Annotated in this window: 54 protein-coding genes and 1 pseudogene; 24 read left to right on the forward strand and 31 right to left on the reverse strand. The window is 62.5% G+C overall.

The genetic code is table 11. From position 1 onward, the window contains the following. From BC360_RS16810 to BC360_RS16815, 3 genes are all read left to right on the forward strand, one after another. The coding region (locus BC360_RS16810; protein WP_139110085.1) for a transposase at nt 1–181 on the forward strand (181 nt) is incomplete at its 5' end. A gap of 562 nt (nt 182–743) precedes the next feature. Continuing rightward, nucleotides 744–866, forward strand: coding sequence for a hypothetical protein (locus tag BC360_RS32975; protein WP_274533928.1), 123 nt, complete (start codon nt 744–746; stop codon nt 864–866). A 212-nt stretch (nt 867–1,078) separates the two neighbouring features. Beyond that, nucleotides 1,079–1,978: an aldo/keto reductase gene (locus tag BC360_RS16815; protein ID WP_244512756.1), complete on the forward strand. Its 900-nt coding sequence runs from the start codon at nt 1,079–1,081 to the stop codon at nt 1,976–1,978. Nucleotides 1,979–2,156: 178 nt separating this feature from the next. Here the strand turns inward: BC360_RS16815 and BC360_RS16820 are convergent, their stop codons facing one another. Beyond that, entirely contained in the window at nt 2,157–4,718 is a 2,562-nt protein-coding gene (locus tag BC360_RS16820) for a GcvT family protein (RefSeq protein ID WP_065796043.1), read from the reverse strand. A 518-nt stretch (nt 4,719–5,236) separates the two neighbouring features. Here BC360_RS16820 and BC360_RS16825 point away from each other — a divergent pair. Further along, a pseudogene (locus BC360_RS16825) lies at nt 5,237–5,515 on the forward strand (ABC transporter permease); the annotation flags it as partial. An 18-nt stretch (nt 5,516–5,533) separates the two neighbouring features. On the opposite strand, the gene BC360_RS16830 reads toward BC360_RS16825, so the two are convergent. Further along, nucleotides 5,534–6,514: a sugar-binding transcriptional regulator gene (locus tag BC360_RS16830; protein WP_244512757.1), complete on the reverse strand. Its 981-nt coding sequence runs from the start codon at nt 6,512–6,514 to the stop codon at nt 5,534–5,536. 467 nt (nt 6,515–6,981) lie between these two features. Between BC360_RS16830 and BC360_RS16835 the strand changes: the two genes are divergently transcribed. From BC360_RS16835 to BC360_RS16845, 3 genes are all read left to right on the forward strand, one after another. After that, the gene (locus tag BC360_RS16835) at nt 6,982–9,030 is read left to right on the forward strand and encodes a bifunctional aldolase/short-chain dehydrogenase (protein ID WP_065796046.1); all 2,049 of its coding nucleotides are present in this window, start codon (nt 6,982–6,984) and stop codon (nt 9,028–9,030) included. A gap of 290 nt (nt 9,031–9,320) precedes the next feature. Further along, on the forward strand, nt 9,321–9,467 hold the full coding sequence (locus BC360_RS16840) for a DUF1127 domain-containing protein (RefSeq protein ID WP_065783535.1): 147 nt from the start codon (nt 9,321–9,323) through the stop codon (nt 9,465–9,467). 351 nt (nt 9,468–9,818) lie between these two features. Next, nucleotides 9,819–10,724: a methylenetetrahydrofolate reductase gene (locus BC360_RS16845; RefSeq protein ID WP_065796048.1), complete on the forward strand. Its 906-nt coding sequence runs from the start codon at nt 9,819–9,821 to the stop codon at nt 10,722–10,724. A 15-nt stretch (nt 10,725–10,739) separates the two neighbouring features. Here BC360_RS16845 and BC360_RS16850 read toward each other — a convergent pair whose 3' ends face one another. Beyond that, nucleotides 10,740–11,213, reverse strand: a complete 474-nt coding sequence (locus BC360_RS16850) for a Rid family hydrolase (protein ID WP_065796132.1) — start codon at nt 11,211–11,213, stop codon at nt 10,740–10,742. A 47-nt stretch (nt 11,214–11,260) separates the two neighbouring features. Further along, complete coding sequence (locus BC360_RS16855; protein WP_065796050.1) at nt 11,261–11,851, reverse strand: TetR/AcrR family transcriptional regulator; 591 nt, start codon at nt 11,849–11,851, stop codon at nt 11,261–11,263. A 219-nt stretch (nt 11,852–12,070) separates the two neighbouring features. Between BC360_RS16855 and BC360_RS16860 the strand changes: the two genes are divergently transcribed. After that, nucleotides 12,071–12,787: a lysoplasmalogenase gene (locus tag BC360_RS16860; protein WP_065796051.1), complete on the forward strand. Its 717-nt coding sequence runs from the start codon at nt 12,071–12,073 to the stop codon at nt 12,785–12,787. After that, on the forward strand, nt 12,771–14,201 hold the full coding sequence (locus BC360_RS16865) for a coniferyl aldehyde dehydrogenase (RefSeq protein WP_139110087.1): 1,431 nt from the start codon (nt 12,771–12,773) through the stop codon (nt 14,199–14,201). The genes BC360_RS16860 and BC360_RS16865 overlap by 17 nt, the downstream gene beginning before the upstream one ends. Before the next feature lie 96 nt (nt 14,202–14,297). On the opposite strand, the gene BC360_RS16870 is transcribed toward BC360_RS16865, so the two are convergent. Then, nucleotides 14,298–14,573: a TonB-dependent receptor gene (locus BC360_RS16870; protein WP_139110088.1), complete on the reverse strand. Its 276-nt coding sequence runs from the start codon at nt 14,571–14,573 to the stop codon at nt 14,298–14,300. 145 nt (nt 14,574–14,718) lie between these two features. Here BC360_RS16870 and BC360_RS30870 point away from each other — a divergent pair, with 145 nt between their 5' ends. Continuing rightward, complete coding sequence (locus BC360_RS30870; protein ID WP_083222603.1) at nt 14,719–14,955, forward strand: hypothetical protein; 237 nt, start codon at nt 14,719–14,721, stop codon at nt 14,953–14,955. Next, nucleotides 14,952–15,215, forward strand: a complete 264-nt coding sequence (locus tag BC360_RS30875; RefSeq protein WP_244512758.1) for a DUF2165 domain-containing protein — start codon at nt 14,952–14,954, stop codon at nt 15,213–15,215. The genes BC360_RS30870 and BC360_RS30875 overlap by 4 nt, the downstream gene beginning before the upstream one ends. A 214-nt stretch (nt 15,216–15,429) precedes the next feature. Here BC360_RS30875 and BC360_RS16880 read toward each other — a convergent pair whose 3' ends face one another. Further along, a complete protein-coding gene (locus BC360_RS16880; RefSeq protein ID WP_065796055.1) occupies nt 15,430–15,903 on the reverse strand; it encodes a GNAT family N-acetyltransferase in 474 nt (157 codons plus the stop codon). Between the two features lie 548 nt (nt 15,904–16,451). Here BC360_RS16880 and BC360_RS16885 point away from each other — a divergent pair. Together BC360_RS16885 and BC360_RS16890 are read left to right on the forward strand one after the other, a co-directional pair. After that, on the forward strand, nt 16,452–16,871 hold the full coding sequence (locus BC360_RS16885) for a VOC family protein (protein WP_065783527.1): 420 nt from the start codon (nt 16,452–16,454) through the stop codon (nt 16,869–16,871). Between the two features lie 183 nt (nt 16,872–17,054). After that, on the forward strand, nt 17,055–17,264 hold the full coding sequence (locus BC360_RS16890; protein ID WP_065796057.1) for a hypothetical protein: 210 nt from the start codon (nt 17,055–17,057) through the stop codon (nt 17,262–17,264). Between the two features lie 250 nt (nt 17,265–17,514). Here the strand turns inward: BC360_RS16890 and BC360_RS16895 are convergent, their stop codons facing one another. Further along, a complete protein-coding gene (locus BC360_RS16895; protein WP_065783525.1) occupies nt 17,515–18,768 on the reverse strand; it encodes a D-amino acid dehydrogenase in 1,254 nt (417 codons plus the stop codon). Nucleotides 18,769–18,978: 210 nt separating this feature from the next. On the opposite strand from BC360_RS16895, the gene BC360_RS16900 reads away from it, so the two are divergent. Next, nucleotides 18,979–19,440, forward strand: a complete 462-nt coding sequence (locus BC360_RS16900; protein ID WP_065783524.1) for an Lrp/AsnC family transcriptional regulator — start codon at nt 18,979–18,981, stop codon at nt 19,438–19,440. A gap of 262 nt (nt 19,441–19,702) precedes the next feature. Here BC360_RS16900 and BC360_RS16905 read toward each other — a convergent pair whose 3' ends face one another. The 4 genes from BC360_RS16905 to BC360_RS16920 all read right to left on the reverse strand — a co-directional run bounded on the left by BC360_RS16905 (nt 19,703) and on the right by BC360_RS16920 (nt 23,529). Next, nucleotides 19,703–19,960, reverse strand: a complete 258-nt coding sequence (locus tag BC360_RS16905) for a hypothetical protein (protein WP_065796058.1) — start codon at nt 19,958–19,960, stop codon at nt 19,703–19,705. Nucleotides 19,961–20,708: 748 nt separating this feature from the next. Beyond that, complete coding sequence (locus tag BC360_RS16910) at nt 20,709–21,740, reverse strand: GH25 family lysozyme (protein WP_065796059.1); 1,032 nt, start codon at nt 21,738–21,740, stop codon at nt 20,709–20,711. A 322-nt stretch (nt 21,741–22,062) separates the two neighbouring features. After that, complete coding sequence (locus BC360_RS16915) at nt 22,063–22,539, reverse strand: Rrf2 family transcriptional regulator (RefSeq protein ID WP_065796061.1); 477 nt, start codon at nt 22,537–22,539, stop codon at nt 22,063–22,065. A 102-nt stretch (nt 22,540–22,641) separates the two neighbouring features. Then, nucleotides 22,642–23,529, reverse strand: a complete 888-nt coding sequence (locus BC360_RS16920) for an NAD(P)/FAD-dependent oxidoreductase (protein WP_065796063.1) — start codon at nt 23,527–23,529, stop codon at nt 22,642–22,644. 351 nt (nt 23,530–23,880) lie between these two features. Here BC360_RS16920 and BC360_RS16925 point away from each other — a divergent pair, with 351 nt between their 5' ends. The 3 genes from BC360_RS16925 (at nt 23,881) to BC360_RS16935 (ending at nt 27,008) form a co-directional block, all read left to right on the forward strand. Beyond that, nucleotides 23,881–24,468 carry a YqaA family protein gene (locus BC360_RS16925; protein WP_065796064.1) on the forward strand — a complete coding sequence of 196 codons (588 nt, stop codon included), beginning with the start codon at nt 23,881–23,883 and terminating at the stop codon, nt 24,466–24,468. A 207-nt stretch (nt 24,469–24,675) separates the two neighbouring features. Then, complete coding sequence (locus BC360_RS16930) at nt 24,676–26,025, forward strand: glycosyltransferase (protein WP_244512759.1); 1,350 nt, start codon at nt 24,676–24,678, stop codon at nt 26,023–26,025. Nucleotides 26,026–26,036: 11 nt separating this feature from the next. Continuing rightward, nucleotides 26,037–27,008: an NAD-dependent epimerase/dehydratase family protein gene (locus BC360_RS16935; RefSeq protein WP_065796067.1), complete on the forward strand. Its 972-nt coding sequence runs from the start codon at nt 26,037–26,039 to the stop codon at nt 27,006–27,008. Between the two features lie 21 nt (nt 27,009–27,029). Here BC360_RS16935 and hpaI read toward each other — a convergent pair whose 3' ends face one another. The 7 genes from hpaI to BC360_RS16970 all read right to left on the reverse strand — a co-directional run bounded on the left by hpaI (nt 27,030) and on the right by BC360_RS16970 (nt 34,088). Continuing rightward, a complete protein-coding gene (gene hpaI, locus BC360_RS16940) occupies nt 27,030–27,845 on the reverse strand; it encodes a 4-hydroxy-2-oxoheptanedioate aldolase (protein ID WP_065796069.1) in 816 nt (271 codons plus the stop codon). 9 nt (nt 27,846–27,854) lie between these two features. After that, on the reverse strand, nt 27,855–28,658 hold the full coding sequence (gene hpaH / locus BC360_RS16945) for a 2-oxo-hept-4-ene-1,7-dioate hydratase (protein WP_065796071.1): 804 nt from the start codon (nt 28,656–28,658) through the stop codon (nt 27,855–27,857). A gap of 3 nt (nt 28,659–28,661) precedes the next feature. Further along, a complete protein-coding gene (locus BC360_RS16950; RefSeq protein ID WP_065796073.1) occupies nt 28,662–29,531 on the reverse strand; it encodes a fumarylacetoacetate hydrolase family protein in 870 nt (289 codons plus the stop codon). A 51-nt stretch (nt 29,532–29,582) separates the two neighbouring features. Beyond that, the gene (locus tag BC360_RS16955; RefSeq protein WP_065796074.1) at nt 29,583–31,016 is read right to left on the reverse strand and encodes a pyridoxal phosphate-dependent decarboxylase family protein; all 1,434 of its coding nucleotides are present in this window, start codon (nt 31,014–31,016) and stop codon (nt 29,583–29,585) included. A 69-nt stretch (nt 31,017–31,085) separates the two neighbouring features. Beyond that, a complete protein-coding gene (hpaD, locus tag BC360_RS16960; protein ID WP_065796076.1) occupies nt 31,086–32,066 on the reverse strand; it encodes a 3,4-dihydroxyphenylacetate 2,3-dioxygenase in 981 nt (326 codons plus the stop codon). A gap of 42 nt (nt 32,067–32,108) precedes the next feature. Continuing rightward, a complete protein-coding gene (gene hpaE / locus BC360_RS16965; RefSeq protein ID WP_065796078.1) occupies nt 32,109–33,626 on the reverse strand; it encodes a 5-carboxymethyl-2-hydroxymuconate semialdehyde dehydrogenase in 1,518 nt (505 codons plus the stop codon). A gap of 69 nt (nt 33,627–33,695) precedes the next feature. Then, complete coding sequence (locus tag BC360_RS16970; protein WP_065796080.1) at nt 33,696–34,088, reverse strand: 5-carboxymethyl-2-hydroxymuconate Delta-isomerase; 393 nt, start codon at nt 34,086–34,088, stop codon at nt 33,696–33,698. Between the two features lie 132 nt (nt 34,089–34,220). Between BC360_RS16970 and hpaR the strand changes: the two genes are divergently transcribed. Beyond that, complete coding sequence (hpaR, locus tag BC360_RS16975; RefSeq protein ID WP_065783509.1) at nt 34,221–34,691, forward strand: homoprotocatechuate degradation operon regulator HpaR; 471 nt, start codon at nt 34,221–34,223, stop codon at nt 34,689–34,691. 17 nt (nt 34,692–34,708) lie between these two features. Here hpaR and BC360_RS16980 read toward each other — a convergent pair whose 3' ends face one another. The 6 genes from BC360_RS16980 to BC360_RS17005 are packed head-to-tail and all read right to left on the reverse strand — an operon-like array spanning nt 34,709 to nt 41,071. Beyond that, nucleotides 34,709–35,722, reverse strand: a complete 1,014-nt coding sequence (locus tag BC360_RS16980; RefSeq protein WP_065796082.1) for a phosphotransferase enzyme family protein — start codon at nt 35,720–35,722, stop codon at nt 34,709–34,711. A gap of 7 nt (nt 35,723–35,729) precedes the next feature. Further along, nucleotides 35,730–37,013, reverse strand: a complete 1,284-nt coding sequence (locus tag BC360_RS16985; RefSeq protein WP_065796084.1) for an aspartate aminotransferase family protein — start codon at nt 37,011–37,013, stop codon at nt 35,730–35,732. Between the two features lies 1 nt (nt 37,014). Then, nucleotides 37,015–38,373, reverse strand: a complete 1,359-nt coding sequence (locus BC360_RS16990; protein ID WP_065796086.1) for an aspartate aminotransferase family protein — start codon at nt 38,371–38,373, stop codon at nt 37,015–37,017. Nucleotides 38,374–38,391: 18 nt separating this feature from the next. After that, entirely contained in the window at nt 38,392–39,039 is a 648-nt protein-coding gene (locus BC360_RS16995) for an HAD family hydrolase (protein ID WP_065783505.1), read from the reverse strand. Next, the gene (locus BC360_RS17000; RefSeq protein WP_065796088.1) at nt 39,036–40,289 is read right to left on the reverse strand and encodes a Tm-1-like ATP-binding domain-containing protein; all 1,254 of its coding nucleotides are present in this window, start codon (nt 40,287–40,289) and stop codon (nt 39,036–39,038) included. Before BC360_RS17000 ends, BC360_RS16995 begins: the two co-directional genes overlap by 4 nt. Then, entirely contained in the window at nt 40,289–41,071 is a 783-nt protein-coding gene (locus BC360_RS17005) for an IclR family transcriptional regulator (RefSeq protein ID WP_065796090.1), read from the reverse strand. Before BC360_RS17005 ends, BC360_RS17000 begins: the two co-directional genes overlap by 1 nt. A 307-nt stretch (nt 41,072–41,378) precedes the next feature. Here BC360_RS17005 and BC360_RS17010 point away from each other — a divergent pair, with 307 nt between their 5' ends. Beyond that, nucleotides 41,379–42,830 carry an APC family permease gene (locus BC360_RS17010; RefSeq protein WP_065796092.1) on the forward strand — a complete coding sequence of 484 codons (1,452 nt, stop codon included), beginning with the start codon at nt 41,379–41,381 and terminating at the stop codon, nt 42,828–42,830. A 59-nt stretch (nt 42,831–42,889) separates the two neighbouring features. Further along, nucleotides 42,890–44,368 (forward strand): aldehyde dehydrogenase, encoded by a 1,479-nt coding sequence (locus BC360_RS17015; protein WP_065796094.1) that lies wholly within the window; start codon nt 42,890–42,892, stop codon nt 44,366–44,368. Between the two features lie 73 nt (nt 44,369–44,441). On the opposite strand, the gene BC360_RS17020 is transcribed toward BC360_RS17015, so the two are convergent. Further along, nucleotides 44,442–44,954 carry a flavin reductase gene (locus BC360_RS17020; RefSeq protein WP_065796134.1) on the reverse strand — a complete coding sequence of 171 codons (513 nt, stop codon included), beginning with the start codon at nt 44,952–44,954 and terminating at the stop codon, nt 44,442–44,444. 10 nt (nt 44,955–44,964) lie between these two features. Further along, the gene (locus BC360_RS17025) at nt 44,965–46,527 is read right to left on the reverse strand and encodes a 4-hydroxyphenylacetate 3-hydroxylase N-terminal domain-containing protein (RefSeq protein WP_065796096.1); all 1,563 of its coding nucleotides are present in this window, start codon (nt 46,525–46,527) and stop codon (nt 44,965–44,967) included. Between the two features lie 95 nt (nt 46,528–46,622). Here BC360_RS17025 and BC360_RS17030 point away from each other — a divergent pair, with 95 nt between their 5' ends. Continuing rightward, entirely contained in the window at nt 46,623–47,504 is an 882-nt protein-coding gene (locus tag BC360_RS17030) for a helix-turn-helix domain-containing protein (RefSeq protein ID WP_065796098.1), read from the forward strand. Between the two features lie 461 nt (nt 47,505–47,965). Then, nucleotides 47,966–48,394, forward strand: coding sequence for a hypothetical protein (locus tag BC360_RS17040; RefSeq protein WP_083222605.1), 429 nt, complete (start codon nt 47,966–47,968; stop codon nt 48,392–48,394). Here BC360_RS17040 and BC360_RS17045 read toward each other — a convergent pair. Beyond that, complete coding sequence (locus tag BC360_RS17045; RefSeq protein WP_083222606.1) at nt 48,351–48,770, reverse strand: alpha/beta hydrolase-fold protein; 420 nt, start codon at nt 48,768–48,770, stop codon at nt 48,351–48,353. The two genes, BC360_RS17040 and BC360_RS17045, sit on opposite strands and share 44 nt — an antisense overlap. A gap of 147 nt (nt 48,771–48,917) precedes the next feature. Here BC360_RS17045 and BC360_RS17050 point away from each other — a divergent pair, with 147 nt between their 5' ends. Then, nucleotides 48,918–50,408, forward strand: a complete 1,491-nt coding sequence (locus tag BC360_RS17050) for a sensor domain-containing diguanylate cyclase (protein WP_065796102.1) — start codon at nt 48,918–48,920, stop codon at nt 50,406–50,408. 49 nt (nt 50,409–50,457) lie between these two features. Here BC360_RS17050 and BC360_RS17055 read toward each other — a convergent pair whose 3' ends face one another. Together BC360_RS17055 and BC360_RS32180 are read right to left on the reverse strand one after the other, a co-directional pair. Further along, on the reverse strand, nt 50,458–50,799 hold the full coding sequence (locus BC360_RS17055) for a GFA family protein (RefSeq protein WP_065783497.1): 342 nt from the start codon (nt 50,797–50,799) through the stop codon (nt 50,458–50,460). Nucleotides 50,800–51,100: 301 nt separating this feature from the next. Then, nucleotides 51,101–51,247 carry a hypothetical protein gene (locus tag BC360_RS32180; RefSeq protein WP_161491384.1) on the reverse strand — a complete coding sequence of 49 codons (147 nt, stop codon included), beginning with the start codon at nt 51,245–51,247 and terminating at the stop codon, nt 51,101–51,103. On the opposite strand from BC360_RS32180, the gene ggt reads away from it, so the two are divergent. Then, nucleotides 51,246–52,991, forward strand: a complete 1,746-nt coding sequence (ggt, locus tag BC360_RS17060; RefSeq protein WP_065783495.1) for a gamma-glutamyltransferase — start codon at nt 51,246–51,248, stop codon at nt 52,989–52,991. The genes BC360_RS32180 and ggt overlap by 2 nt on opposite strands. Nucleotides 52,992–53,025: 34 nt before the next feature. Here ggt and BC360_RS17065 read toward each other — a convergent pair whose 3' ends face one another. Continuing rightward, on the reverse strand, nt 53,026–53,496 hold the full coding sequence (locus BC360_RS17065; protein WP_083222607.1) for a LysR substrate-binding domain-containing protein: 471 nt from the start codon (nt 53,494–53,496) through the stop codon (nt 53,026–53,028). Between the two features lie 116 nt (nt 53,497–53,612). Next, nucleotides 53,613–55,061 (reverse strand): MFS transporter, encoded by a 1,449-nt coding sequence (locus BC360_RS17070; protein WP_065796138.1) that lies wholly within the window; start codon nt 55,059–55,061, stop codon nt 53,613–53,615. Nucleotides 55,062–55,320 lie beyond the last annotated feature (259 nt).

The raw sequence follows: 55,320 nt of genomic DNA on the forward strand, positions 1-55,320 counted from the left end.
CTCTAAAAGCCGGAAGAAACCATACGTCTACGACAAAGCCCTCTATCGTCGCAGACACAAGGTCGAGAACCTATTCGCCAAACTCAAGGATTGGAGGCGCATCGCAACACGCTATGACCGATGTGCCCACACCTTCTTCTCAGCAATCTGCATCGCAGCCTCGGTTATCTTCTGGCTGTGATTAACGAGTCCTGACCCTAGCCGATGCAGGCCTTCCTCCGTCTTCGCAAAGATGAAGTTCCTTCCTCGGGAAGGTCTTCACCGCCTGGAGAAAGACTGGGTTGGAGGTGTCTGGTCGGCGTGTGATTGGCAATGTGATGTCAGGTGTGCTTCCCGTCTTCGAAGATCTTGCCAGGGCAAAGTGGGATCAGGCTCTCCGACCGTAATCGGCAGCTCGTCAGGACCCTCGATCTGGACTCGCGAAACGTTACCGATGCAGAACAAGCACTGCACGCCCTTGCTGACTTCACGTCGGGCATGACCGATCGATATGCTGTTGGGATTGCGAGGATGCTTACCGGCATCTAGTTGATGACGAGTCGGCATCGCCCGCAGATGCGAATCGAAGGCGATTAAACCGAAACGCCTTAACGACCGCTCTTCTACCTTCCACGCCTAAAAGTGGACCGGTGCTTTCGGCCAAAACGTGGCATTTCAAAAATGACTGGGCAGGGGCGGCTTCTGGCATGACGCGGAAGTTGTCGCCGTAAAGCCGGTTTGAGGCGGAGAATTTACAAGTCTCCATGCAGTCAGGCCCCCGCAACCAGATCAAACAAAGCCCGCAGGACAGCAATGTCCGCGGGCTTTTTGACGTTCTGGAGCCCAATGTCCGCCGGCTTTCCACGTTCCAGATCGAGAGACCGTAAAAAAAGCACATCAGAAAAGCACAAATCTGCCGCTGCGCCGCGGTCATTCCGTCGTCGGGCATTTTCCGAGCCGCTCCATGCTGCTACAGCTTGCCCATCCAACAGGAGAGCCCGGCGATGCTCGGGCCTGCCGCTGCCAGACCACCCTTTCGCAACGACATTGACAGTGTGAGCGCACCCCGATGCAGAGATTCAACCTGGGAACAACTGACTTGGCCGTATCGTCCGCCGTCTTGGGCCTGATGCGAATCGCCGATCTCAGCGACGAGGCGATTCGGCGGCTCTTTAGCAAGGCGCGGGATGTCGGCATCAACGTCTTCGATCACGCCGACATCTATGGTGGCGAAGCGCATGAGTGCGAGCGTCGTTTTGGCGCGGCCTTGCGTCTGACCCCGGGTGAGCGGGAGTCGATTGTGATCCAGAGCAAGTGCGGCATTCGGCCGGGCTATTTTGATTTCTCCAAGGACCATATTCTCCAGGCCGTTGACCGCTCGCTTAAAGCCTTGAAAACCGACTACCTGGATCTCCTTCTGCTGCACCGCCCGGATACACTGGTGGAGCCGGAGGAAGTGGCCGAGGCTTTCGATCGCCTTCACGCTGCGGGTAAGGTTCGGCACTTCGGCGTATCAAACCACACACCGCGGCAAATCGATCTGCTGAAGACCGCCGTGAACCAACCACTTGTCGCCAATCAAATCCAGCTCAGCATTGCCCATGCCCCGTCCGTTGCCTTCGGTCTCGCCGCGAACATGGCTGGTTTGGAGCAGTCGAGCGACCGCGACGGAGAGGTCATCGCCTATTCCCGGATCAACCGGATGACCCTTCAAGCCTGGTCGCCGTTCCAGCAGGGCTTCTTCGGGGGCGTATTCATTGGTGACGAGAAGAATTTTTCGGAACTCAATCGTGTGCTGATCGCGCTATCAAGCAAATACGGGGTATCGCCATCGGCCATCGCCTATGCCTGGATTGCTCGGCATCCCGCAAGGATTCAAGTGGTCTTGGGCACGACCAGCGCGGAGCGTCTCGGCGACATTGCACCCGGCGCCGACATCACCTTGTCGCGCGAGGACTGGTACCTTCTCTTCAGGGCGGCGGGGCATGTGCTCCCGTAGGAGCCGCTTCGGTTGGCTTCCGGACACTGCTGCCGCGCCGGCGCCGGCTGGGCCTCGTCGGCAGTCAGCTGTGCCGTCCGCACGGGCCCGCCGATGACCTTGAAATAGAGAAGGCCCGCCCGAATGAGAGCGGGCCTTTGTCTTGCGGCGCAAGCGCACCTGCCTCTTGAGAGCGATATCAGCTCCGCGGCTTGAGATTCTCTGGGTCGTAGAGCGGCTTGTAACCGACGCCGGCGACTTCGACGGGATAGGTTTCGGCGAAGTATTCGACGTTCAGCTTGCGGCCGACCTGGCAGTGGGACCAGGGCAGATAGGCAAGCGCGATGTTCTTGCCGATGGTCGGGCCGTAGGCGATCGAGGTGGTGTAGGAGCGGCGGCCGAGCTCGTCGACCAGCACCGCGCCGGTTTCCGGGTCCATGACCGGCAGGCTGCCGACCGGGTAACGCTTCACGCCGTTTCTATCGATGTTCTCCGTGAGGATGAGCGTGCAGAGCATGGCCGGCTGGTGCTCGCGGGCCTTGTATTCAAGATGCTTCGCCTTGCCGCGGAAGTCCACGTCCTTGACCTTCGGGCGAGCCAGGTCGGCCTCGATGAGGTTGTACTGGGTGAGAAGATCGGCATTCTGTAGGCGCAGGCTCTTTTCCATACGGCGCGAGTTCGCATAGGTCTCGACGCCGAAGGCCATGACGCCGGTGGCGCGCAGTGCGTCCCAGACGGCGAGACCGTCCTCATACTTCATGTGCAATTCCCAGCCCTGCTCGCCGACATAGGAGATGCGGAAGGCGGTGACGTTCTTGCCGGCGATTTCGATCGGCTTGATCGCGGCGAAAGCGAAGTTCTCGATATCGAGGCCCGCCGGATCGGCAACCACCTTCTTCAGCGTTTCGCGGGCGTTGGGCCCCCAGATGCCGATCGTGATGAACTTCTCCGAAACGTCGGTGATGGTGACGTCAAGGCCGCGATCTTCGGCGACACGGCGCATGTACTGGAAGTCGCGCGGTCCGGCATCGGCGCCATTCACGAGGCGGCAGCGGTCGGCCATGCGGAAGACGGTGAAGTCGGCCCGCACCATGCCCTCGTCATCGAGGAAGTGGGTGTAGATGCCCTTGCCGATATTGCCGTCGCCGCCGATCTTGGCGGCACAAAGCCACTCGAGAAGCTCGACATGGTCAGGACCCGCGATGTCGACCATGTGGAAGTGCGAGAGGTTGACGATACCGCAATCCTCGCTCATCGCCAGATGTTCGGCGTTGGAAACGCGCCAGAAATGGCGGCTGTCCCACTCGTTCTCGCGCACCGGGACGCGGTCGCCGTATCGTTCCAGGAGGTGTTCGTTGGCAGCGTAGCCGTGCGCGCGCTCCCAGCCGCCGAGTTCCATGAAGTAGCCGCCGAGCTCCTTCTCGCGCTCATAGAAGGGCGAGCGCTTGACGTTGCGGCCGCTGGCATAGGGCTCGCGCGTATGCACAGCCGGATAGTAGATCTTCTGCGCTGCCTCGAAGCAGCGACCCTCGATGAATTTTTCCTCGAGCTGGTGCGGGTAGAAGCGGGAATAATCGATCGAGGCGTGGTCGATCTCGGTGCGCCCGTCCGTCATCCAGTCGGCGATCAGCTTGCCGTAGCCGGGGCCGTCCTTCACCCAGATGGCGACGCAGTACCAGAGGCCGCGCACCTTCTGGCTCTCGCCGCAGGAGGGGCCGCCGGCGGCCGCGACCTGCAGCAGGCCGTTGAAGGAATGGCCTTCATTGTAGCCGAGTTCGCCGAGGATCGGCGTCAGTTCCATGGCGCGCTCGAGCGGCTCGATGATCTGCTCCATATCGAGGTCGCGCTGCGAGGGCGACAGGCGCGCTTCGTGCTTTTCAAGAATGTGCCGGGGATGGCAGAGGCGCGGGTTGGTGGTCTCGTAATAGCCCCACTCGATCTGGCCGCCTTCGGTGGTCTTCGGATCCCCGGTGTCGCGCATATAGGCGGAATTGCCCTGGTCGCGCAGGAGTGGAAAGCCGATTTCCTTGCCGGTGCCTTCGAATTCGTTGTACGGGCCGAAGAAGGTGAGCGGATGGTCGACCGGCATGACCGGCAGATCCTCGCCGACCATTTCAGCGATCAGGCGGCCCCATATGCCGGCGCAGACGACGACATGGTCAGCCATGATCGTGCCGCGATGGGTGACAACGCCCTTGATGCGACCGTTCTCGACGATGAGCGACGTTGCCGGCGTGTTGCCGAAGATCTGGAGCTTGCCGGATTTCTCGGCCGCATCGACCAGCTTGCCGGCTACCGTCTGCGAGCGTGGGATGACGAGGCCGGCATCCGGGTCGAACATGCCGCCCATGACCTGATCTTCCTCGATCAGCGGGAACATCTGCTTGATATCCGCCGGCGAGACATAGTGGGCGCGGGTGCCGAAGGCCTTGGCGGAGGAAAGCTTGCGCTTGATCTCTTCCATCCAGACGTCGTCGCCAGTCCGTGCGACTTCCAGGCCGCCGATGCGGGCGTAGTGACCCATCTTCTCGAAGAAATCGATCGAATACTGCGTCGTCCAAACCGAGAGATAGTCGTGGCTGGTGGTGTAGCAGAAGTCCGACGCGTGCGCCGTCGAGCCGATATCGGTCGGGATGCCGGATTTGTCGATGCCGACGATGTCGTCCCAGCCGCGCTCGATCAGGTGATGCGCGATCGAGGCACCAACGATGCCACCCAGCCCGATGATTACGACCTTCGCCTTTTGCGGAAACTCTGCCATTGATTGCGACCCTGATTGAAACTGAAGCCGGATTTTAGGATTTGCGGCGCTGCGACCAGAGCCTGTCTACGACATAATTATCGTGCTGCACGACCAGTGCCTGCACTCTGTAAGCCGGATTACTCCATCACGACCGCGTCGCCGACAAGGGGGCATCTCCGCGAAGGCTTAGTTTTCCTCATCAGCGGCAGCCACGCAGTATCGCATAGAGCGGATCGCGCCTGCCCCAGGTGGTTTTCAAGTCGCTGACGGCCGAAGCCGTCCACGCGCGACGTCGCTCTTTCGTCGCGTCGAACGGCAATCCGGACCGAAAGTTGCGGTCTGAACGCCCGTCTCTCCTGGGGGAAACGCCAAGCTTTTCAGGCAAATAAGAATGTCATCGCCGGCCTCGTCAGGTGGGGCGTCGCGGCAGCCGAACTCGAAGGAGCGCCCGGCGCGCGGTCATGGAGCGTGTGCCTGAAGCACGCTGGGAGCCGTGATTGCGCCTGCCTGCGAACGACCAGGACGGAGGGCGTGCTTTGGAATTTCGGGTTGATCGCCAGTTGGCCTTTTTGGCCGTCGTCAACATCGCCGTGTTGGCGGCAGGGGGCGTGTTGGTTGGCGCCAGCTTCCTGGATATCTACAACCTGCAATCCATGGCGGGCCAAGTGCCCGAACTCGGCCTTCTCGCGCTTGGCGTGATGCTGGCGATGATCTCCGGCAATGGCGGCATCGACCTATCCGGCATCGCGCTTGCGAACCTGTCGGGGGGCGTCGCCTATTTCGTGCTCCGCGATACGGTTTCGCCGGACGATGCACTGCGGTAGCAGACGGGGCTATTGCAGAAGCAACTCCGCCGTCGCGATGTCAGTGACCAGATGGGTGGCGTAGCCGCCGTTCAACGTCGCCCGGATCGCCGTCAGCTTGCTGGCGCCGCCGGCGACGCACAGGCGCCGCGGCACCTGGATCAGCTCGTTCAGCTCGATGCCTACCATGCGGTTGTCGAGATCGCCGCGCACCGGCCGCCCTTCGGCGTCGATGAAGCGGCAGATCAGTACCCCCACAGCGCCCCCGGCCTGGTAGGCGTCGATGTCTTCCTGACCGGTGATGTTCGCCGAGCGGATCAGGGTTTCCGGGCCGATGTCGCCGACGCCGAAGAGGATGATGTTCGACGAGTGGATGAGTTCGAACTGCTTGACCAGCACCTGCTCGGCCAGAAGCGCCTGCTTCAGAGCGGGTGTCGACAGCAGGGCGGGGGCAAGCAGGTTGATGCAGCGGGCGTGGATGCGGCGCGACATCAGCGACGTGCAGAATTCAGGCGCGAAATCCGGATTGGCGATCGAGCTTCCGGAGACTTGCACGACCGTCAATCCCTCCACGGGTTCGGGCAGCGAGATGCTGTCGGCCACGGCCAACACCGTCCGGCCCCAGGCGACGCCGATCGTGTCGCCCGGCTGAACCATATCGGCAAGCAGACGCGCTCCGGCCTCGCCGAGGCGTTGCACCAGCGCGGCGTTGTCGAGGGCAGGAATGACCAGCGCGCCCTCAAGTCCGAATTTGTCCTTCAAGCGCCGGGCTGTCCCGGTGCGGGAACCGACTTCGGTGTTCAGGCGAATGGTGACCAGGCCACGCTCGCGCGCCTCCTGGAGGTAGTTGACAATCGTTGCCCGCGACACGCCGAGCATTTTGGCGATTTCGCTCTGGGTGAGCTGGTCGACGTAGTAGAGCCACGCGGCCCAGACGACGCCGTCGTCGAATTCCGCAGGCAACACTATGCCTTCGCCGACTGCCCGGTTTCCCCGCGGCGTATCCATCATCGTCTGCTCCCCTGGATTGTCATGGCTTCTCCTGAAGCGGAAAAAGTGTCCGCCGTCAAACAAATTTGCCATGCGTGTTGACACATGACACAGCATGGTAGCAATTGTCTCAGCGAAGGTTTTGGGAGACGCCGAGATGGAATGGACGACTATAGGCGCGCGCCAGCGGGTTGGAAACGAACCAATCAGCGAAGTGCTTCGTGGTGTCTTTCGCGCTCCCGCAAACTGGCTGCAGCGCGCTCTTCACGTCGATCGCAACCTCCAAGGCATTCAGCCTCGCCGTGGTGGCGCCGACGCGGGTCTCCGCCTGCAGCCAGCCGGCGGATAGCGTTGCCGTTTTGTCCTCACGGCGCGCAAAAAACGATCCCTCGTTTGGCGCGCGTGCCGGCCATGGGCACCCGGCGACGAGACTTCATTTTCAACCCCCATAGGAAACGCTGCCAAGCGCCGGAAGACAGGAGCCTTTCATGAAATCCAGATGGTCAGAAACCGAATTCGCGCGCGTCGTCGACACTTATGTCAATGCCGGCATCAACCGGGACCTTGCAATCCGCACCTACACGACCCGACTTTTGGGTTCAGACCCCGAACTCGTGCTGCACGGCGGCGGCAACACCTCGGTCAAGACCACCTTCACGGAGATGGATGGTTCCGAGGTTGCCGTTCTGTGCGTCAAGGGCAGCGGCTGGGACATGGGCACGATCGAGCCGGCGGGCCTGCCTGCGGTCAGGCTGGAGCCGCTTCAGGCCATGGTCAAATTCCCAACGCTTAGCGATGACGACATGGTGATGCTGCAGCGCCGGCTGCTGCTCGACCCCGCCGCGCCGAACCCCTCGGTCGAAGCGATCCTGCACGCCAACCTGCCGTTCCGGCATATCGACCACACCCATGCCAATGCCATCGTGTCGCTGACCAACCAGCCGCATGGCGAGGATCTGGTGAGGGAACTGTTCCCGGACTCCATCATCGTTCCCTACGTGATGCCGGGCTTCGATCTCGCCAAGGCCTGCGACGAGGCGTTCCGCGCCAATCCGGGCGCCGACGGCATGATCCTCCTGAAGCATGGCATCTTCACCTGGTCGGAAGATCCGCGTGAATCCTATGAAAAGATGATTGCTGCGATCGACAAGGCCGAACAGCGCATCGCCCGCGGTAACCCGCGTCCCTTCGCGGTCGTCAAGCAGGCGGCATCGCTTGCCACGGCAGCCGAGATCGCGCCGGTTCTGCGTGGCGCCATCGCGATCGACAGCGGCGTCGAGGGTTGCCCCCGCCGCTTCGTGCTGGAGCATCGCTCCGGCCCCGCGGTTCTCGACTTCTGCAATGCCGAGAATGTTTCCGATCTGGTTCACCGCGGCAATGCGACCCCTGAGCATGTCATCCACATCAAGCGCTTTGGCGTGGCGCTGCCCGCTCCTGTTGCGGGCGACATGGCTGCCTGGGCTGAAACGGTGCGCCAAGCCGTCGCCGCCTACAAGGACGAGTATCGCGCCTATTTCGAGCGCAACAACGCGCGTGTCGGCGGTATCAAGCGCATGCTCGATCCGATGCCGCGTGTCTTCTATGTCGCGGGCGTCGGCCTGTTTGCCGCCGGCCCGACGAAAAAGGCCGCCCGAGTCGGCGCCGACGTCGCCGAAGCGACGATCGCTGTGATCCGCAATGCCGAAGGCATCGAGAGCTTCGAGGCTTTGTCGGAGGAGGATCTCTTCGACATCGAATACTGGTCGCTCGAGCAGGTGAAGCTGACGAAGCAGGCCGAGAAGCCGCTCAGCCGACAGGTCGCCGTGATCACCGGCGGCGCCGGTGGCCTCGGGCTGGCAATTGCCGAGGCTTTGCATGCCGAGGGCGCCGAGATCGCGCTGCTCGACCTTGCCGAGGACGCGCTGAAGAAGGAAGCAGCACGGCTCGGCGGTGTCGGCCTCGTCTGCGATGTGACGAAGCCGGAGGCAGTCGACGCGGCGCTTGCCGATGTGGCCAGGCATTTCGGCGGTATCGATATCGTCATCTCGAATGCCGGCGCAGCCTTCCAGGGCGCCCTGCTCGATGTGTCGGAGGAGGTCTTCCAGAAAGCCTTCGCGCTGAACTTCTGGGGACATCATTACATCGCGCGTAGCGCGGTGAAGATCATGAAAGCCCAGCAGACCGGCGGCGCGCTGGTCTTCAATGTCTCGAAACAGGCGGTCAACCCAGGTCCCGACTTCGGCCCTTATGGAACGTCGAAGGCGGCGCTGATGGCGCTGATGCGCCAATATGCCGTTGAGCACGGTGCCGACGGCATCACCTCGAACGCCGTCAATGCCGACCGCATCCGCACCGGGCTGATGACCGACCAGATGATCGAGGAGCGCAGCCAGGCGCGCGGCATTTCGCCGGAAAGCTACATGCGCGGAAACCTGGTTCGACGCGAAGTGACGGCCCGGGACGTTGCGGCCGCTTTCGTCCACCTGGCCAAGGCGCGCACCAGCACGGGTGCGGTGCTCACGGTGGACGGCGGCAATGTCGGCGCGATGATGCGCTGAGTCTAAGGCATTCGCTATTCGATCAAGTAGGAAGTAGCGCAACCCCGGTAAGTCCAACTTTGTCGGGGTTGGGCAAAATCTGCTCTCAAGGGGCGGCTGCGCTCGCCGGCCCATCTTCCCAGCTTCTGCAGTTCCGTGGGGTACAATGATCCATGCGCGGCCTGCAGGGGTGGGGTGAAGTCTTAGCGCTGCTACCAGGGAGGGGCGTCGGCTATATTCCCCTCATCGAAGCGAACGAAGCGCCAAGGACTGGCAGCTAGGCTTCGAAAGCCCGCGGAAAGGGGATCATCATGAACGTAGCACGCTCTTTCAACAACTGGCGCAAGTACCGGCAGACGGTCTCCGAACTGGGCCGCATGTCCGCCCGCGAACTGCGCGACCTCGGCATCGAGCGCGCCGACATCCCGAGCATTGCCCGGGCTGCCTTCGGCCGCTAAACGCGCCTGAGACCACTAACGATTTCATGAAGCGCCCGCTCGGATCCGAGCGGGCGCTTTTGATTCCGACTTACCGTTTGATCTGCCGATGCGCGGCGATCGTATCGATGCCGGTGCCATTCGACGGGCCGGTGCCCTTCGTTCCCTCGCGCTCTCGGCCCGTGGAGTGCCTGCGACACTTGGCGCGTCGACACTGCAGTCGGCAATCCGATTTAGGGAACATGCAGCGATTCAAAGTGCTACAGCGACGCGCGTCAAATAGGACGCGCGTCGCTGTAGATCTCGCCCGGCTGCATGGAAACGATGACGGCGTCGAGACCCAAGCGCTGTCGCACCGGCAAAGGATCTTCATTGACTGCGTCCACAAGACACGATGTCGAGACTGCTCTGTTTCGCAACTATTCGCTGGAGATTACCGGCAAGGATATCGGGCAGATCGAAGCTGCGAGGTCCGAGATTCCCGTTGGTGCTCCAATCAACATCGCCTTCCTCGGGAACGAGACCCATGCGCAGCGCATTGAGGCGGCTGCCCGCATCCGCAAATGGGGGTTCGAACCCGTTCCGATCATTTCGTCCCGACGGCTGAGATCGGTGCAGGACCGGGACGAACTGCTCGGCGGCCTGATCAGCGCAGCGCGTCCCACCCGTTTCATGCTCGTGGGGGGCGATCCGTCGTCACCCGCCGGTCCTTATAAAGATTCGCTCGATCTGATTGCCGGTGGCATCATCGCGGACCACGACATCGTCCATGTCGGGATCGCCGGCTATCCCGAAGGGCACCCGAGGATCGACCGAAGACGCCTGTGGGAGGCCCTCGAGCAGAAGGTCGAACTTCTGAAGACCTGCGGCTGCACGGTGGAGATCACCACGCAGTTCGGCTTTGACGCGGATGCGGTCATCGATTGGATCGTAGAGGTCAGGGCACGCGGTATCGATGTGCCGATCCGCATCGGCGTACCCGGACCTGCCGATGTGAAGCGCCTGCTGCGGTTTGCGGCACAGTTCGGTGTGGCTTCATCGGCGGCGATCGTCGGGAAATACGGGTTCTCGCTGGCCAATCTCGTCAGCAAGGTGGGGCCGGATCGGTTCATGAACCGGCTTCAAGGCGGCATGACGGGCCGGGATCTCGGTGCGGTCCTGCTGCATCTCTACCCCTTCGGCGGCATCGCCGAGACGGTCGCCTGGGCGGCGCGCGCCGCTGGCCGGCAAATAACCGAAAGCGAAGGTGGTGCTCTCGGCCGAGCCCCCTATCCTTGATGGCCCGGCGGCCCGTCAACCGAGCGGCGCCAGGGGCGCGAATGCTGTCGCCTTGATCTCGACCAGGCCACCGTCCGGATTGAGCTCGGCAACGGCAAGCTCGACCGCGGCGGGGTAGGGGGCGGCAAAGAACTCGTCGCGCACCGCGGCGATCGCCGCCAATTGTCCGGCCTTGTCCAATGCCAGGCGGTGACTGCCGAACACATGAAACATCTGGAGTTCGACAACGTCGTCCAGGCGCGCCTGGCATGCACTCAGCAATTGCTCGATCAGCGCGAAGACCCGCCGCAGCTCGCGACGAAATCCTTCGGCGTCCATCGGTTTGGTGGCGGCGTTTGCGGCAACGATGCCGGACAGATAGACAAAATCTCCCGCTCGGCGTGCGGGTGCATAGTGAAACTGCTCCACATCCAGCTGGAGTTCGGCTGGTATGGCGACCTTTCCGGTCCGGGTGGGTACGGCGGTGACGGCCATTTCAATGGGCTGCATCGTAATCTCTCTCAATTCGTTGAGACTGCCGCGTCGGCAGTCGGTGTTCATTGGAGTGCGGCGAGGGACGGTCCGACGAGAGCTTCCAGGCTCTGCCGGGTCGCGCCATCGCGGGCCTGCATGGAGATTGCTTGCATGATGGCGCCGTAATAGCTGGCCAATGTCGGTATGTCGGTCGTTTGCGGCAGATCGCCTTCCGCCACGCCGCGTTGCAACCTTGCGCGCACGCGTCCTACCGTTTCTTTCCTTATGCCCTTGAGCAGATCGTAGAGCGGCCGGGTTTCGGGCTGGCAGTTCATCACGCCGAGGATCAACAGGCAGCCGTTCGATTGCGGTGTCCTCAGTGCGACGTCGATACTGGCAAGGAGCATCGCACGTATCGCCAGTCGTGCCGTTTCGCCCGCATCGAGCTCGTGCATCGGGCCGGACCCCGCGGTCGCGACATAGAGGCTGACCGCCTCGCGAAACGCGGATTGCTTCGACCCGAACGCCGCGTAGAAGCTCGGCGGCGTGATGCCGATGGCCGCCGTCAGATCGTTGAGCTGGGCGGCCTCGTAACCCTTCGCCCAAAACACATCCATGATCTTTTGAAGCGCAAGATCGCGGTCGAAACCACGCGGTCGTCCCCGGATTGCCATGAGTATTCCTTTCTGTAGTTGGATTTATATAAATCCCGAGCACCTTCCGCAAGGTCATCCGCAAAATTATGTAGTAGCGATTACAGAAAGGGTCGCTATACCCCGTTTGTTCAGCTATGGACAATCTTCGGCGCTTGATTACAGTCCTTCGAATGAGAGATTGCGGATCGACGATGGCGGTCGTCGCCGCGCAATCCTCGCGAACAACGGGGGGCAGGCATGGAACAAAGCATCACTTTGGGCGCGCGAAACAACGCATGGCTCTATGCGCTGTTTGTCGTTTGCGCGGTTCTCGCAATCGTCGGCAGCCTGCTGGCCGGCGGCGAAGAATCCGGCTGGCGGTGGCTGCATTACCTCACGAAACCGACAGCGACGGTACTTTTGCTCGTGGCCGTCCTTCGCAACATCAGCCCATCGTCGCGGGCTGATGCGACGGCAATCGTCATCGGGCTTGCCTTCGCGGCGGCCGGCGACTTCTTTCTCATGTTGCCGGGCGATTATTTCCTCGCCGGCCTTGTCTGCTTTCTCCTGACCCACTGCGCCTATATCTGGGCGCTCACCCGGGACAGCCGCTTTGCCGCGGACAAGAGCATATTCGCGCTGTTCGCACTGATCGGCTTTATCGTCATTGCCGGATTGTGGTCGTCCTTGCCCGCCGGCATGCGCATTCCCGTCGTCATCTACGCGCTGGCGCTGGCGGCGATGGCCGCACAGGCCATTTCCCGCGATCGACAGCTTTCAGGCGGAGCGCCGGAGAAATCCGCCGCGCGATTTGCAGCGCTTGGTGGCCTGTTCTTCATGGTCAGCGACACGCTGCTGGCCTACGGGCGGTTCCGCTGGGACATTCCCTACAATGCCATCTGGGTGCTGGGCACGTACTATACGGCACAATGGCTTTTCGCGCGTTCGACCGAAGGCAATGCGCATGCAGGATAGTCATCCGTCTCAGCTGCAGACTAGCTTCGAGCTCCTGCGTGCCGCCTGGCTCGAGCAGCGTCCGTCCTACGAGCAGCGCCGGGACGATCTGAAGCGTCTGCGCCGTCTCTTCCGCGAACGGCTGGATGACATGTCGAAGGCGGTCAGCGCCGATTTCGGCCATCGCTCAGTCCATGAAACGCTTCTCGGCGAGGGCAGCGTGGTCCTTTCGGAGATTGATCACACGCTTGCGAGGCTCAAGGCCTGGATGAAGCCCGAGCGGCGGGCGGCCGGATGGAAGCTCTGGCCGGCAAAGGCAGAAGTCCGGTACGTTCCTCTCGGTGTCGTCGGGATCATTTCGCCGTGGAACTATCCGGTCAATCTGGCGCTGGCACCCTTGGTTGCAGCGATCGGTGCCGGCAATCACGTCATGCTCAAGCCGTCCGAACATACGCCGCGCACGTCGGTGTTCTTGCGCGCGCTCATCGCCGATGTCTTCCCCGACACGCGCGCGACGGTGGTGCTCGGCGGCGCCGACCTCTCGGCCGCCTTTTCCGCCCTGCCTTTCGACCATCTGTTCTTCACCGGCTCCACCGCCGTTGGCCGCAAGGTGATGGCGGCTGCCGCGCAGAATCTGACCCCGGTCACGCTGGAGCTCGGCGGCAAATCCCCGGCCATCGTCGGCGAAACGGCGGATCTGCGGCGGGCGGCGAACCGCATCGCAACGGGCAAGTTCTTCAACGCCGGCCAAACCTGCATCGCGCCGGACTATGTGCTTATCCAGGAGAGCAAGCGTGATGCTTTCGTCACCCTGCTGAAGCAGCAGATGGCCGAGCGCTACGGTGCCGGCAACCGCTATCAGGACTACACCTCGATCATCAACGAGGCCCAGCGCAGCCGCCTCGCCAATCTCGTAGCCGATGCGCAGGCGCGTGGACACGAGCTGGTTTCGCTGTTGGACATGAAACAGGCGCCGCCGTCGCGGGTCCGAATGTTCGAACCCACCGCGGTCCTCGAGCCTGACCGGGGCAGCGCAGTCATGCGCGAGGAAATCTTCGGTCCGATCCTGCCGGTGATCAGCTATCGCACCACGGACGAGGCGATCGGCTATGTGCTCGGGCGCGATCGGCCGCTGGCGCTTTATTGCTTCAGCGCAGACAAGGCAGAGATCGAAGCCATCCTCGCCCGCATCGTTGCGGGCGGCGTTTGCATCAACGATACGCTCTATCAGTTTGCCTGCAACGACATGCCTTTCGGCGGTGTCGGGGCAAGCGGCATGGGCCACTATCACGGCCGGGAGGGGTTCCTGACCTTCTCCAAGTCGATGTCCGTGCTGCGGAAGTATGATCCCGCGCCCAGCGACTTGATCACGCCGCCGTATAAGGGGCTGACGGACAAGCTCGTTCGCTTCATCACCTGGATTCCAGGGCGCTGAAGGTGTCAAGCTGCCCGGGCTTGCGCCGGGCAGCCTTGAAGCATTCTCTGGTGTCGCCAGGCGCTAGAACTTCGCCGTCAGCGTTGCCCGGACGGTTCATCCCGGCGACGGCATCAGGCCCAGTGTCAGCGCGTCCATGTCGTAGACGTCCGTCACGTTGTCGATCGACAGGTCGAAGCTGGCGTTGTCGTTGATCTTGTAGGTGGCGAACAGGTCGACGAGCGCATAGGGCTCCCAGGCGATCGATGCGGTATAGCCACCGCTGCTGGTGCTCTTCGAATCGACCGCGCGTTCGCCCTGACAGGTGACGCGACCGCCAAGCGTGAGCGTCTCGTCGTAGAGCCTCGTCCCGAGCGTCAAGGTTCCACTCATCTTCGGCGGAACATGCAATTTGTTCGCATGGGAAAAACAACGCCGAAAGAAAAAAAACGGCGCCGGCGTCACATGGCGCCGCCGCCAATCGTCATCAAGGTATCGCGCTTGAACGTGCTGTCCTTAACCGGTGGTGATATCGAAAATGACCCAGCTGACCTCGCTTCTTCTGATCAAAGGCGTGCTGCTCTCGGGGCTCGCGCTCTGGCTCGCGGTAATCGTCCTTAACAACGCCGTCGCCTTTCGCAACGGCGTCTTTTCGATCGGTTTGCTGATGGGCATGCAGCTGTTTGATCAGGAGCCCGCGATCCGTACGCCGCTGTTGTCGCGCGCGTCAAGAATGCCCTATGGCATCGCGCGGTCTTCAGCTTCGTTCTGGTGATCGAAGTCGCGGCTATCCTGCTTCTGGCCTGGGCCGCCGTTCTGTTTATCGGCACGCTCTTCGGCGTGGCGGGCGGTGCCGCCGCGATCGTCTGGGCAAACCTCGCTCTCGCCGCCTTCATCGCCCTCGGTCTCATCATGCTTCTCGGTGGCGCCTGGTTTGCCTACTACATTCGCCAGGAAACCATGCAGATCACACATTTTATATTGATTGGTCTCGGAGTGGCCGGCACGCTGTTGGTGAACATGCCGGCTCAGTAGAGCAGTGCCAAACCCTGCGGCTGGCCGGCAGGTCAACCACATTGCCTCTACAGCGCCGCGCGTCTATTTAGACGCGCAAAGGTCGCTGTAACACTTTGAGTTGCTGCATAATTTTGTCCTTAAATCGATTCCGATTTAAGGAATTATGCCGTAAGTCCCGCCCGGGGTCGCGAACGGGCGGCGGCCGGTGCAGCGTTTATACGCTTGCTGGGTTTTAGCGCGGCTTGAGCGTCTTGCTCATATTGGTGCCGGTGACGCGAAACCCCGTCGCCTCATAGACATGCCGGGCACGCCGGTTATCCTCGGCCACGCGCAGTTTGATCTGCTCGAACCCCTTTGCCGAGAGTTCGGCCTCAAGCGCCGCCATGGCGAGCTTGCCAAAGCCTTTTCCCTGGTGGTCGGGCAAAATATGGAAATCGCTGATGAAGGCGGAGCGGCCCTTCGCGTCCGGTCGATACCAGAGATAGCCGACATGCTCTGCACTTGCGGTCTCGATCAGGCACAGCAGGACATTGCCTGGCGTATGGATTCCTTGTGGCAGATCCTCGGCGATTTCGCCGGTTGCCTGGGCAAGGGCGTCTGCATCCGGAAGCCCGTAGTTGGCGGCGATCTCCGCGGCATAATCGGGGATGAAATAGGCGAGATATCCACCATACTCGCTCTCAAGCATCGGTTTGAATGAGATCATGGCTCTTTCGCATGTCTGCAGGATTCGACGAGCGGTCTGGACGCCGCGACGGCTCGTGCCGCGGATTTTGTGAACGGCCACGTGGTCTCGTGGCAGCGAGGTAGACGTCAATCGCCCGCCCGACCCCACCCTAAAACTGATGGCGGTCGCGTTCCCCGGTCTTCTGCCAGACAAAGGCAGCTGAGCGCAACCGATCTGTTCGGATTTTGATGAGGCAGGGGCGATCCCGAAAACAAAAAAGGCCGGCTATGCCGACCTTTTCCCGTTCGCTGCTTTACCCTGCCAGTACATCCGTGGTCAGCGGTTGAGCGCGAACTCTGACCGGAACACATCCGTCTCACCAAGACTGTCTATGCTCAACGATCAATTCGTTGTGCCGCATATGGCGGGCGATTGCGGCTATTTCAAGCCCTGGCAACAACGTCGTCAATAATTGTTTGTCCGGCCCGCCCAGAGATGGGGGCGGCCAAGGTGCTCGCGCCCGGCCACCATTGACGGGCCTCTGGTCGGACCTAAATTCCTGCCGATTGCGAACGGAGGATTTCAGGATGGAACTGCATCGTGGGCGGCTGATCGACCATATTCAGCTCGTGATCAAGGACCTGGGCGCAAGTCGGCGTTTCTATGACGGCGTTTTTCGGGCTCTCGAGGTGCCGATGGGAGGCGAGGGCGAAGATTATTTCTGGGTCGACGAGCTGTTTGTCTCGACTGCCGACAGCGAGGCGGCCCAGGGCAGATTGACCGGGCGCCATCACATCGCCTTCCAGGCCCGCGACCGCGCGATGGTTGACGCCTTTCACAAGGCCGGTCTGGAAAATGGCGGGCAGGACAACGGTCGGCCCGGCGAACGTCCCTATCACCCCGGCTATTACGCCGCGTTCCTGCTTGACCCCGATGGCAACAACATTGAGGCCGTGTTTCACGGGCCGGCCAACCGCAGTGCCAGTTCGGTAAAGATCACGTTCTAGCTGCGGCCGGGGGCCGCGGCGCTGCTCGAGCGCCGCGTGGCGTCGATATCCGGATGCAATGCCTGCGGTGTCCTGCCCGCAGGCTGCTACGGGTGGGGCGGAGCGCAAAGCGTGCCTGCGAACCCGTTCACTTGACATTCTTCTAAAAAGAGAACAAATAGAGAACAGATGTGGAGATGAACCATGACCCGCACTGAAATCATCAATCGCGCACTGGCCGCAGTCGCCGACTCTCGCTTGAAGCGAGAGCGCGACAGTGAGCGCCGTAAGCAGATTTTTGGCCGTATCGACCTCACTGCACCTTTGCCGAAATTGAGCCGAGGCGTGCAACTGAACTTGGATCTGGAGGGCGGCCGGAAACGGTCCGAGCTGACGAGGACAAAGTCCCATTGATCAGAAGAGCCACCGGGATCGGTGGCGGCGCACGGTCCGCGGCCGTCGGCTATGGCGTGTGATCGGCCTTGGCTGATCAGCCTTCGCCGGGAAGGCAGAACCCTGCGAGGCGCGGGCAAGGGTTTGCCGCTTGCGCGTGCGACACCAAGCCTCCGGCGAGCCGGAGAGATCACGGCCCGGCAGGGCATCAACATGTTCTGACGTTCGCTGCCGGCCGGCCTACCCAGCGTCAGAGCGATGCCAATGCTCGTCAGTGGTACCGGCTGATCGCCAGATCCGCCGTCTCGATCTCGGATTTGGTGCCGCTGATCAGATCGCTCAACACGCGGCCCGAGCCGCAGGCCATGGTCCAGCCGAGCGTGCCGTGACCGGAGTTGAGAAACAGGTTGGCGAAGCGGGTGGCGCCGACGACCGGCGTTCCATCCGGCGTCATTGGCCGCAATCCGGACCAGAAGGTTGCTTCCTTCTGGTTGCCCGCGCCGCCGAACAGGTCCTCGACGGAATGCTCGAGCGTCGCGCGACGTGTCTGCGGAAGATCGTTGCTGAAGCCGGCAATCTCCGCCATGCCGCCGACACGAATGCGGTCGCCAAGCCGCGTGATGGCAATCTTGTAGGTCTCGTCCATGATCGTCGATACCGGCGCACGCGTCTCATCGACGATCGGCACGGTGATGGAGTAGCCCTTCACGGGATAGACGGGCAGGCGAAGGCCGAGCGGCTTCAAAAGCGCTGGCGTATAGCTGCCAAGCGCGGCGACGAAGATGTCGGAACGGATCTCGCCTTCTGCCGTTTCGACGGCGACGACGCGGTTGCCCTCCTGTCGAAGCCGGCGGATATCGACGCCGAAGCGGAACTGGACACCGAGGGCTTCGGCGCGCTTCTGCAGCTCGTTGGTGAACTTGAAGCAGTCACCGGTTTCATCATTGGGCAACCGGAGACCGCCGACGATCTTGTCGCGGACCGGTTGGAGGCCCGGCTCTGCGGCCACGCAGCCCGCCGGATCGAGGACCTCGAAGGGGACGCCATCGGCCTTCAGCACCTCAATATCCTTGCCGATGCCGTCGAGCTGCTTGGCGGTCCGAAAGAGTTGCAGGGTGCCCTGTGTGCGGTGGTCATAGGCGATGCCCGTTTCCTCGCGCAGCGCAATCAGGCAATCGCGGCTGTATTCGGCAAGGCGGACCATCCGGCCCTTGTTGACGGCATAACGCGCCGATGTGCAGTTGCGCAGCATCGCCGTCATCCAGCGCCAGGTGGCAGCGTCCACCATCGGGCGGATGATCAAGGGCGCGTGCTTCATGAATAGCCACTTGAGCGCCTTCTGCGGGATGCCGGGTGCCGCCCAGGGGGAGGCATAGCCAGGAGAAATTTCGCCGGCATTGGCGAAGCTTGTCTCCAGCGCAGGACCGGATTGACGATCGAGAACGGTCACCTCGTGGCCCGCCTTGGCGAGATAATATGCCGAGGTCACGCCGATCACGCCGGCGCCCAAAATAGTAATCTTCATCGCATCCTCAGGATCACAGATCGATCGTCAAAAAGGCTGAGGCGCACGCAAGGTGCCTGCTGTTGCCAGCCCACCTCCCGGATCCCCAACACCGGCAGAATTGCGCTAGAACATAGTGAAATAATCGAGCGCGATCATGCGAAGTAGCGCTTGATAATTCGAGCATTCGCTGATTTTAAGAATGATCGGCGGAAAAATGAAAGAATCTGCATGTCCGGTCTTGATGCTATCGATCGCAACATCATTCGTCTGCTGCGCCTCAATGCACGCATGAGCAACACCAAGCTCGCGGCCGAGGTGGGGCTGTCGCCTTCGGCCTGCCTGAGGCGCATCAATCTGCTGGAGCAGGGGGGCGTGATCCGCGGCTATACGGCGCTGGTCGGAAACGCTGACGGCGACAACGCCATCGCGGTGATCATCAACATCACGCTCGAACGCCAGACCGAGGAGCACCTCAATCGCTTCGAAGCGGCGGTGAGGAAACACCCGGAAATCCAGGAGTGCTACCTCATGACCGGCGGTTCCGATTATCTGTTGCGGGTGGAGGTCGAAACTGCCGGCGACTTCGAGCGCATCCACAAGGAAATCCTTGCAAAGCTCCCGGGCGTCCTGCGGATTCATTCGAGCTTTTCGATCCGCAACGTTCTCGTGTCGCGCTCAAGGCGGCGCTAGAGCATGTCGCGCAAAAGTGCGCGGCGGTTTTGCGATAACGACATGCGCAAGAACAAGAGCTTAAAGCGCAGCAAGCGAATCCTAGAGATCGCGACGCGCTTTAGGCCCTGACCCTTGCTCGATCGTGTTGCTATGGCTGAACCGGGTGCTGCTTCCGGCCTTGTGGAAAGCAGCACCCGGTGGCTGACCAAACGAGTTTCGCCGCGCCGCCCGTCAACTGGCCTTGCCGGCGCAGAGGCCGTGTCGGCGTTGCCAGCGCGGATCAGTGAAGCGCGCGCTGCGTTGGTGGCGTTGATTGCAGCCACGGCGGGAACGCCCGGCTCGAAACCAGACGTGCGATCAGGCGCCCGTTTGGACTGAGGACGTCCACGATCGCGCCACGATATTCGTATTCCTCGGCGAGTTCGTCGGCGATGAGCTGCCCGTAAGCGACCGCGCGACCGTCATTGGGGTGCTGTTTGCCGGCCGGATCGCGGCTCGTCACACCGGCCGCATGGATATGGTACATGTAGCGTGGCATAGTCCGCCGCTCCCTTCCGATTTGCATGGGTTTTCAATGCTTCTCGCATCCACAACCGATGGCGGAGGGATGTCAGAGACACGCGATGACGGCATTTTATAACACGGTTTGTGGGGCCGTTCCCGTGACATGGGCGTGACGGGCGAAATCGAAGTCGCTAAAATTCAGATAACAATTTGATAAGATGCCGCTTTTTCGGACCGCTATTGGCCGGTGCATCCGTGTAAGAGGCACCTGCGCGCCGGCATTTCGGCCCTCTCTGCACCCAAGGCGCAAGTGGCTGCTACGCATCGCCTGGCGCGATCGGACATCCGACCGGCGCTGAGCGCATGGCTGGTCTGCGAAGTCAGATCTACGAAATCGGGCGGTTTCTTGTATGGTCAACTCATCGAAGCGATGCATCTCCTCCCGCAGGACTTCGAGTGTGCAGGCGCTTTCTCCTCCTCCCAACGAGCGCTTGCCGGAATGGCGACACTCCTCCTCCCGGTTGCCATTCAATCCATTTAAAAAGCCTGCCGCACCTCCTCCCGCGGCAGGCTTTTTTCTTTGGCGCGGTCTTTGTGCAAGGCAGGGAGCGATCATCGAGAATTTGAGCTGGGCTCGAAAAGCGCGGTGCATCTTGCCCGTGTCGGGGTAAGCGAAGCGCATGGGCGCGCCACCGCAGGAGGCTTCGGACGAGGAGTGACGCGACTGTGAAACAGACAGCAGTCGACCCGGGCGCGTCAGGCGCCCGACCCGTCACAATGGTCTAGCTCGCGCGCTTGGCGAGCCAGTTCTGCCATTCATTCTCGTTGCCGTGGAACACGTTGAGGTCGATCTTGCCTTCGACGCCGTGCGAGAGGCCCGAGCCCGAATACTGCCAGAAGACCCACTTGCGACCTGGATATCTCTTGGAGGGATGAGCTGCCACCGAGCGCAGCCAGAACGGGTAGTCGAGCAGTTCGCCCGTCAGGTTGTCTTGATAGAAATCCGGGGCGGTGTAGATGATCGGGCGCTGGCCGTAATGCGCCTCGAGCTTGTCCATGAAGACCTGCATCTTTTCGAGCACGCGGGCGCGCGACAGGCGCCTCTTGCAGCTCGACTCGCCGTTGTATTCGACATCGATCACCGGCGGCAGTGCTCCAGCTTCTCTCGGAACATTGCGGATGAACCAGTCGGCCTGCTCGCCGGCTGTCCGGCACCAATAGAAGAAGTGATAGGCACCGCGCTTCAGCCCGGCTTCCTTTGCCTTGCGCCAGTTCTTCTTAAACATCGGATCGAGGTGGTCGCCGCCGTCGGTCGCCTTGATATAGGCGAAGTTGGCACCCTGCGTGCGCAGCTTGGCCCAGTCGATATCGCCCTGCCAGCGCGACACGTCGACGCCATGGACGGCAAGTTTGCGTGGCGATGTGCGCCCGAAGTTGATCGGCTTGGCGTCGCGGAAGCGATGTCCATAGATCTGTGTGCGCGTTCCCGGCGTGGTCAGGACCGCGGGTGTTGCCGGCGGGATCACAGCGACGGGCCGCTCCAGCGGCAAGGGCGTCTCGGCCGTCCTTGCCTCCGGCCGGAAGGCTTCGGGTTCCGGCACCGGTCCGGCCCAGGCGAGCATCTTCTGTGGCGGGGCTGCTTGCGCCGCCACGACGCCGACATTGGCCGAAGGCACGGGAGATGAGGGCACGACCGAGCTCGTCGTTTCGCGCGACGGCTGCTGCGGCACGATGGTGTCCAGCGTCGAACTGGACGTGCAGCCTGCCAAAGCCAGGCAGGCAAGGAACATTGCTGGCACAGCTGATAAACGCATGAGCACCCGTACGCAAAACATTGTCGACGGCGAATAACGGTGCCGCCGGGACCCCATTGATGTGAAATTGCTAACGGAAACTTACCGGAAAAGATTAAATACAATCTTTACGATCGATCCCCCTACGGCGAGCCCACCGGAAAACGCTCTGCGGCCTCGGCCTCGTCCTCGATTAATAGCACCCGCATGAAACCGCCTCGCCTTGCACGACGCTCCGACGCACGGCGATCCTGGCGCACTTTCATTGAGTGAACCTGTCATCGCCCGGAAATGAACCATACCCGGTTCAATCAGCGACGAGGCGTGAGCCTCGGCGCATCTCTCAGCTCTGCTCTGTGGGATGACGTGTGCACGATGGCAACCTGTTACCCATGACAGCGCCATAGCGCCTTTCGAAATCCGCGGCGATATCAGAAATGGCGACCTCGCCGAGGCGCGCGAGCAGCAAGGCCTCGGCCTCATCGAGCGTTCGCTCCAGCGCCGAATTGACCGCCTGTTCCACCAGGCATTGCGGTTCGTCGGTTGCGACACCCATGGCGAAGAAGCCGGGACTGCCGATGGTTCGATAGACGTCGAGGAGGGTGATATCGGAAAGTGGGCGCGACAACGTCCAGCCGCCGCCGTGGCCTTTCTCTGAAGACACGTAACCGGCGTCGCGAAGTCCGGCCATCGTCCGGCGCACGACGGCGGAGTTCGTGCCAAGCATCCTGGCGATCGTCTCGGATGTCATCGGGTCCGCATGCTTTTCCATGTGCAGCAACACATGCAGCAGTCGTGAGAGTCGTCCGTCCTGTCGCAATTGCAACCTTCCCTGTTTTGCATCTGATAGCATGGAAAGTGCGGGCCAGGGGAGCCCGCGGTTCGATTGTCGAGCGCGGGATTTCGGGGCAGCGATCGTCCGTCAGTCAAACATCAGCGACCGGTGGGTGGCGGCTCCGGCCATGGCGCCGTCTCCAACCGCCAGCGCGACCGATCCGGTCGGCCTTGCCGCATCACCGCAGGCGAAGACGCCGGGAACCGTCGTTGCCTTCATGGCATCGGTTCGGATGTAGCGTCCGAGCGGGCCGTCGTCGAAGATGCAGCCGAGCTGGTCGGCAAATGGCGCCGAGACCACCGTCCTGGTGGTGGTGAATATGCCGTCCATCGGCAGTATCCGCCCATCCCGCATGACAACGTCGACGCGCTCACCGTCGAGCCTGTCGATCACCCCTCGCTCCACTGTGACATTGCGCCCTTGAAGCTGCTGCAGTTGGTCCGCATCGGGTTCGAATGCGCCGTTGAGAAAGAAGGTGGTTGGACCCCAGTCCGGCAGCATCAGTGCCTGATGCATCGAAAGCGGCGACGTCGCAAGCACGCCGATCCTGCCCTCGTTAAGTTCGTAGCCATGGCAATAGGGGCAGTGGAAGACGCTGCTGCCCCAGCGTTCGGCAAGGCCCGCAAGCTCCGGCAGGACATCGGTGACGCCGGTGGCGAGGACAAGCCGTTTTCCAATGGCGTCGGAGCCATGCCGCAGGGCGACCTTGAAGCCATCCTGCACGCGCTCGGCATTTTTGGCCTCGGTCTGCTGCCATTCGACCGTCCGGTATTCCATCAATTGTGAGCGGGCGTCGGCGGCGATCTGCGCCGGAGTGCTGCCATCCTGGGTCAGAAAGCCGTGCGACGTCCGGGCGAAACGGTTCCTGCGCAAGCCGATGTCGATAACCAGCACCTTGCGGCGCGCGCGGGCGAGTTGAAGGCCGGCGGAAAGCCCGGCGTAGCTGCCGCCAAGGATGATTGCATCGTAGGTCATATCGGGCCTCTTTTTACGAGTTACGCATCTTCATATGTTACATGAATGAGGTCCGCAATATCATGGAACAACAAAAGTTTCGTGATTCGATTCGAAGACGATGATACCGACGCCGCCGATCGACCCCGGCCAGGGGCACAGGTGCCAACCGACAGGCTTGTCAGCGGTCGGGCCAATGGACCCGCACCTAAAGTTGCTCCGTTGCTCTTTCCCGGCAGACAAAAATCCGCCCATTTGGTAGTCGAAAGCATCGCATTGATGCGTGTTCAGCCTCGGTCCCCGGCCTCGGGGATTGGCACGCTTCCCGCCAAGGTCCCATGCGGGACGACCTGATGAACGCCCGGATTTCCCATGCTTCGCAGTTTGTACAATTGGACGATGGACCTCGCTGGCCGGAAGTCGGCCGCCTGGTGGCTTTCCCTTGTCGCCTTCGTCGAAAGCTCCGTCTTCGTCGTTCCTGCCGACGTCCTGTTTCTGCCGATGGTGTTGGCAAAGCCGCATAGAGCCTATCGCTACGCTTTCCTTGCCACCCTTTTTTCGGTGCTTGGCGGCATCGCGGGCTGGTTCCTCGGACATTATGCCTTCGATGCGATCGCCCGTCCGATCCTGCAGTTCTACGGCAAGATCGACGCGTTCGAAGCGATGCGCGCGTCGGTCGATATGGAGGCGATCGTGCTCTTGCTGGTGACGTCAGGGCTGGCGCATGTTCCGCCGATGAAGGTCGTCACGATCCTGTCGGGAGCCGCCAATGTCAGCCTTGGCATGTTCATCGCATCGGCGGTGATCACACGTGGCGCGCGCTTCTTCATCCTCGCCGCGGTTCTTCGTCGGCACGGCGACCCCGTCCGGCATTTCATCGAGAAGCGCCTGGGTTTGATTGCCGCCGTCGGCGCCGCAGCGCTCATCCTGCTTTACGGCGTTTACGTTCTCGCGAAGTAAGAGCCGCAAGCCGGAGCGCGGCCGGAAATCTGCGCACGGCAGGACAATCGCCATGACTGCAACCAGCGTCGGAGTCCCTTCCTCGGCTGCATGCGCAGTTGTATCGGGGAACGGAGACGTGCCGTCGACGCAGGTTGCCGTCTTTTTGATGCTACTCGCAGTCTCGCCCCGCTCGTTGGCGCCCGGCATCTACCGCAAATTGATATCTTGCAAACCGGCGATGAGAGGTGGCCAAATGGGAGAAACCCAGGTCGCGCAGTTAAAGTCTCAGAGAGGCAAGTCTTCATGCGGCTTATCGTTGTCAACGACGTGTCGGAGGCCCTGGGCGGTGCGACCAAGGTTGCGCTCCAATGCGTTGAGGCTGGTGTTGCGGCGGGGCTCGACTGTGCCGTTCTAGTCGGTGACGACGGCGCAGGCATTCGTTCCCGATTCCCGGGCGTGCAGGTGGAAGCGCTGGGCGAGCGCCCTTTGCGCGACGGCGTCCATTTCACAAACCTGTTCGACAGGAATTTCAACGTTCGGGCCTATCGTGCGTTGCGCCGTTTGCTCAAGACCGGGAACGACACGGTCGTTCATGTTCACGGCTGGTCGCAGATCCTGTCGCCCTCGATCTTTCACGCGCTTGCACGCAGTGAAGCCCAGATCATCGTCACCGCGCATGATTTTTTCCTGACCTGTCCGAACGGCGCCTATGTTCACTATGGGAGGGGCGATATCTGCGCTGAAAAACCGCTGTCTGCCGGTTGCCTTGCCAGCGCCTGCGACAAGCGCAACTACCCCCACAAGCTGTGGCGCTTTGCCCGATCGATGACGCAGAGTGCCGCGGGCGCGGCCTTCTGGGCGCGCGTCGGCGTTATTCTGGCACATGAGGGCATGGAGTCATACCTAAGCGAGGGCCCCCTTCGAAACTTCCTGACATTGCGCACCCCGTCGACGCCGCTCACGCAATCCCCGGTCGAGGCCTGGAAAAACGAACGCGCCATGTTTCTTGGCCGCATGTCGGTGGAAAAGGGTGTTCGGACCCTCGCCGAGGCGCTCAACGCCACGGGCAAGGCGGCGACCTTGATCGGGCGAGGGCCGTTGCTCCAAGAGATACAGCGGACTCTTCCGCACTGCCATGTTCCAGGCTGGCTCGATGACGACGAGGTTGCCGCCGTCGCGTCCAGGGCGCGCTATTTCTTCATGCCGTCAAGGATGCCCGAACCCTATGGTCTGGTGGCTGCCGAGGCGCTGATGTCCGGGATACCGGTGATCGCCAGCAGCAACGCCCTAATTGCCACGGAGATCGAGGAGCATCAGGCCGGGCTGGTGTTCGAGAGCGGCAATGCGCGATCTCTCGCCGAGACAATGGCGCTGATGGAGAGCGACGGTCTGGTGCGGCACCTGAGCAGGGGGGCTTTCGCCTATGGCAAGAAGGTCGCGCCCTCGAGAGACGAATGGCGCCAGCGGATAATCGACATCTACTCGGGACGGCTCGAATTCGTGACGCATGACAAGCTGAAAGAGCTAATCGGGCGGCCCGCCCGACAGGAGTTCGAAATGGCCGGTCGGATCTGAAAGGGAGCAGGATGGCGCGCGCATTGGTGACCGGCGGAGCCGGATTTGTAGGACGCCATCTCTGCGGCCGATTGATATCGGAGGGCGTCGATGTCGTCTGCGTCGATTCACTTGCGCGCGGAACCGGGGCAATGCCCCCCGCCGATTGGCCGCACCCGCCAAAGGGCGGCTTCTCCCTCATCGAGGAGGACTGCCGCCGGTATTTCGATCGCACTGACGATCGTTTCGACATGGTGTTTCACCTGGCGGCAGTGGTCGGCGGCCGCGTCATGCTGGAAACCCAGACGCTTCTCGTCGCCGAGGACCTCGCGGTGGATACCGATATGTGGCGCTGGGCTGCGCGCACGCACCCGGGAGTTGTCATATATTTCAGCTCCAGCGCCGCCTATCCCGTGAGCCTGCAGCGCCCGGAAGGATACCGCAAACTCAGCGAAGACATGATCGGTTTCGAACATACGATCGGCGTTCCAGATCTGAGCTATGGCTGGGCGAAGCTCAGCGGCGAATATCTGATGAAGCTTTATGTCGAAAACTATGGTGGACGGGCGGTCGCTTATCGCCCGTTCAGCGGGTACGGCGAGGATCAGGACTTGAGCTATCCGTTTCCGGCGATCTGCAGACGTCTCATCGAAGAGCGCGGAGCGGAAGAGGTTTTCGTCTGGGGCTCCGGCCGGCAATGCCGTGACTTCATCCATATCTCGGACTGCGTCGACTTCGTCTGGAAGACCTTTTCGCGGCTGCAGAACGGTGCATGTCTCAACATCTCCACCGGCATCGCCACTTCCTTCATCGAACTCGCCCGGTTGGTCAGCCGGCGCATCGGTTGGGAGCCGAGAATAAGCGGCCGGTCGGACAAACCCGAGGGTGTGTTCTTTCGCTGCGGCGACACGACGCTGCAGGCGTCCTATGGCCTTGCGCCGCGCATCGATCTCGATACCGGCGTGGCGCGGACGCTCGACCGACTGCGATCGAGCGTGCACTGAGGTACCGGCCGCCGCGGCCTTTCAATACCCCGATGCGGGCGCATTCGCTCCGGCTGGCGACGCAGAGACATATTCGGCAAAGCTCGCCCGCAGGCGGCTGGTCGCTCCCACAAGCAGACTGACATCGTTGCCGACTGCAACGAAGAGCGCGCCGAGTTCGAGGTAGCGTTTGGCGAGTGCGGTGTCCGAGGTCAGGATACCCGCAGCCTTGCCGTGCGACTGGATGCGTGCGAGCGCGGCCTCGACCGCCTCCTGCACTTCCGGCGCGCCCGGCTTGCCGAGGAAGCCCATGTCGGCTGCCAGGTCCGCCGGGCCGATAAAGACGCCATCGACGCCTTCGGTCGAAGCAATGTCGTCAAGTGCCGCCAGCCCCGCACGGCTTTCCACCTGCAGCAGCAGGCAGATCTCGGCGTTGGCGGTCGGCAGATAATCGTCAATGCGGTTGAAGGCGGAGGCGCGCGCCAGTGCTGCACCAACGCCGCGCATGCCGTGGGGCGGATAGCGCACGGCCCTGACCAGAGCGCGAGCCTGTTCACCCGTCTCGACCATCGGCACCAGCAGCGTCTGCGCGCCGATATCGAGAAGCTGCTTGATCAGCCAGGGCTCGCCGATCGGCGGACGGATGATCGCGTGGCTGTTCGAACCGGAGAGCGCCTGCAACTGCGCCATCATCAGCGGCACGTCATTGGGGGCATGTTCGCCGTCGATCAGCAGCCAGTCGAAGCCGGCGCCACCGCAGATTTCGGCAGTGTATGGATTGGCGAGCGCCAGCCAGAGACCGATCTGCGGTCGCCCTTCGGCAAGCGCAAGCTTGAACATATTGCGTGGAGCAGGCATGGGCGCACCCTATTCGAAGAAGCAGCTGACGGTTCCCTGCGGCCCGAAATCGGCGACGATGGTATCGCCGTGGCGGGCCTCGACGGGGCGGATGAACGAGCCGGCAAGCACGATCTGCCCGGCGTCGATGCGGTCGCCATAGCCGGCGAGCCGGTTGGCAAGCCAGGCGATGCCGCGGGCTGGGTCGTTGAGGACGCCGGCGCCAAGCCCGGTCTCTTCGACCTCGGCGTTGCGCGAGACGATGGCGCCCATCCAGCGCATGTCGACGTCCTGCGGCCGCATGGCACGGCCGCCGATGACGATGCCGGCATTGGCGGCGTTGTCGGAAATCGTGTCGACGATGGTGCGGGTCTTCTTCGTTTCCGGATCGGCACGCAGGATGCGCGTGTCGAGGATTTCAAGCGCCGGCGTGACGTAGTCTGTGGCGTTCAGCACGTCGAAGACACTGACATTGGGGCCGGCCAGCGGCGCCTTCATGACGAAGGCGATCTCGGCTTCGATCCGCGGCTGGATGAAGCGATCCCGAGGGATCGTCGCGCCGTCCTCGAACATCATGTCGTCGAACAGCACGCCGGAATCGGGAATATCGATGTTCAGCGCATATTGCATTGCCTTTGACGTAAGCCCGATCTTCCAGCCGATGACCCTGCGGCCACGGGCGATCTTCTGCTTCACCCAGGCCGCTTGCACCGCATAGGCGTCGTCCATGGTCATGCCTGGATGCTTCAGGGAAAACAGGCCGGTCTGGATGCGGCTCGTTTCCGCCTCATCGAGTGCCTTTGCGGCATCGGCGATTTCACTGGCGTTCAGCATGGCTCAGGCCTCGTCGGCAATCGGGTTGCGAAGCAGGCCGATGCCATCGGCCTCGACCTCGACGACGTCGCCGGGTTTCAACCAGATCGGCGGGTCGAAGCGGGCGCCGGCCCCGGTCGGCGTTCCCGTCACGATCACGTCGCCGGGCACCAGCGTCGTGAAGGTCGAGACGTAGTTGATGATCTTGCGGAAGGAGAAGATCATCCGGCTGGTGCGGTCCTGCTGGCGGATTTCGCCGTTGACGCGGGTCTCGAGCTTGATATCGGCGATCTGCGCTTCGTCGGTGAAGGGAACCAGCCATGGCCCGATCGACCCAGTGCGGTCGAAGTTCTTGCCCTGGGTGACGTTGAACTTGGCGTGTCGCACCCAGTCGCGGATCGTGCCTTCGTTAGAGAGCGAAAGTGCTGCGATGTGGTCGAGCGCCGAGGCTTCGGGAATGCGGCGGCCGGCCTTGCCGATGACGATGACGATCTCGCCCTCGTAGTCGAGCTGCGGGCTTTCGGGCGGGCGGATCAGCGGCTGATCGTGACCGGTGAAGGAACGCGGAAAACGGATGAACAGCGACGGGTTGGACGGCGCTGCCTGGCCATCCCGATACTCTTCGTTGCGGTCGGGGAAATTGACGCCAACGCAGATGATCTTTTCCGGCGCGGGGATTGGGATTTCGAAGCGGGTATCGGCCAGCGACAAATCCGGGGTGAGGGCGAAGGACTCGTCTGCCAGTTTCGTGAGGGCGCCGTCGGCGATGACCTCGCGCAGCGTCGGCCATTTCGAGCCGTAGCGCCGAGATAGATCGACGATGCCGTGGTCGGTGACAAGACCATATCCCTTGCCGCGGGCCACGGAAAAGGCGGCGAATTTCGCAAACGTCATTTCAAGCCTCCAGCCTGTTCAGGCGACGCTGACAGACAGACATGTTTGGTCTCATTGAATTTCCTGGTGCCGTGTTTCGAGCGCCATCTTCGCCGCGACCTCCGTTATGACATCGTAGGCGACATCGGCATCGTCCTCGGTCATGTCGAACTGACCGGCCTGGAAGCGGATGGCGACGTGGCCGTCGACCCGTGTCTGGGTCAGGTAGATCCGGCCATCGTCGTTGATGGCATTGACCAGCGCGATGTTGTGGGCGTCGCTATCGGTGCCGCCGCGATGGCGGAACGAGAACAGCGAGAAGCGCGGAGCCGTGACGATTTCGAAGTTGTCGTGCGCACCAAGGCGCTCGGAAAGGTGCTTCGCCCAGGCGACATGGTTGCGGATCATCGTCTTCAATCCGTCTAGCCCGTGGAAGCGCAACAGGAACCATAATTTCAGCGCGCGGAAGCGTCGGCCGAGCGGGATGGTCCATTCGGAATAGTTGATGATGCCGTCGCGGCCGTGGGTCTTCAGATATTCCGGCTGGATCGCCAGCGTGCGGACGAGATCATCAGGATTGCGGATGAAATGGGCGGAGCAGTCGAACTGGGCGCCCAGCCATTTGTGCGGGTTGAAGACGACCGAATCCGCCTCGTCGACGCCGGTCCAGAGCGGCCGGAATTCCTCGCAGATCATCGCCGATCCTGCCCATGCTGCGTCGACATGGACATAGAGGCCGTGCTTGTGGGCGACACGCACGACTTCGGCGATATCATCGCAGGCGCCCGTACTGGTGCCGCCGGTGCAGGCGATGACGCCGGCCGGCAGAAGACCTGCGGCCCTATCCCTCAGAATTGCCGCTTCGAGTGCTTCGCAATCCATGGACTGCAGCGGTCCGGTCGCAAGTATGCGCACGAGGTTTTCCTCGCCGATGCCCGAGACCCAGATCGCCCGGTCGATCGAGGTGTGGACCTGGTCCGAGGAGTAGATGCGCAACGGCGCGTGGACGCTGAGGCCCTGTTTGTTGCCCTTCCAGTTCAAGGCGCGCTCGCGCATGACGAGCACGGCGGACAGCGTGGCAGAGGAGGCCGAATCCTGGATGACGCCGGAAAAGCCGTCGGGAAGGCCGATCGCCTGGCGCAACCAGTCGAGAACCCTGGTTTCAAGCTCGGTGGCAGCGGGGGAGGTCTGCCATAGCATGCATTGGGCGGCCATCGCCGTCACCAGATATTCGGCAATGACGGAAACGGGGGCGGCGTTGGCCGGGAAATAGGCGAAGAAGCGCGGGTGCTGCCAATGGGTCATGCCCGGCAGGATGATGTTTTCGAAGTCCTCGAAGATCGCCTGCATGTCCTCGCCGGTCTGCGGCGGTCTGCTCGGGATCTGGGCGGCGATCGCGCCGGGTGCCGTCTGGGCGCGAACGGGCCTGTCGCGCAACGACGCGCGATAGGTTGATCCCCATTCCGCCGCCTTCTGCGACCATTCTCCAAAAGTCTTCTCGTCCATTCCGTTCCTCCCCTTGCACCAATGCGTGCCGGATGTCTTGCGCCGGCATCCATCTTTTCATGCCTCGATTTACGGGGCGATGATAGGTTGTGCCTTCAGCACTGGTTCCACCGTCTCGGCTCCAGCAAATTGGCTGCCTTCCTCGAACCAGGAGCGTGGCGCAGGCGCGCCCCAGAGCGTCTGGCGCTGCGGGTCCTTGAGATCCCATTTGATCGGCTCGAGGTCGGGATCGACCGTCTGGTAGTCCGAGCAATAGATCTCGATGCGGTGGTTGTCGGGATCGCGGACATAGAGGAAGAAGGCATTGGAAATGCCATGGCGGCCGGGACCGCGCTCGATATTGGCAAGCCATCCCGAGGTCGACATCAGGTCGAGCAGGTCGATGATGTTGAGCGGCGTCGGCACCCAGAAGGCGGTATGGTGCAGGCGCGGACCGCGACCATTGGTAAAGGCGATGTCGTGCACGCCGCCCTTGCGGTGGGTCCAGGCGGCCCAGAGCCGGCCGGTCTCTTCGTCAGCCGTGTACTCGGTAACCCGGAAGCCGATCTCGTTATAGAAGGCGACGGCGTCGTCGACATTGGGCGAGAAGCAGTTGAAATGGTCGATGCGCAGCGGCTTCACACCGCGATAGAGCGCGTATTTCTGATGGATCGGCGGCAGGCGGTCCATCTTCGAATAGAATTCCAATGGAATGCCCTGCGGATCGCGGGTGCGGAACGTGCGCGACTGATAGGGGCGCTCGATCCATTCGACCGGCAGCGCCTTCTGCTTGAAGAAATGCGCGGCCTTGTCGAGGTCCTCGTCGCCGAAGACCTTGAAGCCGAGATCGCGGGCCTCGGCAGTCGCTGCCTTCTTCAGCACGATGCAGTGATGGCCGCGTTCTTCCATGGCGCGCAGGTAGATCGTGTCGGCGGTCTCGTCGGTGACCTGCAGGCCCAGCACGTCGACATAGAAGGCGCGCGATTTGGCAAGATCGGTGACGGCGAGCTCGACATGGCTCAGCCGCACGATGTTGAACGGCGGGTGAAGGTTCGGTTTCGGTAAGGGCATGTTGTCTCCTCCAGTTTGGGCGGCGCGGTTCGTGTCTCGCGCTCAGCCGCCGAGCTTGGCGATCGCATGGGCCGAACTGGCAAACGCGATGTTCTTGGTTTCCATGTAAAAATCGAAGGACCAGTCGCCGCCGTCGCGGCCGATGCCGGAACTTTTGACGCCGCCGAAGGGCGCCGGCAGATGACGGACATTCTCCGAATTGACCCAGATCATCCCGGCTTCGAGGTGATCGGTGAAGCGGAAGGCGCGCGTGAGGTCGGAGGTCCAGAGATAGCCGGTGAGCCCGTATTGAACGTCGTTGGCCAGCGCCAGCGCCTCGGCCTCATCCTTGAACGGAATGGCGGTCAGGACCGGCCCGAAGATTTCCTCCTGCGCGATCCGCATGGAATTGTTTGCGCCGGTAAAGAGCGTCGGCTGGACGTAACAGCCGCCACCGGGACCTTCGAATTTCGCGCCGCCGGCGGCAACCGTCGCACCTTCCCTCTGGCCGATGCCGATATAGTCGAGCACCTTCTTTTCATGCTCCGGGTGGATCAGCGGGCCTACGACGGTTTCAGGATCGAGCGGATGGCCGATCCTGATACGCTTGGCCTTTTCGGCAACCAGCGTAGTGAAGCGATCGTAGATGCTGCCTTCCACCAGCAGGCGCGAAGAGGAGGTGCAGCGTTCGCCGTTCAGCGAATAGATCATGAAGACCGCAGCGTCGGCCGCGCGCTCCAGATCGGCGTCGGCAAAGACGATGACCGGGTTCTTGCCGCCGAGTTCGAAATGCACCCGCTTCAGCGTGTCGGCGCCCTGTTTCATGATCAGCGAGCCCGTCCGGCTTTCGCCGACGAAGCCGATCGCCTTGATGGCGGGATGCTCGGTCAGTGCCTTGCCTGCGTCCTCGCCGAAGCCGTTGACGAGGTTCCAGACTCCCTTGGGAAGGCCCGCTTCCTCGGCGATCTCGACGAGCAGGCGCGCCGTCAGCGGCGAGAATTCGGCCGGCTTATGGACGATGGTACAGCCGGCGGAGAGCGCCGGCGCGATCTTCCACGTCGACAGCATGAACGGCGTGTTCCACGGCGTGATGATGCCGACCGGGCCGATCGGCACGCGCGTGGTCATGTTGATCTGGTTATCGCCGCGAAGCACCTTGCCGTCGCGGGCCTCGGGGGCGCGATCGGCGAAGAAGCGAAAATTCTCCGCTCCGCGCAGAGCGGCCTTGGCCATGAACTTGAGCGACTGTCCGGTGTCCATGCATTCGACGAAGGCGATCTCTTCGGCGCGCGCGACGATGGCGTCGGCGATCTTGTGCAGGAGTTTTTTGCGCGCGTCGCCCGCCGTTGCTGCCCACGCCGGGAAAGCTTCCCTTGCAGCGTGTGCGGCGCGATCGATATCGGTTGCCTTGCCGCGCGCGACCGTGGCAAGCGGCTTGAGGTCGACGGGAGAAATCGTCTCGAAGCTGTCGCCGTCCAACGCCGGTACGGCTTGCCCGTTGATGTGGTTCAAGACCCCATGCGTGCGGAAGCGGGCGAGATAGGCTTCCGCCTTTGCGATGTTCTCATCGAGTCTGGACATGTCATTCTCCAATCGTGGTGCGCTGCCGCTCGTGCGGGCGCAGAAACGTCGTGCCGACTTCTGTCGGTGTCAGTTGCCCTTCTGGCGAAGGCGTGGGTGGATCGCGTTCTTCTTCCAGCTGAGGTCCGGATCGATCTCGCGGATCTCCAGGCTGAGGGCGAAATGGGGCGTGTCGAAAAGGCTGGCGAGCTCTTGTGTGACGGCGTCGAAGATGGCCGCCCCGGTCGCCTGCTTTTCGGCGTCCGAGCGGCCACGGCCAATGCGGAACGACATGTCGATGAAGCTGTTCTGCGGCAAGAGATCGGCAATGGCATAATGGGCGCTGCGGACGGTACGGACGCGCACGGCGCCGATCTCGAAAAGGCCGGTGTCGAGGATGGTCTTGTGGATCGTGCGGCACAGGCGGTCGAAGTCGACGCGCTCGTCGAGATTGGCGGAGTGTTCGATCGTGAAGTGCGGCATTTTTGTCCCCGGTACCCATCGGCTTATTAATTAACACGTTAACAATATGGCGGCCGGTGTCAAGCGGCATTCCTCGTTGTCGAGCCATCGTCGACAATTGCGAAAAGGCGAAAAATCGCCCATAGATCGGGCATGAGCCGTGCGAAAACCCCCACCGAACTTGGGCCGGACGCCCTTCTTCCCCACAATACGCGTCGGTCGCTGCCGATCGCGCTCCTGCGCGCGCGCGAAGCGGTGATGGGGCATTTCCGGCCGATGCTGGCACGTCACGAAATCACCGAGCAGCAATGGCGCGTCATCAGGATCCTTGCCGAATCCGGCAAGGTCGATGCCTCCGAGATGGCCGACAAGGCCTTCATTCTGGCGCCGAGCCTGACGCGCATCATCCGGTCGCTTGAGGAGCGCGGGCTGATCACCAAGCACAAGGACGCCGATGACGGGCGCCGGGTGCTTCTCGAGATCGCGCCCGCCGGCATGCGGGTCATCGCCGACGTCGGCCCGGAGAGCCGGGCGATCTACGACCAACTCGAGGCACGTTACGGCCACGAGCGCGTCGAGGTGCTGCTCGACATGCTGGACGAGCTCGCAACGCTCGGCGACTGAGCGGGAGCCTGCAAACCTCACGCGGGGACCGGTAGCGTTCCCGCAAAGAGCAGGGTTTCGTCCGCGTAGCGACGCAGGCGCGCCTCGGCGCCGGGAAGCTCCGGCCGCGCGGCAAACCAGCCGATGTAAGTGAGGCTCCGAAGCGTCATGAAAAGTGGCAGGGCCGAAAGTGCGGCATCGGGCAACGGACGCCTGCTTCTGTACCCCTCGATCAATGACCTTTCGATCGACGGGTAGGCCGGTTCGTTGCGGTTCTTGAGAAGCGCGGTCGCGATATCGAACAGGCGAAAGCCGAAACCCGCATCGTCGAAGTCGATGAACGCCACGCCGTCGTCACGAACCAGCACGTTCTCGCGCACGAGGTCGGCATGGATTAAGCCGTAGTCGAACGCGCCCGCCGGCACGTTTTCCAGACTGCTCCGAAGGCGATCACGCAGAATGCCGAGGCCACGCCTCTGTTCGGCCGACAGGCCCTCGCAGTCCCAGAAGCGACCCCAGACCGGGCTTTCGCCGAGCAGGCCCTCGGCGTCCCAGGCGGCACGTTTGAAGTCGTGCGGCATCGACCAGCGATCGGCAAGATTGTGCATGTAGGCCATCATGGCGCCAAGCGCATGAAAGATGGCGACCTGCCGCTCGCCGCTATGGGCGAGCGGAACACCGCTTTCACCAAGCGGCGCACCATGCATCCAGCTGACGATATCGGCATGCTGGCCCGCGCAATCGTCGGTCGCGTCGAGACGCACCAGAAGGCGGCCGTCCGGTGCCGCGATCGCGCTCGGCACCGCAAGGCCGCTGTCGCGCAGCGCCGTCATCCACTGCAGTTCCGAGCGCAGCGCGGACTCGTCATGATAACCCGGACGATGCAGTCGAAGCACTGCTGGCTCGCCATCGGCGAGCGTGATCCGGAAGACGGCGTTCTCGCGATATTTCAGCAACATCGGCTTCGCGTTCTCAAGTCCCCAATGGGCGACGGCTTCTCGCGCGCGGGCTTCGAGTGCTTCCAGGAGACGTTGCGGCAGATGCTCGGCCATGGCCTGCTCACAGGCCCGACAAAACGTCGTCGAGGGTCGACAGCATCAGGTCGGCGTTCTCCCGGGAGAACGGCATGGGCGGACGGATCTTCGTCGTGCATTGGTGAATGCCGAGCTTGCCCATCAGCACGCCGCGCTCGCGCATGTCGTTGATAACCTTGGTGGCAAGATCGGCAGCCGGCGCCTTCCGGTCCCGGTCGAGCACAAGCTCTGCCCCGAAAAACAATCCGCTGCCGCGCACGTCGCCGATGATGTCGTGCTTGTCCCTGAGCCTGTCGATGCCTGCCTTGGCATAGGCGCCGACCTCGCGGGCGTTGTCGACCAGCTTTTCCTCGTCGATGACGTCGAGCACGGCCATCGCCGCGGCGCAGGAGACCGGATTGCCGCCGAAGGTGTTGAAGTAGCGGAAGGCCTTGCGAAAGGCGTTCAGTGTCTCGCTGCCGGCAACGACACCGCCGATCGGATGGCCGTTGCCCATCGGCTTACCCAAGGTGACGATATCGGGAACGATGCCGGCCTTCTGGTGGCCCCACATGTGCCCGCCCGTGCGGCCGAAGCCGGGTTGGACCTCGTCGGCGATCACCACGCCACCGGCTTTCCGCACGACCGCAACGGTTGCGTCGAGGAAGCCCTGGGGCAAATCGGGAAAACCTTCATTGGCGAAGAACGGGTCGATGATCAGCGTGGAAAAGCCAAACGGGCTTTCCTGCAGCTCGGCGATCGCCCCTTCCACCTCGGCCGCAAACGCGATCGAAAAGGCCTCGCCGGGAACGCCGCCGAGCGGCCGATAGCTGTCGGGTGCCGGCACGTGCCGCACATGGCCGCCAAACCCGCCGACCGGCGGCATCCGGGTAGAAAGCTGGGAAACGGCGGCGGTATTGCCGTGATAGGTGTGATCGGTTGCGATCACCCCGGTCTTGCCGGTGACCGCCTGAGCCATCCGCAGCGCAATGTCGTTGGCCTCGCTGCCGGTGCAGGTCAGGATAGCCGTGTCGAGGCTATGGTCAAACGTCGCCGTCAGCCGCTCGACATAGTCGAGAATACCTTCATGCAGGTAGCGCGTGTGGGTGTTCAGCGTTGACGCCTGCCGGGCGATCGCCTCGACCACGCGCGGATGGCAGTGGCCGACATGCGGCACATTGTTGTAGCAGTCGAGATAGCGTCTGCCGTCGGCGTCCCAGAGCCAGACGCCTTCCCCCCGCACGATATGCACCGGGTCGCTGTAAAACAGCGACATGTTCTTGCCGAGCAGCCGTTCGCGGCGTGCCAGCAGCGCTGCGGTGTCGCTCATGTTATTTGCCCTCGGCAGCGCTCAGGCCCGAATCCAGGGCCGAAAGAATGCGCGAGACATCCTCGGCGGCGATGACGAGTGGCGGTGACAGGATCACGTTCGGGCCGGATGTGCGGACCATGACGCCTGCCTCATAGGCAACATCCTGGACCTTCTGCACCACGTCCTTCGCAGCGGGCGACTTCTTCTCGCGATCCGATACAAGCTCAAGCGCGCACATCAGGCCCTTGCCGCGCACATCGCCGACGAGCTCGTGACTCGCTTTTAGTGCCTGTAGGCCCGCCATCAGCTCCTCGCCGCGCGCGCCGGCATTGGCCGCGACATCGAGGCGTTTCGTTTCCTTGAGCGTGGCAAGGGCCGCGGCAGCGCCGACCGGATGACCGGAATAGGTGTAGCCATGGCCGATCGAGCCGGCAGCCGTCCTGTTGGTTTCGAAAGCCTCGGCGACCTTGTCCGAGATCATCACCGCGCCGAAGGGGTAATAGCCGTTGGTGATCGCCTTGGCGGTCGACATCAGATCCGGCTTGACGCCCCAGAGGCGCGAACCGGTCCAGGCGCCGGTGCGGCCGAAGGCGGTGATCACCTCGTCGGCAATCAGCAGAATGCCGTGACGGTCGCAGATGTCGCGCATCAGCGGCATGAAGGTTTCGTGCGGTACGATCACGCCGCCGGCACCAAGAACCGGCTCCATGATCAACGCAGCGATGGTGTCGGCGCCCTGGAAGGCGATCTCTTCTTCGAAGAGGCGGGCAATGCCCCTGGTGATTTCGGCGCCGTCCGTCGTCGTGAACGGGTTGCGGTAGGTGTAGGGGGCGGGCAGGTGAAAGACGCCCGGCAGCAGCGGCTCGTAGTTGCGGCGGAAATTGGCGTTGCCGTTGACCGACGCGCCGCCGAAATGCGTGCCGTGATAGCCCTTCTTCAGCGCGACGAACTTCGTGCGTTCCGGCTGGCCGTTGAGCTTGTGGTACTGGCGGGCGAGACGAAGGCAGGTCTCGACCGAATCCGATCCGCCCGAGGTGAAGAACGAGCGACTGAGGCCATCCTCCTTGAACCATTCGGCAAGTTCGTAGGAAAGCTCGATGAGCGGCGAATTGGTGGTGCCGCGGAAGGTCGAGTAATAGGGCAGGTCGTCGAGCTGATCGCGGATCGCCTTCTTCACCGGCTCGCAGGAATAGCCGAGATTGACATTCCACAGGCCGCCGACCGCATCGAGAACCTTCTTGCCGTGGACGTCGACGATCTCCACGCCTTCGCCGGTATTGATGATGCGCGGCGGCGTCGCGTGCATTTCGGCGGGGTGCGCCATCGGATGCCACAGGTGGCGGGCATTGTTCTCGATGAGGAAGTTGGTTTCGCGCATGTCTTGCTCCTGGTCAGTTCAAATGCCGAGCATCCGGAGGGCTCTGGCGTAGCTTTCTGCGGGTCTGATGACATCGAAATGCACGTTGGGCAGAGACACTGCCTCGGCGCCCTCGATGTTCTTCTTCTGGTCGTCGACGAAGACGCAGGCCTCCCGCGGCAGGTCGAGTTCGGAAAGCACGACTTCGTAGGCCTGCGGATCCGGCTTCAATATTCCGGTGTAGGTGGCATCGACGATGACGTCGAAAAGCTCGATGAGCGGGAAGCGTTTGCGAAACTCCACGCCGTAGAAGAGGTCGAGTTCGTTGGAAAGAATGGCGAGCCTGATGCCGGCATCCTTTGCCCGCAGGATCGCATCGCGCGCTTCCGGGCGCAGCACCAGTTCTGGTTCGGCGCCGCGGGCACGCTGGACGAAGGTCTTCATATCCGTCCAGTCCTCGCCGACGAGGTGCCCGACCTCGCGGGTGCGCTTCGTCCAATAGTCACGTTCGGTAATCTCACGCTTTTGCATCGACACCCAGAGCGGATCGGAAGCCGTGTCGAACGGCCCCCGCCAGGTCAGGCTGCCTGGGGCAAGGCCGAGCGCGCGCTCGGTGACGTCGTGGGTTTCGAACAGCGTGCGGGTGACGACGCCGCCGAAGTCGAGGATGAGGGCGCGATCCGTCACGGGCGGCCTCCCGGGATGATGCCACGTGCGATCCAATCGTCGAAGATGGCGAGCGCCTTTGCCGAGAACTCCGGTGCGTTGATGTGGCTGTCGATCTCGTGAAGGTGGACCGACGCCGGCACGGCGCGGCGCATCTCATCGATGAAGGCGTCGAGCGCCTCCGGTTCGTGCAGCGGCTCTTCCGGCTTGTCCCATTCCTGAATGCCCTTGAGCGGCAGGATGAAGGCGACTTCGGCGCTGGTGTCGGCGAGCTTGCCGCCGATGATGCGGGCGATCTCGCGCCGCCCTTCCGGCGATGTCGTCACCGAACCGAGCAGCCGGTTGTGAGCGTGATAGGGCCGGTCGGCGAAGGCCGCGGGCAGTGCCTGCCATGCGGGCAGGTCCACCATGTCGATCGCTCCTGGTGCTACAAGCTGCGGAATTCCGGCGCGCCCGGCATTTTCCAGCCGGTCGGGCCCGGAGGTGACGACCGTGCCGTGGTGATGGTTGCTGACCTCCTGAATGCAGAAGTCGAAGACGGCGGTAAAGCCGTTCTGTGCAGCGATTGCCTCGAAGGCACGGCCACCCATTCCGGTCGCGTGAAACACCGCGACGTCATAGCCCCGTCGTTCCAGTTCAGGCTTCAGGTACTTCATGTATTTGAGGCAGCTCGACCCGAGCGAGGTCATGCCGATCAGCGGCCGCTCCTTGTCCGGCTTGGTGCCGAAACGGGCCGCGCCGACCACTGCGCCGCAGGCCTGCGACAGCACCGATCGGCAGATGCCGTTGAGGCCGTATAGCCCGCCCGCCCAAAGGATCATCATCAGATCAGGCGCGATGCGCTCCGGCGGCAGCAGGTGCGAATAGGCGATGGTCGAGACGACGAATTTCGGCACGCCGAGCGGCAGGGCTGCCGCGACATCGAGTGCCAGATCGGTGCCCATCGAACCGCCAAGGATGATGACGCCATCTGCCTGCCCTGCGTCATGGAGGGTGCGGGAAAGAGTTGCGGCCCCTTTGGCCATCAGCGCCATCGCGCTGTTTTCGTCGCCGCTCGCGGCAATCGCTACGATCGACGTGCCGGCCGCCTCGGCGATATCGTGACGCGAATACTCCGGCGCATAGGGCGGATCACCGAGGATGCTGACGTCCATCATGACAGGCAGGCCGCCGGCCTCCCGGATGACCGACGCCATGAATTGTAGCTCTTCGCATTTCGTGTCTCCCGTTCCCACCACGAGGATATTGGGTAGACGGTTCATCGCATTCATCAGCCGGCCCTCCTTGCCAGCGGATTGGCAGTCGCTTGCTCCAACCCAAAGAATTTCTCAGAAATGCGTTTGGCGATCGCTGCCGTTGCCGGACCGAGTTCAGCGATCGTCTCCGCATTGGCGCGCACCTGCGGTGCCGCGACGGCGATCGCGCCGATCGGCACGCTGTTCGGCGCGCGGATGGGGGCGGCGACGCTGATGACGCCGCTTTCAAGCCCCTGCTGGCTGATCGAATAGCCGCGGTGCGCCGTCTCCGTGAGCAGACGGCGAAGCTCGGTCCTCGACGTGATCGTGTGCTCGGTGAATGCTTCGAGCGGCATGGACAGCGCATCTTCGACCTGCCTTGCCGGGCAGAAGGCGAGGAAGGCGTGGCCTGATGCTGTCGCGTGGAACGGCAGCGTGCTTCCGACATCGACGATGACCCGATGCGCGCGCGGTGAATCTTCCACGTGAACAGTCGAGAGCCGGCCGGCGACGAATTCCGAGAGATGCACGGTCTCGCCTGATGTGCTGGCAAGCTCCTTTACGAACGGAATGGCGACACTGAGAAAGGGGAACCGTGCCTCCCGGATGCGAGCAAGCCGGACCGGCGCGCCGCCGATGCGATAGCGTTTGGTGTCCGGATCCTGTTCGACGAAGCCATGCCTTTCAAGCTCGACGAGAAAGCGTCGCGCCGTCGCCTTGTCGAGCGCGCAATGCCTGGCGATGTCGCTCAAGCCCACTTCCTTGTCCAGCCGCGAGATCGCGTCCAACAGGGTCAGTGCCTTACCGATGGTGCTCATCCAGTCCTCCGTCGCCGAGCGCCGCTGCCAGTGATCCCGATGCCCGTTCCCTTGATTTCCAGGCGGTTTGACCACCCGTATCGCGTTTTATCCGGCCGAGATACTTAACATGCGAAATAACTTGACAGGTCGCCGTGCCATTTGCAAGTCTATATTTGAAGCAACGGTTTGAATATTGAACCGACTACTGCGCGCGACCAAGAACAAAAAGCAACGTGGCCGGCAGCAGCTTCGCGGAGGACGCCTTTGGAGAGATGGACCTGAGGCAAAAGGCAAACATTGCCAAGAAAAGGGGAGCTAAGAAGCTATGGACAATCATTCGTCGCCCGTGACCGGCGTGAACCAATTGCGCAAGAACGCGCTTGGGGTCGGCGCCGTCACGTTTCTCGTCGTATCGGCTGCCGCACCGCTGACGGCGGTTGCCGGTGGTGTTCCGCTGTCGATGATGCTCGGAAACGGCGCCGGTATTCCCGGCACCTTCCTGCTCGTCACGCTGATCCTGCTGCTGTTTTCCGTCGGTTATGTCGCCATGGCGCGGCACATCCGCAACGCCGGCGCCTTCTACGCCTATACGGCCCAAGGCCTCGGTGGGTTGATGGGTGGTGCCGCGGCGATGATTGCCATCCTTGCCTATAACGCCATGCAGATCGGTGTCTTCGGCCTGTTCGGCGCGGCAACCGCGGGGCTTTTTGCCGGGCTTGGTATCGACCTGCCCTGGTGGGTGTGGACCTTTATCGGCATCGCGATCGTCGGCGTTCTCGGTTATCGCCGCGTCGACCTGTCGGCCAAGGTGCTGACCGTGCTGGTCATTCTCGAATATCTTGTCGTGCTGGTCATCGACGTTGCGATCATCGCCAAGGGTGGCGACAGCGGCCTGACGATGACCTCCTTCACGCCGTCTGCTCTGATGTCCGGTTCTCCCTCGATCGGCATCCTGTTCTGCTTTGCGGCCTTCATCGGCTTTGAAGCGACGACGATCTACAGCGAGGAAGCCCGCGATCCGCACACAACCGTGCCGCGCGCGACCTATATCTCCGTGCTGATCATCGGCGTTTTCTACATGCTGACATCCTGGCTGATGGTGAATGCGGCGGGTGCCGACAAGTTGGTGCCGGAACTGCAGGGTCTTGCCGATCCGACGACCTTCCTCTTCGGCCTGGCGGAGCGTTATGCCGGCGGCTGGCTGCCGCCGATCATGAACGTGCTTTTCGTCACCAGCCTGTTTGCCGGCGTGCTGGCGTTCCACAACGGCGTCGCCCGGTATCTCTATGTCGCCGGCCGCGAGCGCCTGCTGCCGGCCTCGATCGGCGTCACTCATCCCGTCTATCATAGCCCGCATGCCGGCTCGGTCATTCAGACGATCACTGCCGCCCTCGTCGTTGCGCTGTTTGCGGCAACAGGACAGGATCCGGTGCTGGCGCTGTTCTCCTGGCTGACCAATGTCGGCACGCTTGCCGTCATGGTGCTGATGGCGTTTACCGCCTTTGCCATCGTCGCCTTCTTCAATCGCAATCCGGGGCTGGAATCGAACACGCTCGTGACAAAGATCATCCCGGTCATCACCGGCGTCATCCTGATTGCGGTGATCATTGCCATTGCCGTCAACTTCGGCGACCTCGCCGGCGCCACCGGTCTGCTCGCCGTCTTCCTGCCGGGACTCGTGGTGATTGCCGGCGTCATCGGCCTTGCGTTGGCGGCTATGCTCAAATCGGGCCGTCCGCTGGAGTTCGCGCGGCTTGGCGCCGGCCAGGAGATCTGATCCGATAGGGGTGGCCGAGAAATCGGCCGCCCCTCCGCCTGACAAATGGAACGGGGAACATGCAGGAAAAAATCGACCAGTTGCGCCGCAATGTGGTGCCGCCGCAAAAACTCTTCATCGGCGGCAATTGGCGTGAGGCCCGGTCCGGCAGGACGCTCGATGTCATCTCGCCGATCGACGGGACGCGGCTGACGACCATCGCCGATGCCGGCGTTGACGACGTTGATGTCGCTGCGTCTGCAGCCCGGGCGGCCTTCGAGACAGGCAAGTGGTCGAAGGCGGCGCCGGCGGAGCGCAAGAAAGTGCTTCTGCGCGTGGCCGAACTCATCGAGAAGAACGCTCTCGAGCTTGCGGTTCTCGGCGTGCGCGACAATGGTACCGAGATTTCGATGGCGCTGAAGGCGGAGCCGGGCAGCGCCGCCGGCACCTTCCGCTACTATGCCGAGGCGATCGACAAGATCTATGGCGAGATCGCGCCGACCGCAGGCAACGTGCTCGGCCTTGTGCATCGCGAGTCGGTCGGCATCGTCGCCGCCATCGTTCCCTGGAATTTTCCGCTGATGATCGGCGCCTGGAAGATCGCACCGGCGCTTGCCGCCGGAAACTCGGTCATCCTGAAGCCGGCCGAGGGCGCATCGCTGACCCTGTTGCGGCTGGCCGAACTCTGTGCCGAGGCCGGGCTGCCCGAGGGCGTGCTGAACGTCGTGACGGGGAGGGGCGCCATGACAGGCGAGGCGATCGGTCTCCATGCCGATATCGACGTGCTCGCCTTCACCGGTTCGGGCGGCGTCGGGCGTCGGCTGCTGGAATATTCGGCGCGCTCCAACCTCAAACGCGTCTATCTGGAACTGGGTGGCAAGTCGCCCAACATCGTCTTTGCCGATGCGCCGGATTTGGACCAGGCGGCCAAGGTGTCTGCCTATGGCATCTTCCGCAACTCCGGCCAGGTCTGCGTCGCCGGCTCGCGCCTGCTGGTCGAGCGGTCCATCCACGAAGCATTCGCCGAGAAGGTTGCCGCGATCGCGGCAAACATAAAGGTGGGCGATCCTCTGTTGCTGTCGGCGGAAGCCGGCGCGATCTCCAGCCAAATCCAGCTCGAAAAAAACCTCGGCTTCGTCGAGCAGGCAGTCAACGAAGGCGCGCGGCTGAGGACCGGCGGCAAGCGCATCCTCGAAGACACCGGTGGCTTCTACATGCAGCCGACGATCTTCGACGTCGAGCCCGACATGAGCCTCGCCAAAGAAGAAGTCTTCGGCCCGATCCTCTCGATCATCCCCTTCGAAGATGAGGCCGATGCGCTGGGCATCGCCAATGGAACCGTATACGGGCTTGCATCGGCGGTCTGGACCGCGAACCTCTCGCGGGCGCATCGCATGGTGCGCTCCATCCGGGCCGGCGTCGTGCACGTCAACACCTATGGTGGCGCCGACAACACGGTGCCGCTTGGCGGGGTGAAGCAATCGGGCAATGGTCACGACAAGTCCCTGCATGCGCTCGACAAATACACCGACCTGAAGACCGCCTGGATCCAGCTCTGACGGCAACGAACTGCCGTCGTCAAAACGAAACGGGCCGGGGTGCAACCCCGGCCCGTTTCGTCTCCGTCGATCCCTACCCGCCGAAGCTTCCGAGCTGCGTCGGCACGTGTACGTAGTTGCGGTCGAAGTAGAGAAGTGCGTTGCCGTCGCTGCGCGATCGGATGGCGACGACCCGGCCGACCAGGATGTGGTGGGTGCCGAGCAATCTCGCTTCCGCCAGCTCGCAATCGAGCGAGACGATCGCATCCTTCACGGCGAGACTTCCCGATTTCATTTCCACCCAGTCGGCGGCGGCGTAGCGCGCCGCCATGTCCTGCGTCGCGCCGGCGAAATGCCCGGCAAGCTCGGTGTGGTCGTGGCTGAGCACGTTGACGCAGAAGCGGCGGTTGTCGATGAACAGGCCGCATTGCGTCGAGTTGCGGTTCATGCAGACCAGCAGGCTCGGCGGGTCGTCGGTGACCGAGCACATTGCCGTCGCCGTAAACCCGCCGCGCCCGGCGGGTCCGTTGGTGGTGACGACATTGACGGGCGCGCAGACCCGCGCCATCGCGTTGCGGAATTCAGTCTTGGAGACAACCGTTTCCATGGCGATCGCCTCATTCGGCCGCATTGCGGATCGGCGCTTCGGCGCCAAGCGGCGGCAGCCAGGTGTCGCCAGTCCATCCCTGCTCGTCATAGTCGCTCATGCAGGTGTCGACGAGCGCTTCCATTTCCTTCAGGCGTCCACCGCGCTCGGCGCCCTTCAGAACCTGCAGCCGGACTTCTTCGGGGGCGCCGGCATAGTTGAGCTCATAGAGCGCATGGCGCCCGCCGAACTCGGTGCCGGTCGCGTCCCAGAGCAGCTTCATGATCTTGATGCGCTCGATATGCCCCATGTCGTTGGAGCCGCGGACATATTGCGCGAGGTAACGGTCGATCTCGCCATTGCCGAAATCCCTGGCCGACGACGGCAGGTAGATCAGGCCCGAGGCGACGACCCGGCGAATGGTGTCGACCACCCGCGGATAGGCTTCCGACATGAAGGTCCGGTAGGAGAGCGCGGCCTCGAGATTGGGCAGAACCGCCCCATCCGCCCAGGGGGTCGGGTTGTAGGCCATGGCATTGGAGAAACTCCAGAACATGTGCCGGAGCGCGATGACTTCGCCAAGCGCTGCCTGGTTGCCGCGAAAGGCGTCGCCGCCTGTTGCCCGGAGCGCCTTGGCCAGCAGACCGGCCAGGAAGTCGAGCTTGACGGCAAATCGGGTGCACCCCTGAAAGCAGTAGCCGTGCATGAAGCCCGATGCCGGATGAAACGACAGGATCTTCGCAGCATCGCGCAGGACCAGCACGTCTTCCCAGGGCACAAAGACATTGTCGAGCACCAGGATGGCATCGTTTTCGTCGAACCGCGACGACAGGGGGTAGTCGAAGGGGTGCCCGACGGTATTGGCCGTCTGCTCGTAGGAAACGCGGCAGAACATCTTGATGCCCGGCGCATTCATCGGGACGATGAACATGACCGAGAGTGACGGATCCTCGGTCACCGTCGCCGAACTCTGGGCAAGAAAATTGTAGTGCGTCAGCGCCGACGAGGTCGCCACCACCTTGGCGCCCGAGACATAGATGCCGGCATCCGTTTCCCTGGTGATATGAACGAAGACGTCCTTGACCGCATCGGCCGGTTTGTGCCGGTCGATGGGCGGATTGACGATCGCGTGGTTCATGAACAAAGCCGCTTCCTGGGCGCGGCTGTGCCAGGCGAGCGCATTGTCCTTGAAGGGGCCGTACCATGATGCGTTGGCGCCGAGCGTGTTCATCAGCGCGGCCTTGTAGTCGGCCGTCCGTCCCATCCACCCATAGGACATGCGCGCCCATTCGGCGATGGCGCCTTGCTGGGCCGCGAGGTCGGCCGACGATCGGGCGACGCGGAAGTATTTGTGCGTGTAGCCGCCGGAGCCGGTGTCGGTGGGCGCGGTCAGGGCCTCTTTCCTCGCCGGATCGTGCAGCGCATCGTAGAGCCTTGCCAGCGATCGCGCCGAATTGCGCATGGCGGGATGCGCGGTCACATCGTGGATGCGCTCGCCGTTGATATAGACCTCGCGACCGTCACGCAGGCTTTCGATATATTCCGCCCCGGTAAACGGGCGCGCCTTGTCGGCGCGAAAGTCCTCAGCTCTCATGGTTCTCCTCCTTGAATTTCGTCAAGACTAGGCATTGATTGTCGAGGCTGCCATGGACAGAATGACAAAATGACTTGCACTTTTTCGGGTGGTTCATGGCCGACGGCATTCCAAGCTTCTTTGTCTATGGAGAACCGGAACAGCAGCTCGAACCCGGGTTCTTTCACGTCGAGACGGTGATGGCCCGGCGTGGGCTACATCAAGGGCAGGTCAAGGCCCACAAGCATGATCGACTTGCCCAGGTGACCTATTGGTTCCGCGGTCGTGGAACATATTTCATCGAAGACAAGGTATTGGACTTTTCCGCGCCGGCCGTCAGCTTTGTCCCGAGCGGCATCGTGCACGGCTTCTCCGTCGAGCCACAGGAAAGCGACGCCATCGTCATTTCGATTGCCGACGGCCTGATGTTGTCTGTGACGGACCAGACGGTCCTGGCCCTCGATGCACCGATCATGGTCGCGGGCACCAGTAACGACAGGCAATGGCAGCGCCTGTCCCAGTTGATGGATATGATTGCGGACGAGTATGCCGTCGCGGCCTTCGGCACCCAGTCGATGATGGCGTCGCTCGCATCGGCGATCCTGACACAGATCGCCCGCCTTGCCTCGCTTGCGCCGTTACTATCGCGGTCGCCCGATGTTCTGCTCGCAACGCAGCTGCGGCGACTGGTCGACGCGCATTTTCGCGAGAACTGGAGCGTCGCGCGCTACACGGATGCCCTTGCGACCACGCCGCATCTGCTTGCCAAGGCCAGCAATGCGGCATTCGGAATGCCGGTGAAGGAACTGATCAACGAGCGCCGGTTGCTCGAAGCCAAGCGCCTGCTGCTCTTCACCGTTCGGTCGCTCGAGGATGTCGCCTACGAGATCGGCCTCAGGGATGCCGCCTATTTCTCGCGGTTCTTCCGATTGCGCACCGGCCTGGCACCGAGCGACTGGCGCCGGCTGAAGCTGGCAGAGGCGATTGTCCCATCCTGAATACGCCTTTGGCCTTCGAGCTCCGACAATGCGCCCTTCCTTGCTTCATTGTGTGGCGCTGAGAGGAGGAGATGTCGGTTGAATGGTGCTCCCTAGACGGTCTTTGCCGAGCCGACCAAACAATTTCCGGGATAACGATGATTGTGCCTTGAAAACCGGGAGCCGTTGACTATCTAGGGCATCACTACCCGTATCGATGGCGTCCTGCAGCGGCTATGCCCGCGCGTTTGACGTTGTCCGGGTCAAGAAAGGGCGCTCCCCGTCAAGGGTCGAGCGCCTTTTCTATTTCAGGCTCTCCCAGGAGATAGGGCGGTGGCGGCAGGTCCTGCCGGTCGTCGGCGAAGATCAGCGCCGAAGTCGCGAGACGTCTGGTCCGCTGCCCCCAGCATTTCTGGGCGGCGTGCTTCGCTGTGGTGGAACAAATGCGCTTCTGGTGAATTGTTGTTGCGGGAGGTTCCGACATGTCACTCCGTCATCCGAAGACCAGACGCTCCTCCGCGATGCTGTTGCGACCGGCGCAATGGCCACGCCACGCTGCGGCGTCCCAGGCGCGTCGTGCCTGGCTCGATGCGCTCTTGGGCCGGCCGGAGCCCGACGATCGTGCGTTGCGCGAGGCCAAGGTAGCCGATGCGGGCGATGGCCAAATTGCCAGCTCCGGGATCTATTTTGACGAAACGACAACGGCGAGCCGCCAGCCGCGTCCTCACGATTACAGTTCGGCAAAACGGGAGCCCGCATTTGCGGCAACCGCCGACGTCGATGCCACCGGCGGAGCGCTCTGGAACGCGATCCTGGGCGCCGACACAACCCACGGCATGCAGCGCTTTGCCAGGCTGATCGCCCTTTTCATTCTTCTTTCCGGGCTCGCATTCTGGCTGCTGACGCCATGAACGCGTTCGCCGAAAGGGCGTGGCTTGCGGCCGCAGCCCAGATGTCCGGCCGCCGGAAGGCATGGGAGAACGCGCCGTAGCCGCCCGAGCTTTTTCCGAAAACGCCGCGCCGTCCGGTGCCGCCGCAGCCAAAGCGGGTTTCGACCGTCGGAAGCATCTCGTCGATGAGGAAATCTTCCCAGCGGCCGACGACCGTGCTGTTGACATATTGGTTGCCGCCGAGCGAGGTGAAGCAATCGGGAAAGGCGACGACCACCGGCGGCATCAGCCCGGTCGCAATCAGCCGGTCAAGACGTTCCGGGACGTTTTCGACGAAGGCCTTCCATGCGGTGTGCAGCGGGCCGCCTGCGGTAAAGCCGACGAGGCCTTGCAACATTGCAAAGTGGCTGAGACCGGGAATCCTCGAACGTGATCGCGGTTGAGGATTTACGTATCTTTACTTAAAGAGCATTAGACTGCCGTCAAAGGCGACGCGCCTTTGCATGGAACCCTCTCCCCCCCCGCCGACTGAGATGGAACAGTAATGACAGGTCCTTCCGACGCCAACATTTTTGATCTGGCGCCAATCGCGATGTGGATTGAGGATTTCAGTGGGGTCAAAGCGCAGTTCGATCGCTGGCGGGCTGAAGGCGTGGCGGATATCCGTGCCTTTCTCCAGCAAGATCTGACGCGTGTCGCCGCGTGCTCCGGCCAAATTCGCGTGCTTCAGGTCAACCGCCGCACACTGGACCTGTTCGAAGCCAGGGATATCGATCATCTCTCGGTCAACCTGTCGAAGATCTTTCGTGACGAGATGCTGGAAAGCCACGTCAACGAGCTTGCCGAATTGTGGGAAGGAAAGACCGAGTTCAGCAGCAGCGCGGTCAATTACACTCTATCCGGCCGCAGGCTGGACATTCAGCTGCGCGGTTCCGTCCTGCCCGGATACGAAAATACGCTCGGGCGGCTGCTGCTGACGACGGAAGATGTCACGGCGCGCGAGGAGGCGCGGCGCAAGGAACGGGAGAACCGGCGCTATGCGGAAGGCATCTTCGCGCATTCGCCGGTGTCGCTATGGGTGGAGGATTTCAGCCGGATAAAGGTGCTGCTCGAGGACGTCCGTGATCGCGGGATCGTCGATTTTCGCGTCTTCACCGACGTCCATCCGGAGTTCGTGCGGCAATGCATGAGCGAGATCAGGGTCATCGACATCAACCAGGCGACGCTCGACCTGTTCTGCGCGCCCGACCGGAACACGCTGCTGCAGCATCTCGGCGATATCTTCCGCAATGAGATGGAGAAGCATTTCCGCGAGCAACTGATCGAGCTGTGGAACGGCAATCTTCTGCACCACCGCGAGGTGATCAACTATGCACTCGATGGATCCGAGCGCCACGTCCTGCTGCAATTCTCCGTTCTTCCGGGGCATGAAGCCGACTGGTCCCTTGTCCAGGTGGCGTTGACCGATATCACCGCGCGCAAGAAGGCTGAGGCCTATCTCGAATATCTCGGCAAACATGATGTGCTGACCAAGCTGCACAACCGCGCCTTCTACACGGACGAACTGAACAGGCTTGAGCGCAAGTCGCTCCGGCCGGTGTCGGCCATCGTCATCGACCTTGACGGCCTGAAAGCCGCCAACGACCAGCTCGGTCACGATGCCGGCGATGCCCTGTTGCGCCGGCTCGGCGAAGTCTTGAACGGTGCGGTATCGCAGCCCAACCATGCCGCCCGCATCGGCGGCGACGAGTTCGCCATCCTGATGCCCGGCGCTGACCGGCAGGCGGCGGCAACGATGGTCGAGACCATCAACGAGTTGTTGAAGATCAACAACCAGTTCTATTCCAACGCCCCCGTCAGTATATCGCTCGGCGCTGCAACCAGCGAAGCGGGTGAAACGATGGAGGCGCTGGTCAAGCGTGCCGATTTGAGCATGTACGAACAGAAGCGAGCTCGATACGCCGAGCAGGAGAGCCGCGACGTTCAGAGCGGAAAGGCGGCCGTTGAGCGTGGCAGCGCGGCATCGGCGGCCTAGCGCTGCTGTCGCGCAGGCAAGGCGCTAGGAAGAGGGTGGGGCCGCCCGTCTACCAGCTGGCGCCGTCGATCAGCCGGTGCGGAATATCCTCCCAAACGGAGCGATCGAACAGGCGCATGTTGACACCCATGCGTGTCGCATCGGTGCCGATCGGCGACCAGTGCGTGGTGCAGCCGCAGGTGCCGCAATGGTGCATCGTCAAGGTGGCGTCGCCTTGGACATAGCCGACGAGCTTGCCCTGAGGGTCGCTGATCGACACCTCTTCGGCATCATAATAGCCCCAAAGCGTGCCCAGCCGGGAGCACAGCGAACAGTTGCAACTGCCGAGCGTGTCGGGTCGGACACGGACGGAAAGGCGAACTGATTTGCAATGGCAATGGCCCTCGATCATTCGACCTTCTTCCCGTTGATTTTCTTTGCCAGACATCCGGTTTCGGATGTTGCCAGGTCCCAGGATCGGACTGTCACAGCCACGGCCGATCATGGCAATGGTAAAAATTTGGAAGCCGCGACGAGGCGGTCACCGGCAAGCATCTTGGTTTGCCGCGACCAGGTGCTCGCTGCCACAGAGCGGCTACCATTGCTGGCCAACTGTAGGTCGGCCGCGTTCGCATTCGACGTCTTCGCCTGCCACGATGTTCAGCCAGCGATTGCCCGTGCCAGCCGCGCATGTCTATACTCCGGGTAAGGCTTCAATTTCTGAACGGAGCCTGCGCCCGCCCGATGGCCGGATCCTTGCCCGCCGACCGGTGCGCGGTGTCTTCGCGAACTCCGATGCCGCCGCCCTCGATCGAGGGCGTCATTTGCCAGCCAAACCTCTTGTCGCGGGAGAAAAGCATGCGCAGTTCCTGTCTGAATGTCCTGTCCTTCACCCTGATTGCCGCGCTCGGCGCGGTTTCTCCATCGGTTGTCAGGGCCGCGTCGCCGGAGCCCATCAAGGCCGAGCACGGCATGGTCGTCACTGCCCAGCACCTGGCGTCGGATATCGGCGTGGAGGTCCTGAAAAAGGGCGGCAACGCTGTCGATGCGGCCGTTGCCGTCGGCTATGCGCTTGCGGTCGTCTATCCGACCGCCGGCAACATCGGCGGCGGCGGCTTCATGACGATCCGCTTCAAGGACGGCAAGACCACGTTCCTCGATTTTCGCGAGCGGGCGCCTGCTGCGGCGACCAAGACCATGTATCTTGATGACAAGGGGCAACTGGTCGATGGCCTGAGCACCGAGGGCTATCTCGCCGTGGGCGTTCCAGGGCCGGTGGCGGGGTTCGAAGTCGCGCGCAGCCGTTACGGCACGCGATCGCTGAAAGAGCTGATCGCCCCTGCCATCGCGCTTGCCAAGGACGGTTTCCGGCTGGAGCAGGGCGACATCGATTCCTTTGATGGCGAAACCGAAAGGCTGGCCAAGGACCCGGCAGCAGCCGCAATCTTTCTGAAACCCGACGGCAAACCCTTTGCCGTCGGTGATGCACTGGTGCAGGCGGATCTCGCCGCTTCGCTTTCAAGTATTTCCGAGAAGGGTACCGACGCCTTCTACAAGGGGGCAATCGCCGACGCCATCGTCAAGGCAAGTGCGGACAAGGGCGGCATCCTCGCCAAGAAGGATTTCGAGCAATACGCCGTGCGCGAACTGCAGCCGGTCAAGTGCAACTATCGCGGCTACGATATCGTCTCCTCACCGCCGCCGTCTTCCGGCGGCGTCATCATCTGCGAGATCCTCAACATTCTCGAGGGTTATCCGCTCTCCTATCTCGGCTACGGCTCGGCCGAGACCGTGCATGCGATGATCGAGGCCATGCGTCATGCCTACGTCGACCGCAACACGAGGCTTGGGGATCCTGACTTTGTCGAGAACCCGGTCGGCAAGCTGCTCGACAAGGCATACGCGGCCGAAATCCGCGGCAAGATCGACCCGTTCAAAGCCGGCGTTTCGCAGACGCTGATGCCGGAGGGTTTCGGCGAAAGCAAGGAGACGACCCATTATTCGATCATCGACGACGAGGGCAATGCGGTTGCCGTCACCTATACGCTGAACGGATCGTTCGGCGCGGGCGTCGTTGCGCCCGGAACCGGCATTCTGCTCAACAACGAGATGGATGATTTCACGGCCAAGCCGGGTGCTCCCAATCTCTACGGGCTCGTCCAAGGCGAGGCGAACGCGATCGCACCGGGCAAGACACCGCTGTCGTCGATGAGCCCGACCATCGTCTCCAAGGACGGCAAGCCGTTCATGGTGATCGGCAGTCCGGGTGGTGCGCGCATCATCACCATCACGCTTGAGGCGATCCTCAACGTGATCGATCACGGCATGAACATTCAGGAGGCCGTCGACGCGCCGCGCATCCATCATCAGTGGCTGCCGGACAGGGTATTCATGGAGCCCTACGCGCTTTCGCCCGATACCCGCAAGCTTCTCTCGGCTATGGGTCACGACGTGCAGATCGACAAGAACTGGAGCATCTGGGGCCAGGCGACCGGTATTCTCGTCGGCGGCGAAAGCCTTGCCGAAATCGCGGCCGGCGGTGGCGCCCGCTACAACGGCGCGGCCGACAGTCGCATCGATGCGGGGGCGGCCAGAGGTTACTGATCTACGCGTCGAGACGTTGGCGGTCGCCTCGGCGTCAATCCTGCCGAAAATTGCCGAGGTGCTCGACCAGGTCGCGGGCGAGCGGCGAGAGGTCTTCTTCCGACTGCAGGCAGATCGACAGGCGACGTGTCGCCCACTTGTCGGTCAGGTTGAGTTCGGCGATCGCCGCCATGCGACGGCCCCGGCGCGCGGCTGTCTGCGGGACGATGCCGACACCGACATCCTGCGCGGCCAAGCGGCAGACGCCCTCGAAGCTGCGGACCCGCAGACGGAAGTTCAGTCGGCGGCCGATGCGGGCCGCCTGGCCCTCGATATGGTCCTGCAGGGCGCTGCCTTCCGCAAGGCCGACGAACGCGTGATCGAGCAGGTCCGTGAAACCGATTTGCCGGTGGTTTGCCAAGGCATGATCCTTTGAGACCACGGCAAACAGCCGATCTATCGCGAAGGGGATCAGCCGCAAGCCTGTCGCATAGATGGCGTCCGGGATAATGCCGATCTCGGCCAGACCGGCCCGCTTCCGTTTGAGATTGGATCACTGACCGTGAAGCGGACGCGCAGCCGTTGAGACAAGGACCGCCCCAGCGGTCCGCCTAACGCCGGATCGCGGTCCAATCGAAGTCGCTATGCCGCGTCTGTGTTTCTCGAATGCCCTGAGACTTCCGCACCCGCGTCCCGCGGCAGGCCCAGAAAACGGAGGGCCGAGAGAATGCCAATCGTCGCGACGACAAGAAACGCCCAGCGGAAGTCGGCAAGGGCAGACGTTTCGCCGCCGCGCAGCGCCTGCGACAGGTTGAGAACGGCGGCGGCAACGGCAACGCCCATGAGCATCGCCACCTGCTGGAGCATGCTCGACAGGGTCGAAGCCGAACTGCGCTGGCTTGCATTGATGTCGGCAAAGCCAAGGGTGTTGAGCGCGGTAAACTGCATCGAGCGGAAAAGCCCGGCTGCAAACAAAAGCAGAAGCGTCGGCAGCCTGGGCGTATCTGTCGATAGCGCTGCGCAGGCGCCGATCGCCAGCGATGCGAGCAGGCCATTGCCGACAAGCACCGTGCGGAAGCCGAAACGGCGCAGCAACGGCGTCGTCACCGACTTCATCGCGAGATTGCCGGCGAAGTAGGCAAGTACATAAATGCCGGTCTGGATCGGGTCGAGGCCAAACCCGACCTGAAACAGCAGCGGGATCAGAAAAGGCGTCGCATTGATCGCGACCCGGCAGGCGGTGCCGGCCGACAGCGTCGACATCGCAAAGGTCTGAACCTTCAAGGCGGAGAGATCGAGCAGCGGATTGGCGATCGCCTTGAAATGCCGTGTTGCCATGACCCCGGTGGCAGCACCCGTTGCCAGCAGCAGGACGATCGCCAGCGCATTGGCGGTGCCGTGCACGAAGGCTTCGAGGCCGGCCAGCACCAGCGTGAGGCCGGTTGACGACAGCAGGAAGCCCTTGACGTCGAGGCGGCGCGTCGCTTGCTCTCGCTGGTCCGGAACGAAGCGCAGCACAAGCGCAAGGCCGATCAGCCCGATCGGGATGTTGATCAGAAAATTCCAGTGCCAGCTGAACCACGCGGTGATGACGCTGCCGAGAAGCGGGCCGACGACCGGGGCGATCAGCGCCGGCCAGGTGATGAGCGCGATCGCGCCGACAAGCTCCGACTTGCGGGCGTTCTTCAGGACGATGATCCGGCCGACCGGCGTCATCAACGCGCCGCCGATGCCCTGCACGGCGCGTGCGGCGATGAACTGGCCGAGGCTTCCCGACAATCCGCAAAAGAGCGAGGCGAGCGTGAAAATGGCGATTGCGACAAGGAAGACGTTGCGCGCCCCAAAGCGGTCGCCGAGCCAGCCGGAGAGCGGAATGAAGGCTGCCATCGTCAGCATGTAGACGGTGATGCCGATGCTCATGGCGACGGGTTGCACGCCGAAGGAGATCGCCATCTGCGGCAAGGAGGTGATGACGATCGTTCCGTCGAGCATCTGCATGAAGAAGGCGACGGCGACGACGAGCGCGACGATGCGGGAATGGCGGGTCGCAGATGCGCCGGATGCCTGCGTGCCGTTCGGGATCGCGGTCATGTGGTCACCGCCGACCTGCGTTGCAAACAGGGATGCGGCCATCCGGCACGGGGGGAGGCGAGAGCGCGGCTGCAGTGGGGTGCGAAATCATCGGGATGCTTCAGAACTGATCACGGTTTTCCCGACCCGCACCTTGTCAGCGCGGATCGGCGAGAAAAAACGCAAGGCCGCCTTACGGATTGGCGTCGGCGTCCTTGTATGCCTCTCCAAACAGGCTTGTGTCGATCCATTTGTGGTAATCGGCGGAGCCTTCGCGAAG

This window comes from Ensifer sp. LC163, assembly GCF_001695855.1.
Taxonomy (GTDB): Bacteria; Pseudomonadota; Alphaproteobacteria; order Rhizobiales; family Rhizobiaceae; genus Ensifer.

Bases quoted from the DNA above. Each gene is read 5' to 3' on its own strand.
- BC360_RS16895 (WP_065783525.1), bottom strand. From the start codon at position 18,768: ATGAAGATTACTATTTTGGGCGCCGGCGTGATCGGCGTGACCTCGGCA.
- BC360_RS16955 (WP_065796074.1), bottom strand. From the start codon at position 31,016: ATGGACGAGAAGACTTTTGGAGAATGGTCGCAGAAGGCGGCGGAATGG.
- BC360_RS32180 (WP_161491384.1), bottom strand. From the start codon at position 51,247: ATGCTTTTCTCCCGCGACAAGAGGTTTGGCTGGCAAATGACGCCCTCG.
- BC360_RS32975 (WP_274533928.1), top strand. From the start codon at position 744: ATGCAGTCAGGCCCCCGCAACCAGATCAAACAAAGCCCGCAGGACAGC.
- BC360_RS16950 (WP_065796073.1), bottom strand. From the start codon at position 29,531: ATGACGTTTGCGAAATTCGCCGCCTTTTCCGTGGCCCGCGGCAAGGGA.
- BC360_RS17070 (WP_065796138.1), bottom strand. From the start codon at position 55,061: ATGACCGCGATCCCGAACGGCACGCAGGCATCCGGCGCATCTGCGACC.
- BC360_RS16860 (WP_065796051.1), top strand. From the start codon at position 12,071: ATGGAACAAAGCATCACTTTGGGCGCGCGAAACAACGCATGGCTCTAT.
- BC360_RS17000 (WP_065796088.1), bottom strand. From the start codon at position 40,289: ATGAATGCGATGAACCGTCTACCCAATATCCTCGTGGTGGGAACGGGA.
- hpaD (WP_065796076.1), bottom strand. From the start codon at position 32,066: ATGCCCTTACCGAAACCGAACCTTCACCCGCCGTTCAACATCGTGCGG.
- BC360_RS17030 (WP_065796098.1), top strand. From the start codon at position 46,623: ATGGCCGACGGCATTCCAAGCTTCTTTGTCTATGGAGAACCGGAACAG.
- BC360_RS16980 (WP_065796082.1), bottom strand. From the start codon at position 35,722: ATGGCCGAGCATCTGCCGCAACGTCTCCTGGAAGCACTCGAAGCCCGC.
- BC360_RS17005 (WP_065796090.1), bottom strand. From the start codon at position 41,071: ATGAGCACCATCGGTAAGGCACTGACCCTGTTGGACGCGATCTCGCGG.
- BC360_RS16985 (WP_065796084.1), bottom strand. From the start codon at position 37,013: ATGAGCGACACCGCAGCGCTGCTGGCACGCCGCGAACGGCTGCTCGGC.
- BC360_RS16835 (WP_065796046.1), top strand. From the start codon at position 6,982: ATGAAATCCAGATGGTCAGAAACCGAATTCGCGCGCGTCGTCGACACT.
- BC360_RS16900 (WP_065783524.1), top strand. From the start codon at position 18,979: ATGTCCGGTCTTGATGCTATCGATCGCAACATCATTCGTCTGCTGCGC.
- BC360_RS17050 (WP_065796102.1), top strand. From the start codon at position 48,918: ATGACAGGTCCTTCCGACGCCAACATTTTTGATCTGGCGCCAATCGCG.
- BC360_RS30870 (WP_083222603.1), top strand. From the start codon at position 14,719: ATGACCCAGCTGACCTCGCTTCTTCTGATCAAAGGCGTGCTGCTCTCG.
- BC360_RS16890 (WP_065796057.1), top strand. From the start codon at position 17,055: ATGACCCGCACTGAAATCATCAATCGCGCACTGGCCGCAGTCGCCGAC.
- hpaE (WP_065796078.1), bottom strand. From the start codon at position 33,626: ATGTCCAGACTCGATGAGAACATCGCAAAGGCGGAAGCCTATCTCGCC.
- BC360_RS16905 (WP_065796058.1), bottom strand. From the start codon at position 19,960: ATGCCACGCTACATGTACCATATCCATGCGGCCGGTGTGACGAGCCGC.
- BC360_RS16910 (WP_065796059.1), bottom strand. From the start codon at position 21,740: ATGCGTTTATCAGCTGTGCCAGCAATGTTCCTTGCCTGCCTGGCTTTG.
- BC360_RS16880 (WP_065796055.1), bottom strand. From the start codon at position 15,903: ATGATCTCATTCAAACCGATGCTTGAGAGCGAGTATGGTGGATATCTC.
- hpaI (WP_065796069.1), bottom strand. From the start codon at position 27,845: ATGCCTGCTCCACGCAATATGTTCAAGCTTGCGCTTGCCGAAGGGCGA.
- BC360_RS16920 (WP_065796063.1), bottom strand. From the start codon at position 23,529: ATGACCTACGATGCAATCATCCTTGGCGGCAGCTACGCCGGGCTTTCC.
- BC360_RS17025 (WP_065796096.1), bottom strand. From the start codon at position 46,527: ATGAGAGCTGAGGACTTTCGCGCCGACAAGGCGCGCCCGTTTACCGGG.
- BC360_RS17010 (WP_065796092.1), top strand. From the start codon at position 41,379: ATGGACAATCATTCGTCGCCCGTGACCGGCGTGAACCAATTGCGCAAG.
- BC360_RS16820 (WP_065796043.1), bottom strand. From the start codon at position 4,718: ATGGCAGAGTTTCCGCAAAAGGCGAAGGTCGTAATCATCGGGCTGGGT.
- BC360_RS17015 (WP_065796094.1), top strand. From the start codon at position 42,890: ATGCAGGAAAAAATCGACCAGTTGCGCCGCAATGTGGTGCCGCCGCAA.
- BC360_RS16870 (WP_139110088.1), bottom strand. From the start codon at position 14,573: ATGAGTGGAACCTTGACGCTCGGGACGAGGCTCTACGACGAGACGCTC.
- BC360_RS17020 (WP_065796134.1), bottom strand. From the start codon at position 44,954: ATGGAAACGGTTGTCTCCAAGACTGAATTCCGCAACGCGATGGCGCGG.
- hpaR (WP_065783509.1), top strand. From the start codon at position 34,221: ATGAGCCGTGCGAAAACCCCCACCGAACTTGGGCCGGACGCCCTTCTT.
- BC360_RS16935 (WP_065796067.1), top strand. From the start codon at position 26,037: ATGGCGCGCGCATTGGTGACCGGCGGAGCCGGATTTGTAGGACGCCAT.
- BC360_RS16925 (WP_065796064.1), top strand. From the start codon at position 23,881: ATGCTTCGCAGTTTGTACAATTGGACGATGGACCTCGCTGGCCGGAAG.
- BC360_RS17040 (WP_083222605.1), top strand. From the start codon at position 47,966: ATGTCACTCCGTCATCCGAAGACCAGACGCTCCTCCGCGATGCTGTTG.
- BC360_RS16855 (WP_065796050.1), bottom strand. From the start codon at position 11,851: ATGGCAATCCGGGGACGACCGCGTGGTTTCGACCGCGATCTTGCGCTT.
- BC360_RS16830 (WP_244512757.1), bottom strand. From the start codon at position 6,514: ATGATGGATACGCCGCGGGGAAACCGGGCAGTCGGCGAAGGCATAGTG.
- BC360_RS16990 (WP_065796086.1), bottom strand. From the start codon at position 38,373: ATGCGCGAAACCAACTTCCTCATCGAGAACAATGCCCGCCACCTGTGG.
- BC360_RS16850 (WP_065796132.1), bottom strand. From the start codon at position 11,213: ATGCAGCCCATTGAAATGGCCGTCACCGCCGTACCCACCCGGACCGGA.
- BC360_RS16885 (WP_065783527.1), top strand. From the start codon at position 16,452: ATGGAACTGCATCGTGGGCGGCTGATCGACCATATTCAGCTCGTGATC.
- BC360_RS16865 (WP_139110087.1), top strand. From the start codon at position 12,771: ATGCGCATGCAGGATAGTCATCCGTCTCAGCTGCAGACTAGCTTCGAG.
- hpaH (WP_065796071.1), bottom strand. From the start codon at position 28,658: ATGCTGAACGCCAGTGAAATCGCCGATGCCGCAAAGGCACTCGATGAG.
- BC360_RS17055 (WP_065783497.1), bottom strand. From the start codon at position 50,799: ATGATCGAGGGCCATTGCCATTGCAAATCAGTTCGCCTTTCCGTCCGT.
- BC360_RS16840 (WP_065783535.1), top strand. From the start codon at position 9,321: ATGAACGTAGCACGCTCTTTCAACAACTGGCGCAAGTACCGGCAGACG.
- BC360_RS17045 (WP_083222606.1), bottom strand. From the start codon at position 48,770: ATGTTGCAAGGCCTCGTCGGCTTTACCGCAGGCGGCCCGCTGCACACC.
- ggt (WP_065783495.1), top strand. From the start codon at position 51,246: ATGCGCAGTTCCTGTCTGAATGTCCTGTCCTTCACCCTGATTGCCGCG.
- BC360_RS16970 (WP_065796080.1), bottom strand. From the start codon at position 34,088: ATGCCGCACTTCACGATCGAACACTCCGCCAATCTCGACGAGCGCGTC.